A 57671-nucleotide genomic window follows, 5' to 3' on the forward strand; every position below is an offset into this window, starting at 1 on the left:
CTGGATCTCGCAAAACATTTAACACCATTCTATGTGACCATTGATATTTATTTTCTTCTGTTAGTCCATAAAGCTTTTCAGCATTTTCAACAAAAGCACTCGGTCTTGGAATTTTTCTCTTCATCAACTCCTGGCTAATAAGTTGAGTACCCTTACCCTCTAAACACAATTTATAGATGAGTTCTATTATAGGTTTAGTTTTCTCATCTATGATTAATCTGCGTTTATTATTAGGGTCTTTTAGATAACCAAATGGAGCTTTAGAGCCTATATATGTTCCCTCTCTCATTCTGCTTTGAATTGCACTTTTAACTTTTTTGGAAGTATCCTTTGCGTACATCTCATTTAGAATGTTTTTAAATGGCATAATATCATTTTGATTGCTATTTAATGTGTCTATACCATCAGTTATTGCAATATATCTTATATTCTTTTGTGGAAAGTACATTTCGATATATGCTCCACTTTGTAGATAGTTTCTTCCTAACCTTGATAAATCTTTTGTTATAACACAATTTATTTTTCCGTTTTCAATATCAGTAATCATCTTTTTAAATGATGGTCTTTCAAAGTTTGTTCCCGAATAACCATCATCTACATAATAATCATAAATAGCGATACTGTTACTTTCTGCATATTGTTTTAACATTACTTTTTGTGACCATATACTCATACTCTCAACTGAGTTTCCATCGTCTTTTGATAGTCTACAATAAAGTCCTGCTACATATTTTTTAGTCCTGCCCAATTTCAATCTCCTTTCCCTAAACAGGACTATCTCAATAATTTAATTATACTAAAATACTCCCGTTTAGTCAATTATTACTTACGCTTGCGTTTGTTTATTTTCTTTGTCTTTTTCTAAGTTTCTTTCGACTACATGCTCGATAATATCTTCAAATACTTCTTCAATCGGCTTTTTGCCTACATATACTCGCTTTATTTCATAGTTGATTTTTCCACTTCGTTTTTTCTTTTTTAATTCCATGTAATTCCTCCATTTTGTTGCAATAAAAAAGACGATTAGATTTTTAATTTTCTAATCGCCTTTAAAGTGTCATATTTACATTTTTATTATCTCTGGCATACTTTTATACCTTTTTAGACTTAAAGTCTTTAATAATGCCTTTCCACCTCTTTTTATCTATAAAGATTCTCCTACGTCATAGTTCATTTTTTTATTTCCTCCTTGATGTCTTAGTTTTTCTTTATCTTCTTCATACCATTTTAAGATTGTCACATAGTGGTTTTGATAGGTCTTACCACTGCTTTCCATGTATCTGGATAGTTTATTTATCATTATTTCTGTGTGTGAGTTTAGTCTTTCTTTAAGATTTTTATATTCTTCTTTGCTTAACTTTACATTTTTGAATTCTCCATAAAAGATGGGGGTGGACTTTTTATCTATCTCTCCCTCTCTCTCTTTATCTATCTCTATATCTTTCTCTATCTCTATCTCTTGTCGGACATGGGTTGGACTCATTAAGGACAATGTCCTCTGTTTATTTTGTCTGTATCTTCTTTTTTTCTCTGCCCAGGCTGTTTCTGATCCGATTAAATTTGGTATTTCTGTTAAATAGTATTCATCATTTTCTGTTACAACTTCTAATAAGCCTTGATTGATTAAATAATTAACTGTAACCATTACATCATCATCTGTTTCATCTATTGTTAGTGCTAACTCTTTTATAAAATCACTTTCTACTCCGTCATAATAGAGTTTGCCCTCATCTTTTAGACTTAGTAGTAAAAGTTTGAGGTAGATTATAGTGTAGGTATCTCCTCCCGATATTTTCCTTAATCTTTTTATCCTTTTGTCTGTGAAAAATTCTTCTTTTAATTTTATCCAATAATATCTTTTGTTTGTTGCCATATCTGCTCCTCTCTTGATTTTCGATAATCGAAATTCTTGATTTCCGATTTTCGGAAGTCTTTTTATTATGGTTATTTAAGGGTGTAACTTTTCGTTACTCCCTTAGATTTCTCTGGTCATATCTTTTTTGTTTGGTTTTACTTTTTCTTTTACTTTTCTTTTACTTTTCTTTTGACTTTTTCTTTTGTCTTACCCTTGTTCCTGGATAGGTCTTTGTATTTCTTTATTTGTTTTAGGATACTTTCTTTTTCTTTTTTATTTTCTTTTGCTATAACTTGCTTAAAGGCATATTCCATTACTTTTATGTCTTTAGCTTGAAAAAATACTTCATAGTTTTGGGTTTCTTTGTTTTTCATTACCGAGAAACTTACTCCAAGTTTGTTTAGTTCTTTTTTTAAGTCTTTGAGGTCGCTTTGATTTATGCTTATATTTTCTAGTTGTCCTTTTTTGTAGAGATCTTTTATTTTCATTTCATCGCCCATAAGACTTTTTATGTTCCCGTTTGCTTTTTCTAAAGTTTCATTCATCTTTTTTCTTATTTCTTTTTCTAAGTTTATTGATTCTTTTGCTGCCTTTATTGTGTATGATATTATGGTTTGTGCTGCTTGACCTGCTTCTTTGCTTATTTTTTCGTTTATCATGTTTTATCTCCTTTGTTTGAATTAAAAAAGGGAAGTATAGGCTTTAATTTTTCTATACTTCCCTTTGCTTGTTTTTATTTCATTGTTGTTGGCGGTGGAATGCTTTATTTTGATGTTTTTATATATTTATTAGGTATTTGTACCTTTTATACTTTTAAATAGCTTACAATACCTTTCCACCTTTAATAGTTTATGTGTGTTCTTTTGTCTGATAGATAGTTTTTCATATTGGAATATAATATCTGCACTTCTTCATTGTTCATTGCTTTTATTTCTTCTGTGCTTTTATATGTTTTGTATGTTCCATCTTGATCTGCTTTTATGAGTTCATTTATTAGCTCTTGCCTTCTATTCATCTCTATTACCTCCTAGATCTGCCTTTATTTTCTTGGTCATATTATAGCTTGGATAAGATATTTTTACCAGGTCTTATCTTTCTTGATTTTTGTAATAGTCTTTAGTCATTTGTCTTTTTTTATTAAACTTATCACTATCTTGCTTATACTCTTTTATCTTTTCTATGATACTTTCTTTTTCTCCTCTCTTAATTGCCTTGTCAATTTCTATTGATAGGTCGATACCATATTCTTCATTAACTACTTCTACTGCATATTTAATATGATTTATTTCCTTGTATCTTTCCCTTATCTTTTCTGACTCTGTATTTAATTTTCTAATTTCATCTTCTAAGTTTTTAATTTCTCCTAACCATTCTTTTTCTCTTAAATTTTTCTTTCCACTGATTTTTTCAATTAAGTTTCTTGCCCTTATATGTTGGTCTATTTCCTTTTGATTATTCTTGTAGAAGCTTTCTTTGAATATTTTCTTATTCTCATATTCTTGGTAGGTTGCTTTTGTTTTTCTTACAGTCTTTGCATAGGCTAAGCACTTATTAAGGTCTTCTATCTTTTGACTGTTTTCTTTTATGGTCTTATATATTTCAGAGTTTTTACTTCTTAGGGTGTTTATATGTCCTTGTAGGTCTGATATGGTTTTTATTTTGTTTTCTCTTAGATAATTTATTCCACCTGCATATCTTTTTAGATCATAGATTGCTTTGTTTCTTTTCCCATAAAATGATAATTCAGCTCTATTATTTTCTTGCATTTCTTGATAGAAGCTTAAATATTCATAGAGGTTAAAGAGTCCTGATTCATTTTCGATTTGCTTTTTACTTTGGTCTTTATATTCCCTATATGATTCTTTTAGCTTATCTTTAAAGCCAGTTAACCAAGATGTTATTTTCTTTATTTCATTGCCTATGTTTTTTAATAGTTCATTCTGTTTTTTTATTTCACGATTTATATCTCCTTTTTCTGTTCTTATTCCTTTTCTTTCCATTGCACTAGCACTTGCTCCTAGATGTATTGTTGGTATTTGTTTTATGCCTTGTCTTTTAAAACTCCTATGGTCTACTCTTTTTTCTATATTATTTTTTGCTAGATATTCATTGCAAAGGTCTGAAAAATTTTCTCTCCATTTTTCTACATTGCCTTTATCATTCCAGGTTGTTAGTTCTACTTTTCTTGTCTTAGGTTTTCCATTTTTGTTTAAAATCTTTTCTCCTTTTTCATCTAAGATATATTCTTTTTTACTTTTTTGCCCCCATGTTCCATCTTCATTTATTGGTCTTACTATGGTCATTATATGAGCATGAATGTTTTGATTTCCCTCTCTACTTTCATCATGAATTGCTAGGTCTACTATCATTCCCTCTTTTACAAAATTGTTTTGAACATATTCTTCTATCATCTTTTTATTTTCTTCTACGCTTAATTCTTTTGGTAAAGATATGATAAAGTTTCTTGCAAGTTGGGCATTAGAGTTTTTCTCAAATAGTTCTACCGAGTTCCACAAGGTTTTTCGGTCTTTATATTCTTCTGGTGCGTGATCTGGTAAATATATTTCTTTGCTAATTACTCCTTGTTTTTTGGTGTAGTCATGGGTTACTCCATCCCATTCATTTTTTATTTTTTCTCCACTTATATATGCTGCACTTGCTACTGCACTTTTTCCTTTTCCTCTTGATATTATGTTTACTGAAAAATGAAAACTGTCTGCCATTTTTTATCACTTCCTTTCTTTTTTGTTGTTTTAGGTGGAGGCTTAATAGATTTTTATATTCACTTTGTAAATGAGCGTTTTGAAATGATAGAATTAAAAAAGCCGATTACTGAATTAATTTTTGTTGTTTCAGTATGTCGGCTTAATTGTTACTTTCATTTCAAATTTTAAAAGTCAAGGGCGAGCGTTAGCGAGTTTATTTACCCTTGACTTTTAAAAAGCGAATGGTTGTTGCTCCCTGCAAGTGTTTGGCTCTAAAGGCACGCAATCACCCTTTAGGGTGTATAATTGCGCCCTTAGAAAATCTAAGGGAGATTTGATTATTTACGGATTCATTTATTTTTTTAATTTTCTCTCATTATTTTTAGTGTTTTTTTAAATTCTTTTGTCTTTGTTGCTTCTTCTAGTAGTATTTTTATTTCTTCATCTGTTAGTTCTTCTGCATTTTCTATAAGGCTTTCTAAGATTGCTCCTCTTGTTATTAGCCTATGAGTTCTTTCTTTTCTTCTTTTTTCTATGTCTTGTTTTAATATCTTCTTTTCTTGATTTTTTAGTTGCCTTAATCTTTCTTCTGTATCGTCAATTTTAGTTTTAATATCTTTTGATTCTTGTCTTATTTGCTCTAATTTTTTCATGCTACTCTCCTTTCTTGTATTAAAAAAGAGATAACATTTCTGCTATCCCTTACAAAGTTTAACTATTAAAAATATTATATTATCATCTCTAACATCAGATATGCAAAAAATGCCTAAAATCATAGGCACTTTAAGAAAATTTGACTCAATCTTTTTATATTCTAACTATTAAATGTTTTATAAAATATATATTTTTATAGGTCACTTTTTTTGAATTTTTTAATTCCTAAAAAAGAAAATAAAAATACTAGTCCCCAGTTAATTATCATATACTTAACAAAAATAATTGTATTCCAATTATCTAAAATTTTATTTAGATAATAAAATGGAGACACCAATTGAACTTTAGGAAACTCTTTCAAGTACATTAAAATTATAAAAACTATTATAAATATTCCTATAGAAACAAAAGGTTTAAAATTCATACTCAAACTTTGAACCATACTTATTACAAAAATGTATGAAGACCATAATGAAATAATTATTAAAGTATCACTTATCCAGTCCTTACTTACAATGCTACCACTTGCAATTTTTAAATTTGATATAAAAATGTAATAGCAAAATATAGAAAATAAAACAAATAAACATGTAATCACTGTCCAATAAATAATTTGAGCGTATAATTTTGCTCTATAAATTTTACTTCTATTGTTTATTCTTGTGAGCATTACACTAATACTATTATTTTCTATTTCTCCCCTTAATATATTTGAACTATTTATTGCTAATATAATATAAACAATAAAAGCCATATATATAAAAGTAAACATGTCCTTTGCAAAAGAAAGTCCATTAACCAGTTCACTACTATTGTAAGTAATAATATTTGAGTTTCTGTACACACCTATTGAATAAAGTAATGGCATTAAAAACATAAAAAATAAAATTAAATTTTCTTTTCTTTTAACCTGCTTACCAATTTCAAATTTAATGATTTTCAACATTATTATTCACCTCTAACATCTTTTCTAAGGGATTTATAACCTTTTCAATTCTTGTTATTTCTGTTATTTTTGTAATATTCTTTATTTTGTCATTAAGATTTCTTTCTGTAACCTCAACTGTAGTTGAATCAATTTTTTTAACAATAGATTCATCAATTCCGCTGCTATCTCTAACTTTTATTATTATTGAACTCTTTATATCTAGATTCCCATCATAAATTTTTTTCCCATTTCTTATTACAACCAACCTATTACACAAGGCTTTAACTTCATCTAAATTATGATCCGAAAACACAACTGCCATTTGCTTTTTTTCTACCATATCTTTTACATATTCTTTAACCATATTTCTCCCATTGACGTCAAGACCTACAAATGGTTCATCTAATAACATAATTGATCCTGAATTCAGTATTGCCTGTGCAAATCCTAATCTTTGTTTCATTCCAAAGGAAAATTCTTTTATTTTTTTGTTCTCAACATTTTCAAGACCAACTATTTTTAAAACACTTTTAATTTTCTCATTTACAATCTTTTTATCACTTATTCCGTTTAAATATAAAATAGCTTTTAAATTTTCATAAGTATTAAGATAATCATAAAAACCAGGGTTAACAGAAATTCCAAATTTTTTTCTACATTTAGAATCAATTCCTAATTTTTCCCCCTCATAAAAAATCTCTCCTGAATCTGCTAAAATTTTTCCAGACACTGTGTCTAATAAAGTTGTTTTCCCAGCACCATTAATTCCTATTAGACCTACAATTTCGCCTTTATTCAAATTCATTGAAAAATTAAATAGTCCTTTTCCATTTCCATAATCTTTTGTAATGGATTCTAATTTCAATAGTTCCATAACAATCCTCCTCATCACTTATTTATATATATGATAACAAATAAATATTACACTCACGCTATTCTAATCTTTCTCTAATATTAATAAACCTTTCAGTAGTCTTAAATATTTTAAAATTAAAAGTCAATAAAAAAAGATCTAGAAGAATATCCTAGATCCATATATCTTAATTTAATTTATTTAATTCTATTATAAAACTTTTATTATAGAGTTCTGTATTGTTTTGATTCAAAAATATTTTTCCATTATGTTTCTCTACAATTTTTTTCGCAATAGATAAACCAAGTCCTCTATTTTTATTAGAAGTGTTTCTTGATGTATCATTAGTAACAAATGGTTCAAAAATATTTTTTGCCAACTTTTCATTTATTTTATTTCCACTATCTCCAATAATTAGCTTAACTTTTTCGAAGCAATTTTCTATAGAAAAATACACTGTAATATATTTTTCGTTATGATCAATTATATTTTTCATCAAATTCTTAAATACTCTAGAAAATATGTTTTGATCAATCTTTACAAATAATTTTTCATCCGGAATGTTAATTATTACATTCATCTCATTTTGCTCAAATATTGGTAAAAAGTCTATTATTGCATTCCTTGTAAATTCACAGAAATCAATTTTCTCAAGATTTAAACTATAAGAATAATCCTCATACTCTATAATTTCTGATAATTCGTTTAACAAAGTGTCTATATTCGATGCATTTTTGTCAATAGATTCCAAATATTTTTTAGAACTTTCTATTGGAATTCTTCCATTAATTATTGCTTCTGAGAAACCTTTAATAACAGTAATCGGTGTCTTAAGATCATGCCTTATATCAATAAATAACTGAATCCTTCTTTTTTCATTTTCAAGTCTCTCTTTTTGAAATTCTCTTAGTGATTTCACAGTCGAATTAAATTCATTTTGAATAAAATCAAATTCAGAAATATTATTATATTCTTGTTTTCTTAAACTAAATGAATAGTCTTCTTTCTTTAACTTTTTAAAACCCATTTCTAATTCACTTAAAGGATTATATAATTTCCTATGTAATACTTTTGAGAGTATGAGCACAATTATAAAAGTTCCTAAAATAAATAAAATAACTTTTAATGTAAAAAATAGAAAAATTAATCCCGAATCTTGCATACTAGGAGTAACAAACACCCTATTACTAATATATTTTGTTGGTATAACAACAACTCCATATTTGTTTATTCCATTTTTCTTTATATTTTTCATAGATGCAAAATAAGTTCTGTCTTTGTATTTATATTTACCTTTATTCAAATTAACAATATCATCAAAAGAATAAACTTTTGGAGCATTATCATCTGATATATAACTCAAAGATAAATCATTATTTAATATGAGTATCCAACCATCAAGCTTTTTAATTTTATTCTCATTCTCACTTAGGTCCTCATCAAAAATATAGTCAAGTCCAGACTCCTGTGTAAAATGCTATACAATGTTTTTACCATTTCTACTTATCAAAATTGATGTATTTTATAATAGCTTTTCATATATTATATAATCAATCTTTATAAGTCCTTTTATAAATTTCTTTTCTACCATTTTCGATAAATTCCTGTTTAATATTTTTAATTCCATAAACAATAGTTTCAATAGGATAATATTCTTCAACTATATCTTGATATTCTTTTGCTTTCTCAATATCTATATTTCCATACATTCTTAATATATCTTCTCCAAAATTTGTTCCTATTTCTTCTTCACTATCTTCAAGTAAGTATATAAAATCACAATATTCATCTATAATTCCAGAATCTCCAAAATCAATTATTCCAGTTAATCTATTATTGCCATCTAACAATAGATGATTACAACTAAAATCATTATGGCATAAACACTTTTTACCCTCAAAAACTGTTGTTGCATTTAGTCTTTCCATAAAACTTTCTATATAATCTTTTTCTATATCAGTTAAATCATTATAAATAGTTTCACGCAACAATATATACTCTTCTAATACATTTTGTTTATTATCAATAGTACATTCACTAATATCTGTATAATCTAAACCGTGCATTTGTCTTAAAAAACTGGCAATATCTCGTTTTAACAAATTTTGTTCTTCTTCTGACATAGTAGAATAAATTTCTGGTGTTAAAAAAGTTCCTTTAATTTCTTTATAACCTAGTATAGATAATTCATCACTAATATACGAATATTCAATATTAGGAATTTTTACATTAGTTTCTAAATTTGTATTTAAAAAATTATATATTGCTTTTTCTTTTGCATAACCTTTTTTCTTATTAGTACTAAATTTTGTTTTAAAAATGTATTCATTATTAACTAAATATGCCACACTATCATAACCACTACCGATTATTTCAATACTATCTACTTTGAAATTATCAAAGTAATGCTCAATTAAATATTTCATTGCCTTAACATTTGTGGCATTATCATCATATCTATATTCCATTAAATAACAATCTTCTTTTTTGCCCTCGTGTAATTCATGTTCTGGCAAATCTTCAATAATTCTAAAACCAGATTTTTGGTATGCCCTTATTGCTCTTGGATTATTTTTATGAGGGTCTAAAATAACTGCATTAGCATTTCTTTCTTTTTTCAAAAATTCAAAAATCAATTTAATATATCTTGTACCAATTCCTTTACTCCAATAATTTGGCTCTCCTATAAATTGATCCATACCATAGACTATCTCATCAGTTTTTGGATAATGATAATCAGTATATAACTCATCATACATTTTATATATTTGTCCATATCCAATAGGAACATTGTTATATTCAATAATTACTCTAAAAACTTCATCTTCCCAAGGCTCTGTATAATGTTTTTTTAATGATTCTAATGTATATTTTTTATCTCTACCACCATAAAATTCTAATACTCTTTCATCAGTTAACCATTTTAACATCAAAGGAAAATCATCATCTATTAAAGTTCTTATACATATTTCATTTTCAACTATATTCATTTATTTATCACCTTTTTCATAATCATATACATATACTATTTCATCTTTATAATCATTTTTACCACCTAATTTTTCATATACATGGCAAGCTCTAGGATTACCTTTATCAGTTATTAAAAACATTTCAGAACAACCAATCTCTTTAGAATATTCCTTAATAAAAGATAATAATTTTGAACCATAACCTTTGTCTTGATAGTTAGGTAACATTCCTATTGAGTGTAAATAAAACATTGTTTTTCCATCAGGTCTTAAAAGTGTATAGCAATATGCAAATCCTATAATTTTATTATTTTCTTTAGCTATAAACCCAAATGAACTGGTATCATTAAGAAATCCTTTTAAATTATCAATATCAAAAACCATATTATCATCAATTAAAACTTCTTCCATAAACTCAGTCAAGTCCAGACTCCTGTGTAAAATGCTATACAATGTTTTTACCATTTCTACTTATCAAAATTGATGTATTTTCTTGAAGAATAAATCCATTCATCATGTAGGTCCATAAGAACGGCTCCAATTAAGCGATTGGCTGATGTTTGATTGGGGAAGATGCGAATAATCTTTTCTCTTCTGCGTACTTCTTGATTCAGTCGTTCAATTAGATTGGTACTCTTTAGTCGATTGTGGGAATTTCCTTGTACGGTATATTGAAAGGCGTCTTCGAATCCATCATCCAATGATGCGCAAGCTTTTGAATATTTTGGTTGATCGATATAATCATGAATCAATCGATTTTTAGCCTCACGCGCTAAGTTAATATCTGTGAACTTAAAAATTCCTTTAACAGCTTCTCTGAAAGATTTTGAATTTTTTTTAGGAATGGTGGTAAAGATATTTCTTAGGAAGTGAACTTGGCATCTTTGCCAACTTACGTTGGTGAAGGATTTTCTAATGGCAGAGACTAATCCTTTGTGCGCATCAGAAATAACGAGTTCCGTACCTTGTAAACCGCGTTCTTTTAGGTATTCAAAAAATGTTGTCCAGGTCTCTTCGCTTTCGCCACTTTGAATCATGAAGCCGATAATTTCACGGTCGCCATCTTTGGTTATTCCAATCGCTATATGACAGCTTTTTGAGAGTACTCGATTTTCTTCTCGTACTTTTATATAGAGTACATCGGTCATTAAGTAAGGATAATTTTTTTCTGATAATAAACGATTCTGCCACTCGTTAACCATAGGTTCTAGCTGTTCTGTTAAGCTAGAAACGAAGGACTTAGAGACGGATTTACCACAAAGTTCTTCCACAATTTTTGATACTTTACGAGTTGAAACGCCTGATACATACATTTCCAACATTGAAGCCATGAGGGCTTTTTCGTTTCGTTGATAACGTTCAAACACTGTGGGTGAAAAATGGCCATCACGTGTTCTGGGTACTTTTAATTCTAGCGTGCCTACACGTGTCGTAAAGCTGCGCTCATAATAGCCATTTCGTTGACTTTGTCGGTTTTCTGTTCGTTCATATTCTTTTGCTTGAATATATTCTGTTCGTTGATTTTCCATTAGTTGATTAAATACCGTTGTTAAAATATTTTTAGAAACGTCATCCTTTACAGAATATTCAATAATGCTTTGAATCTCTTCGCTTTTCAGTGTAAAATGTACTTGGGTCATGTAAAAGTCCTCCTGGGTATGTTTTTGTCGTTAAAAACATTGTACCGTAAAAGGACTGTTATATGGCCTTTTTACTTTTACACAATTATACGGACTTTATCAAAAATATGATCTGCAGAATACTGATTAGCAATATTTGAAAATATTTTATTCCCAACCACTTCCATAATACTTGAAGTTAAAATGTTATATACATATACAATAAGAACAATGGATATTATGCTTATGAACAAAAACTTTTTGAATGTAATTTGTTTGTTTTTAATCATTAAATTTATACCCCAGTCCCCTTATTGTTATAATGTGTTTCTTTTCGCAATCTCGATCTCCAATTTTATCTCTCAATCTACTAATATAAACTGAAACTATATTATCATCATAATATTCATTGTCATTCCAGATTCTTTCTAATAAAATATCAGTAGTAAATACCTTATTCTTGTTTTTCATTAAAAATTCTAATAATTTATATTCTTGACCTGTAAGATCTATAATTTTTCCTGAACGAAATACTTCACAAGTTTCCATATTCAACTCTAAATTTCCTGATTTTATAATCTTATTATTATTTTTTGAATCGACTCTCCTCAACAATGCATTAACTCGTGCAAACAATTCCATAGGATTAAATGGCTTAACAATATAATCATCTGCACCCTTATCTAATCCGAGTATGATTTCAAAGTCAAGATTTTTAGAAGATAATATTATAATTGGTATATCACTTGTTTCTCTAATTTTCTTTAATACTTGGTAACCATCTAATATTGGCAGCATCAAATCTAAAATTATCAAATCAAATTTTTCTTCATCAAAAAATTTTAAACCTTGTTTACCATCTTTTGCATCAAAGATTTCCATAGATTCAGGCTTATATAATTTAATTAAATCAATAATATCTTCATTGTCTTCTATAATTAGCAATTTAATAATTTTTGCCATAATTACTCCCATTTTACAAAATTTGTTGTTTCACAAAACGAATTCAATGAGTATGATAAATTAAAAAAAATTAATAAATCTATATCATACCATTAAAATCCAATCCACTATCTTACTATTTATACTTTATATTCATTGTATCATGATTTAATCATTGATAATTTATATAAAATCACCCGGGAAATAATTAAACCATATAATCTTATTTCATAGACCATATTTTTTCTCAGTTAAGGCTGTTTCAATCTTTGCAAGTGCAATCCTACTTTCATCATCTGTATGAATTTCTTTTAGATGATTTAGGTATTCTAGCATTTCAGCTCTTCTGATTTGTGATAGATTGCTCAATTTTATTCCACCTCATTTCTGTGAATTTCTATAACATCTTCAATTCTGCAATCCAATGCCAAGCAAATCTTTTCTAACGACTCTAAGTTCACATAAGAGTTTTTGCTCATTCTTGAAACTATATTGCTTGTTATGTTTGCAGCTCTTTTTAAGTCTTCTTTGTTCATTTCTCTTTCTACCAATAAGTGCCATAATGGTTTATAAGAAATTGCCATATTATTACCCCTTATCCGTTTTATTGTTAAGATATATTATATCATAAATAGGCTGATAAGTCACTTTAGCCTATTTTATACTTGTGCTTGCGTTAGTATTTATTGAGATAGTCCTTGTTTTTTTCCTTGTCCCACTTGGAACTGCTCCAAATCGGCAGGACGCCAAGGCACATCGAGGTCATGCAAAGCAATCAGCTTGTTTTGCACATTCGTTCCGGCTCCCATCTTTTGCGTTGAACCCATTAAGATACGGATTTCTCCTTTTCTTACTTTCGCAAAGAGTTCATCTTTTTGCTTATCGGAATTAGCTTCATGGATAAAGGCAATTTCTTCTTTAGGTATGCCCATTGCCACAAGTTTTTCTCTAATATCATCATAGATGTTAAATTCTCCATCTCCTTTTGGAGTGGACATATCGGAAAAAAGTAGCTGTGTTGACCTGTTTTCTTTTGTCTTATCCCAAATGGCAAAGACATTCTTTACACATACATTGACCTTGCTATCAGGATTATCAGGAAGCAGGGGATTGATTAAACGCTGATCTAAGGCAAGTTTCTTACCGTCATTGGTAATTTTAAGCATATTATCTTCATCAGGCTCTACAACCCTATTTCTGACATCATCCGCTCTTTTAGAAAGGCTCTTTAGGATTTCCTTTTGTTCTTCAGAAGGCACAGTCTTAATAACTTCATAGTTAGCTTCAGGTGTAGGAAGGTTAAGCATATCCGCAGTTTGAATATCTGCAACTTCCTTAAACATCGACATCAACTCAGGCAAGTTATAGAACTTTGAAAATCTCGTTTTCACCCTATATCCTGTACCTTCAGGAGATAATTCAAAGGAGGATTGTGTTTCTCCAAAAGTGGAAGCCCAAGAGTCAAAATGCTCCAGTCCATTCTTTTTAAGGCTCTCATACTGAAGATATCTTTGCATGGTATAAAGCTCTGTCATAGAGTTACTTACAGGCGTTCCTGTGGCAAAGACCACGCCTTTCCCACCTGTCATTTCATCCATGTAACGGCATTTCATAAACATATCGGAGGACTTAAAGGCTTCAGATTGCCCTATACCTGCAACATTACGCATTTTGGTATAGAGATAAAGGTTCTTAAAGCCATGTGCTTCATCAACAAAGAGCTTATCAACTCCCAGTTCCTCAAAGGTAATCACATCGTCTTTCTTAAAATCATCATTTAATTTCTCAAGCCTTGTTTCCAGTTTTTTCTTTGTCTTTTCAAGCTGTTTTACTGTAAAGTTTTGATTTCTGTCATGCTTGTATTCTTCTACATAGTTTACGATTTCATCAATCTGATCTTGGATGTGCTTCTCCTGATATTCCTTTGACATGGGGATTTTTTCAAACTGCGTATGTCCGATTACAACCGCATCGTATTCCCCTGTTGCAATCTTTCCGATAAATTTCTTTCTGTTTTTCGGCTCAAAGTCTTTCTTATCAGCCACCATAATGTTAGCTGACGGATATAGCTGCATAAACTCTCGACCGATTTGCCCTGTTAGGTGATTTGGGACAACAAACAAGGACTTACTGCACATTCCAAGTCTTTTACTTTCCATTGCAGAAGCCACCATTTCAAAGGTCTTTCCACTGCCTACCACATGGGCAAGCAAGGTATTTCCTCCATAAAGGCTTCTTGCTATGGCATTTCTTTGATGAGGTCTTAAATCTATTTCCGTATTCATTCCCTCAAAAGAAAGATTGCTTCCGTCATATTCTCTGTTACGGATAGAGTTAAAACGCTCGTTATACAGTTTTACAAGACGGCTTCTTCTTTCCTGATCGTTAAATATCCAGTTCTTAAATTCTTCTTTTAATAGCTCCTGCTTTTGTCCTGCAAGCATGGTTTCTTTTTTATTTAAGACAGAAGTTTTAGAGCCGTCCGGATTTACAATTTGGTCAAATACCTTTGTTTCTTTAAGGTTTAAGGCATCTTCAATCAGCTTATAGGCATTTACCCTTGATGTTCCAAAGGTCATTTCAGCAAGGTCATTTCCTCTGTCCCTGCTTTTTCCTTCTACATTCCATTCGCTTGTAAGGCTTGAAAACTTAACCTTAATATCCCATCTTGCATAACCCGGAGTTTTAAGCGTTTCAAAGATGAATTTTTCAATATCCTTAATCGGTATCCAAGTTGCACCAAGACGCACATTGATTTCACTTGCTTCAAGCTCCTTTGGAAGAACTTTGGTAAGCTCTGATTTTTGATATTCCAAACGGTTCATTTCATAGCTTATCAGCTCTTTTTCTTTTCCATTTTTTTCATAGCCAAGATGAGGCAGCTCTCTTTCCGTTTGTCTGAGCTTTGATAAGTAGCTATCTACAATGGCAATCTTGTCCCTGATATTCCCACTTAAATATTCATCTTTTGTTACATAGCCATACTTATAGGAATTGCTGCCATTTGCACAAGCAAAAGGTAAATCGCCATCCTCTAAATTAAAGGAAAGCGGTCTGTAAAAGTTTTGCTCTTCTCTGATATTTAGATAGATTTCCCCTCGAAGCTCCTCAATTAAGGTCGTTCTGTCTTTTCCTGTAAGACTTCCCATATAGTCAAAGTCCACATAGCCTTTTTCAGATACCGATAAAACAAGAGCTTCAAGGGAAGTGTCTACATGGTCGATAACCTTCGCCTTTGTGATTGTTCGCTTGGAGAAAATATCTCCCTTTGCCTTAAAGTTTTCTTCTTCATCAAGGATTTCAATGGAAGAAACAAGCGGGAAGTTGCTATCCTCTTTTAAGGCTCTGGTATTACTTAGGTTATTTACAAAGCCATGCTTCTTTGAAAAGTTATCATATACTTCATTTAGTTTTTCCTGTGAAGCCTTGATTTCTTCCTCGCTAAAATCTTCTTTCTGCTTGTAAATTACATCTTTTAAAACAGCATTCAGCTCAAGATAATCCTTGATTTTTTCTTTGTTTTTATCTGATACTTCCTTTTTGATAAAGAGTGAATTTTCTCTGTAATAGACTTCATCATCAATTAAGGTATAAGAAAAGTTCTTTACATCATCAGTTGCAGGGATAGAAGTGATCTCATCATCAAGTAGCTCTACTTCTTCATACTTGGCATCTTTTGAAATTCTTTCTCCTGCAATCTCGATACGCTCCTTTAACGAAGCCATATTGTTCTCTTGCCCTAAAAAAGCTATCGGTTCACAAGTGAGTGTCTTTCCAAATCTTCCGCTTACCTCACGCATTGTGCCAAGCACTTGTTCAGGATGATCAACAAAGTATTTGTTATATGAAAGTCCATTTTCATCTTCTGCAAGGTGTATCCAATCTTCATCGCGCTCTAATACGCTATCTCTTTTCTTTAGGAAGATAATATCCGAAGTTACTTCTGTGCCGGCAACACCCTTAAAGGTATCATTTGGAAGTCTGATTGCTCCTAAAAATTCGGCTCTTGCTGCAAGATAGCGTCTTACACTTTCGTCTTTTTTATCCATTGTTCCTGAAGATGTAATAAAGGCGATAACACCGCCGTTTCTTACCTTATCAATGGACTTGGCAAAGAAATAATCGTGGATAAGAAAGTTATTACGATTGTATTCCCTGTCATTTACCTTATACTCTCCAAATGGAACATTTCCGATTGCTACATCAAAGAAGTTATTGGAAAAGGAAGTTTCTTCAAGCCCCTTAACCTGTATATCACTTTCAGGATATAAGAGTTTTCCAATACGCCCGCTTACCGAATCAAGTTCCACACCATAAAATTTTGACTTACTCATTTCATCAGGTAGATTACCGATAAAGTTCCCAACACCCATTGACGGTTCAAGGATATTTCCCTGTTTAAATCCCATACCTGAAAGCGTCTTATATATTCCGTCAATGACTGCTTTCGGTGTGTAAAAACTCGTTAGGGTAGATTCTCTTGCAGCTTCATATTCTGATGGCGATAGATTTTCCTTTAAGAAGGCTCTTGCCTCTTTCCACTGTCCATCCTTACTTTCATCAAAGACTTCAGATAATCCACCCCAGCCTACATATTTTGCTAAAACTTCCTGAGCTGTAATATCAAGCTCTCGTTCTCCACTTTCAATCCTATTAAGCATAGAGATTGCTTCAAGATTATTGTTTAATCTCTCACTTGGAGATAACTTTGCAGGGATCGTTTCTTCTGCAATCTTGAAATTGTGAGCCTCATTTTTCTTTATTTCTGCTTCCTTAAAAGTCTTTTCGGGCTTCTCATTGGTCATATTTTCAAAGATTCTATCAAGCTCACTTTCCTTACGATAAGCAATTACATCGGAGCCTGTAATCATACCGCCAAGATATTCGGTATTATCCTTAACCGTTACGGTCTTTAGATTATTCCCCATATCATCAAATCTTGTGATGGTATAGTCTTTCCCCTTATACTTCACTTCATCGCCGATGATAAATTCAGGTCTTTCAAGACTTACTTGTCTTAATAAATCCTCATTATCAGTAAAGGATACAATCGGTATTTGATGATTACCTTGCCTTGCAGGATCAAGCCACAACTCATTTCTTCCTGTGATTTGATTTTTAGAAATCTCCCTTACTTTGTACTCCTCATGATTAAAATAGACGATATCACCTTCTTTAACTGCAAACTCATCTAAAGGGCTGTCCTCTTTTTCGTTAAGCTCTACTTCTTCTTTTTCCTTTAGATAATCTAATAAGGTAGCCTGAAAAGGTTCTGCTTGTATTCTTTCTTCTACTTCTTCAGGTGCTTCAAGCTCTGCAATATTGTCCTCAAAACTGAGTTCTCCATTAAAAACATGGTTAAGCTCCTGCTCATCCATCTGCTTTTTAAGTTCACTGTCTTTCAGTTCTCTAAAGGTCTTTGGGAAATCCTCTAAAACAAGTCTTTGGGCATTTAATTCCTTTAGCTCCTCAAGATTAAAATATCCCCATTCAGGTTCAATTCCTAAAACAAGTCCAAAAGCATCTTTACTTTCCCTGTCATACTCCGTCATATACCAAGTCCAGTTACTTCTAAATGGAATGATGTATGCTGCATGAACCTGTTTGTCTGCTAAGGCTACATCTTCCTGTGCATAAAGCTCAGGCACTCTCTCAAGCATTTCATCAGTCATTAGATTATTTGGATCATCTTTAGAATAATAACTTGGCTCTTTTTGTTCTTCTATCTCATCCTTTCTTTCAATGTCCTTTTCTTCAAGATAAAGATTCTTAGAAAGCAGTTCATCTATATGCTTTGCTACATTTGACCATGTAAGAAAAACATCGTTACAATGATTCTTCTGTAATTTAAGTCCCTTTGCATCGTGCCATTCTCCACTTCCTCTTTCGCCTGAAACAGCATGAGAGCCTCCGCCAATTCCATATTCATCTTTTAGGAAATTCGCTTTTTCCTGCAAGGTATGATTTTCTTTGAAAAACTTAATAATTTGCTCTTTCCCTTTATCGACTCCACTTCCTCTTGAAATCGTAGCAAGGACTTCATCTTCTGTAATAAAGCCATGTACCTTTGGAAGTTCGGTTAAGTTAGAGATATATTCCTTTCTCGGAATTGCAAGCTCCTCTAATCTCTGGTAAAGGCTATCTACCTTGTGATAATGAAACCTTAGTACATCTTTGTTTTCTTTATATCCTGTCAAAAAGCGACTGTACTCGGAAATAACATTCTTTAGATAGTCAGGATTTTTAAGAGCTTCCGATAACTGTCTTGTTTCTTTCGGAAAGCCACCACCTCTTTCTATAAAGTCAAAATATCCCTGTGCTTTCCCTTCTTCACTTAAATCGTGATATAGATACCATAGCGATTCTGAAACTCTATCTCTTTCATAGTCCTGTGCTTCCAAAAGCTCTACATTTGTGGCAAACTCTCCATTTTCCAAAAGCTCATTGATTCTTCTTACAGCATCACTCCAGCTTAAAATTTGCGTCATATCTTCTCTTGCAGAAGTTCCATAAGCTAAATGAATGCCTTTATCCGAATACCAGGAAGATACTTCTGCTCCATTAAGAAATAAACCGTTTCCGCCTCTAAAGGTATCTTTAAGGTATTCTCCCAATGCTTCTACTGTTTTCCCTTTGGAAAATTCAGCAATGATAGGAAGTCTTTCGCCCTCATGGTTTCCACCGTTTACAAGAATACTGTCAATATCATTTTGTGTAAGAGGTATTGTAAGTTTAATCTGTCCTGATCTGTTTTCGGGTAAAGAAAAAGAAGCCTTGTCAGCTTCTCTTATCTCTTTATCCGTATTTTCTTTTAGATTTCCACTATTTCCTTGATTGTCATTTCTTTGAGGGCTGAAATCATTACTTTGTACTGCGGATGGCTCTCGTCCTCTATCTTCCAAGCTATCATCAGTTTCGGCTTCTCTGCTCTCATAAACTCTATCGCCTGTTTCTGAGTATCCATCAGGTGTTTTGTCAGCTTCTTCTCCTTGTATAGATCCACTAACATCTCGAAGTGGCTCTGCTCCTCGCTGTTTGAAAGATAATCCAGCCTCATCACTGCGTATGTCGGATTCGGATATTCCCTCATAAAGTTCATCTCTTCCTCCAACTGATTCAGTGTATTCTCTTTGATTTTCTCTATTATCTCGTCCGTACTCTCCATTTCGGAAAATTCGCTCGGTTTCACTAAATCTTTCCTGATCATCTCGTCGAAGTACATTTTCTTCTACCTCCTCTAATTCTTCTTTTTTTATTTGATTATATCCTGCTTCTTTACCTCTTAAAACTTCTTTTTGAAGCTCTAACTCTTTGCTTTTTTGAATGGTTGCATCAATGACTGTTCCGCTAATGTCCGATACCGTTTCTCCAAGGCTCATAAGAGAAATGCTGTCGAGCATTGCAAAGTTTTCCTTTAACAGCTCCTTATCCATAGGATAGTCTAACTTAAATCTTGAAGCTACTGCATAGCTCACTGAATCCCTTGCAAACTTGGTAAAAGATATTCTGTCCTCATCAGATATTCTAAGTTCATTCATCAAGCTATCTATTTTTTCATCTCCGTAAAGCCTACTTAAAGAAAAGATATTTTCTAAGGTGCTTTCACTTTCTTCATAGCCTTCAGCTTTTATCATTTCTTTTAATACATCTCTATGAGCTTTTTTATCAAATCTCCAAAGATTTACCTCATTGACATCTCGGTTTCTTGAAACAGTCTGACTTATATCAAAGATATAGTCCACTTTTTTGTATGTGCCATAATCCTCTAAAATGGGGATACCTTTTTGTCCACGCATAACCGTTCTGTTAAAGCGTTCTCTCCAGTAGTCAAACTTGGCACAAGCTGTCGCTTCAAGATTTTTATCATAAATACTTAACTGACTTCTAAAATCGTATCTTTGATTATTGCCTACAACTTTTAAGAGCTTCAGATACTCTGCTTCATTATGCAGAATATCTTGTTTTATTAGCTCCAAAATGTTATGAAAATCATTTATTCGCATATTTACCTCCTTCTTTTTTACAAACAAAAAAGGCGGTTAGATTTTACTCTAATCACCTTTAAATTCTGTGTGGTGCAACTTACTGCTATTCATTCAGTTCCCAATGACCATTACTTCCACTTCCTACATATTGTAGATTATCCATTTCTTTAATGGTTCTTTCTATAGTCTTTACACTAACTCCAGCTTCATCTGCAATTGCTTTTCTTGTAATCTTGTTGTTTCCTCTTATTTTTTCTTTTATAAACTCTGCAAGAGCTATCTTATCGTGAGCGACATCCTGAGCGACACTGTGAGCGACATCCTGAGCGACACCGCTTCCTCCAACTTTTTGAGTCGCTATTTTCTTCAAAGGAATAATCGTTCTAAATATATCTCCCTCCTCAAACAGAGGATCAACACCTGAATATAGCCTTGTATATTTATAGGTGTTTCTCATACCTGACCCAAGCTCATCAGCAAGTCCTATTTCTCTAAATACTTTTGAAATAGCCGGATTTTTAGGAAAAGGTTCAAACTTTTGTAAATCCAATGCTCCCATGCCATGAGCTAAGTTACTGTTTTCAATCATAATCTTCTCATCATCAATAATCATTTTGGCTGGGAAACCACTTGAATAATCTCTGTGAGCTAAAGTATTAGAAACAATTTCTCTAAGTATCCTATCTCTTGCATTCACATTTACAATTCCATCTAAGACAAATAAATCATTCAAATGCTTTTGTCCAAACGCTATAAGCCTGTCATAGCTATCAATCAGATTTGTAATTACCACATCTCTATCATCATATCTGTCCTTATTTTCAACTCTAAATATTGCATCAGTTTTATGCTGTGGAAGAACAGACATAATAGAGTTGTCTTTTCCAAATAGCAAAATCGCTGCTAATGTAATGCCTTCAAACTTTGTTTCAGGATCTGTCAGAATGAGATTTGCACTTCGTAATAGCTCCTCATCGCTCATATTTTCCCAAACATGATTTTTATTTCTTGCAACTGCCATTCTCTTGGCTTTAGCGATAACAGAGGCATCAAGAAAATCAATATCAAGCTTTGGATATACCTTGTTTACAAAATAACTTCCTTGTTTTCTTGCATATAACTTATAGACAAGTTCTGCATGGTCTGTGATATTGATGTCTCCTTCATAAGACCTGTCCCATATTCTTCCATTATGCCTGCATACCTGATAACCTTCAGGCACTCGGATATAAATGACTTTTTTACTGTCAATTTCAAAGACTTCCGGTAATAAATAAAGTGGTGGGTACATCTTCTGCGAATTGTTGATAGATGTTGTAAATTCTTTAATAACCTTATCCACTTTATCTTCACTAACACCAACAATATCTCTTTTATCATTTACACCAAGTAAAATATGTCCTCCATTTCTATTGTTGAAAGAGCATACTGTATCAAAGACATCTTTGGTTAAAGCATTCCTTGATTCTTTAAATTCAACATCTATCTTTTCTCCGTTTTGAATTAACTTTTTTATTTCATCTATCGTCATCTTTGTTATTTCACCACCTTTATTTATCAATGTTTTCTTCAATAAAAATTTTGGAGTTTTGAATTTGCACTTTATCGTTATTAACTACAAAAGTAACATAATCTCCATTTTGTAAGTCCAAAAGTTCTCTTATCCTTTTCGGAATAGTAACCTGCCCTTTTGACATAACTTTTGCAGTATCCATAAATGTATCTTTCATACCCGTTTCCTTTCTCCCTACTTTTCCTACAAAAGATTATAGCATTTTTAGGACATTTTTTCCAGCTTGAAATTAGTGTCATCTTACTTGATATAAGTTGAAACCACTTCTTTTATCTCAGTTTCAATTGCCTCTAAAAAATTTTTCTTTGAAGATTTTCCCTGTGCAATATCCGATAACTCCATTTCCCACTTAGCGGTTGTACCTGCTGATTTAAAAGTATCTGAGACAATCGTTACAAGGCTGATTCCCTTATGTGTAGCAATAAGGTTCTTTTTATCTCTTTCTACAAATCCCTTGAAAATCAGATTTTCAATAATCCCTGCTCTTGTTGCAGGTGTTCCAAGTCCTTTTCGCTCAACCTCTACTCCTTTTTCAAGTGCATCATTTCCTGCAAGCTCCATCGCCTTTAGGAGAAGATCTTCCGTGAAATGCTTAGCTGGTTGAGTGTACTTTTCTTTTATTTCCTTGTTTTCAATGCTTAATACATCACTAATGCTCACATCAGGAAGTGCCATATCTTCATTTTTCTTAGACTTATATTCTTTAAGATATTTTGTAAAACCTTCATCTTTAATTGTCTTGCCTGAGCTTGTAAAAGCAAAGCTATCAAATTCAGCCACAATCTTCATTGCATTCTCAATTAAAGGATAGCCTACACTTGCATGTAGCTTATTTAAAATAAGTTCATATACCTTCAATTCACTTTCCGGAAGAGAAGTTAAGTCCTCATTCATACTGCTTGCTGTCGGTATAATCGCATGATGATCTGTAACCTTTTTAGAGTTAAATACCGTCTTGATACGCTCTGTATCAAAATCATTTTTCCCTAAAATGTTATTAACCGTACTTACAATCATATCTTCCGTTAAGCATCTGCTGTCTGTTCTTGGATAGGTAATCAGTTTTTTCTCATACAGACTTTGAGCATAATCAAGTGTTTGCTTGGCACTATATCCAAAATACTTATTGCACTCTCTTTGAAGTGTTGTAAGGTCAAAAGGCAAATCAGGCTTTGTTATCTTTTCCTTTTGAATAACATCGGTAATTCCTATCTTATCGCCAACTAAATTGATTAGCTGTTCAGCAGCAACCTCATCATCAATTCTCTCTGTTGATAGTGTAAAACCATTCATAGAAAGTTCGACTGTAAAATATTTTTCTTTCTTAAAATTTGCTATCTCATCATCTCTATTTACAATCATGGCAAGGGTAGGTGTTTGAACTCTTCCCACACTGTAATTTTGCTTGTATAGACACGAATAGAGTCTGCTTAAATTCATTCCCACAAGCCAATCTGCAATCGCCCTTGCTTGTGATGATTCGAATAGATTATCGTAAAAACTTCCGTCTTTCAGGTTATCAAAACCCTCTTTTATGGCACTATCTTCCATTGATGAAATCCAAAGGCGTTTCATCTTCTTTTTACAATTTGCCTGATTGTAGACAAGCCTGAAGATTGCTTCTCCCTCACGCCCTGCATCGCAAGCATTTATCACGATGTCTATGTCCTTATCGTCCATGAGCTTTTTAAGAATCGTAAATTGTTTCTTTGTGGACTTTGCAATCTCATACTTATATTCTTTTGGAATAATCGGTAAATCAGCCATATTCCACTTTGCGTACCTTTCATCGTAGCTTTCTGGATTTGCCATTTTAATTAAGTGTCCAACACACCAACTTACCTTGTATCCGTTTCCCTCATAGTATCCGTCTTTCTTTTTTGTAGCTCCAATCACTTTTGCAATAGAGATTGCAACACTTGGCTTTTCAGCAATTACAAGTTTCATCTATATTTTTCCTCCTGTTTTTCAATATAAAAGGGCGAAAGATTTTACTCTCTCGCCCTGTGTTTTGCACCAAATATGAGATAGTTTTGGGTGCAAATTTATTCCAAATCATCATCTTCCTTATCTTCTGTTTCTGCTTCATCTACTTCATTTTCGCTTTCTTCCGCTTCTGAAAAGAAATCATCATCTTCCTCCTCAAAGCCTTCAAGCTCCTTATCTTCCTTTTTCTTAACGACCTTAAAATAATATCCTGCACCTAATGCTCCTGCTACTACAAGAATGAGAATTAAGTAGGTTCCCATATTGCTGCTTTCTTCTTTTTTTACTGGCTTAGGTTCTTCTTTTTCAGGTTCTTCCTTTTTAATTTCCTGTTTCGGAGCTTCTTTCTTTTCAACCATATTGAGAAGATCATCTTCTGATACTTCTGTTAGGAGCATGACATTCTCGCTATCCTCATCGTGATTGATGATTAGATGGAAAGTCTTGCCATTCTTAGTAGTAAAGGTAACAAACTGTCTTGCATCCGCTGAATACATATCCGTTTCTCTCTTATCACCGCTATCTCCATGATGAATCGAATAATCCTTGTTCGCATTATCCTTATTTTCCGTAACAGTTCCTCGTGCCTTTGATGGAGCAGAAGCAACTCCTTTATTGGTATTTACATTCTTACTTGAACCATCTAATGAAGAATCCTGACTACCATTATTAGCGGGCTGTTTCGGTGTCAGCTTGTTGGGATAACGAATTTCCTTTTCTTTTTCATCGGTCTTACCAATATTTGTGTCCTTTGTAATCTTTCCTGTACTATCCTGTGGAGATGAGCCTTTTCCCATATCACTTACCGATGTTTGAGAGAAGTTTCCTGTTCCTGTTTTCATTCCAGAGATAGGGCTGATTGGTGTTACAGTAGGATTATGCGTAACTGTAGCCTTGCCAATCTCATTCGTCTTTTTCTCAAGCTCCTTAATTTTCTCAGTTAGCTTCTCAATCTCCTTTTTCATATCCGCCGATAAGTCCTTATCGTCTTTGCCCTTTTCAAGTTTTTCCTTCAGCTTATCTATTTTTTCCTCAAGGTCTTTGATTTTCTCCTTTTGCTTGTCGCTTAATTTATCCTTGTCCTTAATCTCCTGATTTAGCTTATCAAGTTTTTCCTGAAGTTCCTTAGATTCCTTTTCCATTTTGGAAATATCATCTTTGCTAAGCTCTGTTTGAATTCCCTTATCTTCTGTTTTTGGCTTTTCTGTCTGCGTCTGAGAATTACTTTCTAACTTTTTTACAATTCGGATAATACTATCGCTTCCATCACCCTTTACTGTGTAGCTTACAAAATTGTCATTAAAGCTCATATTATCAGGAAGCATTTCAAGATCAGACGCATCAATCACCTGATTTTTGTCAAAGAAAGCTGAATACTCCTTATATACCTTTCCATCCTGATATTGATATTTGACCTTTACTTCACTTTTTGTCTGACTTTCCTGATCCTTTGTATCCTTATGGTCTGTTTGAGCTGACGCATTCGTTACTCTCTTATATAAATCCTCTAAAGGTAATTCAAGGTAGGGTACACTGGTATGAAATCTGTTCCATGTTTCAATAATCAGCTTGTCCTTAACAATCTTGATTTCTTTTACATTGTTGATATTGGGATTTGCTTCCTTTACTCTGCCAATAATAGCGTTCTTTGTTTCCTCTTTAAGCTCTCCCTCATAGTCAACTGTTACTTTCTCAATTTTTCTATTTAACTGTAGAACAGGGCAGGTATAGACAATGACATTTGCTTTCTTTCCTTTTACGGTTCGTTCTTCTGCATTTTCTGTAATATCTCCAATATAGTAATTATCCTTATCTCTTGGAGAAACGATACTTGTAAAAGCACCTGTCCCTACATTGTGAATTCGATAATATGGATAGGGTTTCTTTGTCATGTATCTTAGATCATCTAACTCATTTTCCTTGTCCATGTTCTCATTGGTAAAGGTTTCATTATACTTATCGACAATTACACCGCCCTTTTCTTCAAAGGATTTTGATAAGGAAAATTTAAAGTTCAATGGCTGACCTTCTTTATTTCCTTTTCCGACATAATAAAATCCTCTAAAGGTGTCATCTGAAGTATGATCCTCAAATTTCAGTTCATAATATGTTTCATATTTTTCAGGCGGTTCATTTGACGCAAACACTGTCTTTGCACCAACTTTTAACACCCCTAAAACTCCACCCATTAACAGGGTAAAAGCTACAACAATGGCTGTAATTCTTTTATTTTTCAAACTGGTTTTCATTTGTTTTCTCCTTTTTCACTTCTGCTTTTTCTCTGTTTACTTTTGCCAAAAGATCAGAAATTGTAATGTTGTTCTTTCTGCAAATGGCAATAATTTCTTCGTTTTCAAGTTCTTCCTCACGAATGAATAAAGGCTCCAATTCTTCATCAATCAGAGCCTTTTTATCCTTTAACTTCTTTATTCTGTTTTTTACTGCTGTCAGTTCTTTTTTCAAATTGTGTCCTCCTTATCTGTTTACATTTGGCGGAAAGCCGAAGCCTACTGGATGATGCTGACAAAAAGATGCTATCCAATCATCTAAGGTAGTTACTCTGATTCTCCCGATATTATCTATCACCTTGCCATCGCCTATATAAATTCCTACATGACCATAGGTAAGTCCGGCTGTACTTCCGCTACTACTGCTTTCAACTGCAACAAGCATTCCCACCTTGAGTTTAGATTTATCTGATGTAAAGGTGTAGTTTCTGTACATATCACAGGCATTTCCGCCAATATATCCAAATCCTGCATTTTGATAGACCTGCGACACCCACATAGCACACCAGCCTGCACCCGGAGATGGCGTAATGTATGCAGCATTTACAATCTTCTTTTGAACTTCCGTAGAAGCCTCATACTCTTTTCCACCTCCGATACCTCCATTGGAAGCAATAAGGTCGCTATTGCCAAAGGCTTCTCCCATATTGCCTTGAGCAAGGAATAAGGCTTCATAGTGTTTCAGATTATCAGGATAGTTCGCAAAGACTTCTCTGATGATACTGTCCATTTCCCTTTTATGAAGGGTTACAATCAGTTTCTTGTACTCGTAAGGTTCTTCATAGCTTTCGGTATATTCATTTCCATTTTCATCGGTATAGGTATCTGTAACTGTCCTATATCTGATTTCTACTTCTTCCTTATACTCAAGGTCATACATGGACTTAAAAAGCTCATTTAATACAGAGCTTACTTCTGATACATTCTTTACTTCTCCGCACCTTGATGTAATGTAGGATAAAAGCTCATAGACATTATGACCGATGTACTCTGTGTTATTTAGGATGTACTCGTCATATCCGGGATAATTTTCTTTGACATGATCAACCTCGTTTTGAAGCTCACTTTCCATAGCGGAAAAATTCTGATTGATTTCATTTAGGACATTTGGCTTTGACAAATAGCTTGTTGTAAGAACAGAACTTGTAGAGTTCATAAAGCCTGTCATTCCCGTTCCTGCAAAGTTGATAAAGAAAGTTCCCAAAATAATAAGACCTATGAAAATAATCATAAGCCCCTTCGCTTTTCTTAATATGACTTCCTTTGAACTTTTAAGACTGCCGATAAGCCCTTCCTTAATGCGATCTCGAAGTCTTGACTTATTCTGCCTTTTAATGGAATCTTTCATCTGCTTTCGCTTTTGAAATCGCTTAAAGTTATTTGCTTTTTGATACTCCTTTGTCTTTTTCAGTTCCTCTTTGGCATCTCGAAACTCTAACTTGGATTTTCGCTTTCTGATTTTATAGTCCTTATTCGTAAGGTCATATCCTTTTTTAGCTCTTTTCTTATCCGAGTAGTTCTTAATGCCATGAATGAGCTTTGAGTTTGTATCGGCTGTTTTTTCTCCTGCCTCTACCCCTTGATTTTCATCGCTTCCATGGGATAAGTAATCTCTTACGGTTTCACTTCCTTTGGCAAGTCCTGATAAAGCGGATACTTTAGGAGCCTTATTCTTAAATACTGTTTCTTGTTCTTTAGAAAGTCTGTTTTTCTTTTCTCTATCAAGAATGGCTTCTTTTCCGATTTCTTTACTGTTCGCCTTTTCCTCTTTAACTTCCGTATCCTTTTTTCTGGTATAGAGCTTATCAGAATAGTTTTTTCTCTTATAATTTTTCTTTTGAGCTTTTTGGCTTTTTGAAAAGCCTTTTGTATCTTCTACTTTATGTTGCAGATTATCCTCTACATCATAGGTTGACTCAAAATAGTCGCTATCCCTAAAGTCATTGTCATATCTGTCTATGATTCCGTCATTGTCGAGGTCTTTTCCTAAAGGATCATAGATTTTTCCATCCTTAACCTCAGTATCATAATCCGCTTTCCCGATTTCTTCCTGACTTACACTTCCTGTTTCAGGACTTCTATACCTTGCATTTCTTTTAGAAGTTTTTCCGTTTAATTCAGTTTCTGCATTTCTCTTACTGACCTTTTCATGAACCTTATCTTGAAAACGGTCTTTGTCATGGACGATTTTCCCTCTGTAATCATCGTTATGCTTTAACTTACTTTCTTCAGGCTCTATGCTGCCATTACGTTGCAGTGTTTCCTTTTCAATCCTTGCCCTTTGCCTTTCCTTAAAGTCCTTTTTCAGTTTCTTTCCCATAAGCCTACCTCACTTCTTCAGGCTTGGTTGTCATCTTCTGATAAAGGATTGTGTCTTTCGGGAATTTATCAAGGAAAGGGACAATGGTATTTCCAAAGAACAAAAGTCCTTCTCCTGCATTGGAATTGGTTACATATTTTAGCTGTGGCTGTGAGATTTTAAGTTTCCTTGCTAAAATTTCTCTATCGCCTGAAGCCTGATTGAGCATTAAAACAAAGTCCGTATTGTCAAAGATATTTTCTATCTCCTTACTCATCAGTAGGTCTTTGACATTCTGTGTAATGCCTGTCGGAATTCCTCCCCACTTACGAAATCTTTTCCAAATTTCTACGGAATAGGAAGCTGTCTGCTCGTCTTTTAACAATAAGTGAAACTCGTCGATATAGTACCTTGTAGCCTTATTTCCTCGGTTTTGCGACACCTTGTTCCACACCTGATCCTGAATAACAAGCATTCCGATTTTTTTAAGCTGTGAGCCTAACTCCTTAATGTCAAAACAAAGAAGCTGCTTATTTAAGTCCACATTGGACTGATGGTTAAATACATTAAGAGAACCTGTTACATAAATCTCCATTTCCGTTGCCAGCTTTTTACCGACTTTTTCTTCCTGTCCTTTTAACATATCGTATAGGTCTTGCAGTATTGGCATATTGTCAGGAGTTGGATTATCAAAATACTTTTCGTAAATCTTAGGTAAGCACCTGTCTATAACGGACTTTTCTTCTGCCGTAAGACCACTGCCGCCTACTACAAGCTCCAGCATACTCATAATGAAGTTTGCTTTGTCTTTCAGTGGCGCATCCCCATCGCCATAGTTCATATTTATATCAAGGGGATTGAGATAGTCCTTTGACTTACTGCTGACCTTTATGACTTCTCCTTTAAACTGACGAACAAGGTTTCCGTACTCGCCTTCCGGATCGCAGATAATTACATCATCATCGGTTGTAAGGATGGCATTTGCCATTTCTCTTTTTGCACTAAAGGACTTACCACTTCCCGGAGTTCCGAGAATTAGACCATTTGGATTTTTCAGTTTCTTTCTGTCTGCCATAATCAGGTTATGGCTTAGGGCATTTAGTCCATAATACAAACTGTTCGCCGAATTTATGAAAAGCTCCTCTGTGGTAAAAGGCATAAATACTGCCGTAGATGATGAGGTTAGTCCTCTGTCAATTTCAATCTTATTTACCCCAAGCGGAAGTACACTGATTAAGCCCTGCTCTTGGGAATGGTCAAGCCTTTTTAACTTGCAATTATGCTTATTGGCAATGGAGCTGATTTGAGAAATGGTATTATCCAGCTTTTGAATTGTCCTTGCAAAGTTCATAAAGATAATGGTTACGACAAACATACGCTCATCTCTTGTCTGGAGATCTTTTAAAAGACTTTTTACATCTTCTCCATAGGTAATTAAATCACTTGGAAGAATGTCCATATCATATCCCGACCTTACAGCCTTTTTGTTTTCCTCAATCTTCATCTTGTCAATGTCGGTATTTTTTCTTTTGACCATCTTGATGGCTTCTGACTGCTCGATTGCCTTGATGTGAAAAGAGATATTGATGTTATCGTCTATATCCAAAAACTCGGCAAGCATACGGTCTGAAAGCTCACTTGCAAGGATTTGAAAATGACTTGCTGCTCCAATAAACTTTCCAAACTTAAAATACCTTGACGGTGTAAAGTTAAATTCATCAGGCACAATGTATGTCTTTGTACTTTCCTTTTTCTTTAAGTCTTTATATGAAAAATCAAAGATCTTATTGGGATTTAAAACATCATGAAGTATCTTTAGCCTTTCCTCTCCGTTAAGGCTTTCTGCTCTTACTCCCATACTTTTAAGACTCGATAATATATCTATCTCCAGTCTTTCCAGTTTTGATGTTGCCTGCTCCAAATTATCCGCTTCCACCGTAAAGGTTACATACTTTGATTTTTTCAGTCCGTTATTTCCCTTTACAATCTGGCTTTTCAGCATTTCTCTAAACTCAAGGCGTATATCGTCAAACCCGTCCTTTTTATCCGGTATTTGAATAGCTGATTTCATTTCTTCATTCCTGCCAAGCTGATTGATATATGAAAACTCTATGCTGACACTTGGATCAAAGGAATTAAGAAAATTTGCAAACTGATTAAAAATCAAATCTCTATCTTCTTCTAAGGCAAGCTGATAGTTTATATCCTCAAAGGCAATACTCTTATTAAAATGCTTTTCATCAATCTGACATATCCCGCTTTTTAAGAGTCTAAGATAGGGAATGGTATCTTCAACAGTGTATCTTTTCGGTTCTTTCCTAAAGATAAGGTCAAGTAATCCGCCCCTGTCTTTTTTAGACTTTCCCTTATTTTGCTTTAAGTCCTGCTTTTGACTTCTTAACTTCTTTTGGTTTTGTTCTAACTTTAGCTGCTGAATCTTTCTTTTGTCTTTCAAGATAAACCTCCTTTCTCACTCTTTTTTGTGGCTGATAAAATTTATGAAGGTAAATATACTTAAAATATTTCTCAAAGCTAAGTCCGTCCTTTTCAAAAAGAGTGATGAAAAATATTGGGAGAGTGGACACAATGAGAAAGATGACTGCTATATCATTTGGAACGACCTTTCGCATAAATAAATAGATTGGTATTCCAATCAGTCCTGCAATCGTAAAACCGATCAGTTGTCTTTTTGTCAGGTTGAATGCAACCTTTGTTTTTACCTTCTTTAAGTCTTTTGGGATAGGTACATACGCCATAACTTACCTCCCATCTTCTTTACCCTTTGAAAGCTCCTCTATATGCTCATATACGGAGCCGATTTCTTCATGAATACTTACAATCTGTTCATCTGTACTTCTGTTATATCTTTCCTGCATTAGACAAAAATCATTGTGGCAGCGACCGATGTCCTTTGTTCTTTCTTCCAAGTCATTCACTTTGCTGTGAAGCCTGATTCTATCCATCACTGCCAAAATACCTGTTCCAACTGCTACTGCTATCAATACTGTTTTTCTTTTGTTCATCATATATTTCCTTTCTTTTAGTGTGCATTTAATACGCTTTTGGCCAGTGTTCCGCTCTTTAGCATCATTAACCCCAGCAAAACCGCATATCCAAGTATCGTCATGGTACTTGTGTGTATATCTGTTATCTGTATTGTCTTAACTAATACTGCGTATATTCCAAGACAAACCATTAAAAAGAGTCCTTGTAAGCCTATGGCAAATAGTCCTTTGATATAGTTTGTTCCAATTTGTCCCCACTCTTTGTTTCCCATAGTTGCAAATGGAATGGCTGAAACGGATGAGTAAACATATATCTCAAACATTCTTCCGTAAACCACCAACATAATCACAATAGAAATGACCTGTATTGCCACCTTTATGAGCGAGGTTTCAAAGAGTATCATGACAAGCTCTCCAAGACCTTTATCTTTTAAGCCTTCTACCATCGTTACAATCTGATCTCCGGAGATAACGGCAGAGGTATTGATAACCCCTGCCGCTTTATTTACCATGTGCTGTGCCACATCAAAGACTGCCATAGAAAACTGAAAAGCATGAGACACTAACCATACGGCAATCCACATCTTTATGATGTATTTGAAAAATTCAAAGGTATCCGTATCGTGCATATTGTTCTTTTGCATAACCATATTGATAAGCTCGATACAAAGGACTGCCGTAATGATTAGCCCTGCAATGGGAATGATAACGGAATCATTAATGCTTTTAATAAAGCTGAAAACCTGTCCGTTCCACCCCATCGGTGTCTTTCCCACATCCGTTGCAATCGCACCAACTTTATCGTTGATGTCAAGAAACATGGACTCAAGATTTGCTTGGATACCGCCCAGTAGAAGATCTTTGAAAAACTCCTCTATCTTGTCGAATATCCCAAACATTTAATTTCTCCTTTTCTTCTTACTTGAGTACATTTGCAAGAAGCGGAATCAGCTTTAATCCGATAAGGACAATGCCGCCTCCTGCCATAAGCTGCTTGATGCCTTGACTCTTGGCACCGGGATTGTCATTACCATAACCTTCCATCAGGTTAATTACGCCCCATGCTCCAAGTCCTGCACCTACTGCCATAACTAAAATCTTTAATACATTTACTGCCTGTGTAAAAAATTCCATAATTTATTCCTCCTCGTTTTCTTCTTTCTTTTCAATCTTGTTGTATGACTTCACAACAAAGTTTTTGTAAGTCTTTCCGTCTTTTTCACGCTTCTTGAAGTAACCAAAGATATGAATCAAATCGCCCTTTTCAAAGACTTTTGCTGTTTCTGACTTTTCACCATAGGCTGCACAATTGATATATTCCTTACCTTTTCCATACTTTTTTACAAGTGTGAAGTTTGCAACCTCAACAGCTTCTCCCTCTTTGTCAAAACTTGAAAAAGTGGGCTCTGCCAATAAATTGGCATTGATGTTAATCATTTCTTGCTTCATTAAAAATTTCTCCTTTTCTTTCAATAAAAAAAGCGACCGGAGTTTTTTCTTTTCCAATCGCTAATGGTCATACTATTTACTTTTTTCTTAGTGGGACTTCGTATTCTTATCATCTTACCTCCTGACTTTGAGTAATAAAAAAGCAGCAAATCTATGTTTTTTAGACTTACTGCATTCTTGTAATAACTGTTTCTCTATTTAATTTTGCTTTCCCTTTTCGCTTCATATAGCTTTCTATATCAAACAAGTTTTTCTTATCATAATCCTCAAGCAGCTTATAGTTTTTATGCTTTGTAATATCGAATTTATCTGATAGAAAAGGTCTGACACCACGAAGCTGAAAAATACATTTACCGCCGTCCATGACTGTAATTTCATCTTGGCTCATAAGCTCCTTACCTGTCTTTTGATAATTAAGTCCAAAACTCTTTTGATTACTCCTTGTTTCCGATGTGTTATATAAATCTATCGTTTCTTTTCCCAGTGTTTCGGAAAGTTCCTTTAATGTGGTCTTTTCCTTGCCACCAAGAAACAAGGTACTATCACAGTTGCCCACAATTGTGTCAGCATTATCTTTATAGATTGCCTTTAGCTGAGATTGTGCTTGAAGAATTATACTCGCTGATATTTCTCTGGAACGGATTGTCGCTATCAGTTTTTCAAACTTTGGAATTAAGCCGATGTTTGCAAACTCGTCAAGTAGGCATCTTACATGAACAGGTAATCTTCCTCCATATACATCATCTGCCTTATCACATAGTAAGTTAAATAGCTGAGAATACATAATAGATACCACAAAGTTAAAAGTATCATCTGTATCGGAGATGATAACAAAGAGTGCTGTCTTTCTATCTCCCAGTGTATCAAGCTCAAGTTCATCTTCTTTCATCAAGTCCCTAAGCTCTTGAATATCAAAAGGAGCAAGCCTTGCACCACATGAAATAAGAATAGACTTTGCTGTTTTTCCAGCAGCAAGTTTGTACTTTTTATATTGCTTGACTGCAAAGTGTGTAGGCTCTTTCTTTTCCAATGCTTCAAATAGCCTATCAATGGGATTCATATATGTTTCATCATCTTCCCTGACTTCTGAAGCATCTATCATATCCAGTAGTGTTGCAAAGTTCTTTTCTTCTCTTGGAGCTTCATAGAAGATATATCCGATAAGAGCTGTATAGTAGAGTTTTTCGGCTTTTACCCAAAAATCTTCACCTGCTTTTTCTCCCTCACCTTTAGTGTTTGCGATGATTGTCTGTACTAATTTGAGTATGTCTTTTTCACTTCTAAGATAAGCAAATGGATTGTACTTCATGCTCTTTTTGAAGTTGATGGTATTTAAGATTTTTATCTCATAGCCATTATCTTCAAGCATCTTGCCACACTCAATGACTATCGTTCCTTTAGGATCTGTTACGCAATATGATGAGTGCATTTGCATTAGGTTCGGTTTTACATAAAATCTTGTCTTTCCTGAACCAGAACCTCCTATAACAAGTACATTTTTATTTCTTGCATACTTTGGATTTGCCGGTCTGCCGTTCATAGTTAATCGTTCAGTTTGAGTAAGCAAGATATTATTTTGAAACTTCTCATCTACATAAGGCTGAATATCTTTTGCAGTTCCCCATCGGGCTGATCCATACTCTTTCCCATGTCTGAACTTTTTAGCATTTTTCCCTTTGGTATAGACAATAAATTTAATTAAAGCTGCCACGCCCACGCCCATTAAAATATCAGTTGGATGAATACTCGGAATAAAGCTCATGGTATTAAGCTCCAATATTCCTTGAAAGATTTTGTCTATCACATCGCCACCTGTATAGGCTCGTACATGATGAGAAAAGATATCGCCTACATAAAAAAATACAAGATAGGAAATGTTCTGTTTTAGAAACTTTGCCTTATCTTGCACCTTAAATAAGCCTTTGATGTCTTTTAGTATTTTATCTATCATAGGCTCTGCTCCTTTTGTTTATTCTTGACTTTATCTTTAGAAATAGTATTCTTTGCCATCTCCTTGAACTTCTCAATATTCTTGTGAATGGACTCTTTCCTTTCCGTTTTCTTTTCTGATTCCGAAAGAGCGTGTTTAAAGGCTTTATCCATCACTTTCATATCTTTTGCCTGAAAGAATACGGAGTATTTTCCGCTTTCTTTATCTTTCATCACCGAAAACTTTACCCCATACCGATTAAGTTCCTTTTTAAGTTCTTTAAGCTCTGCTTCTTCTACCGGAATTTCTTCAAGCTGTCCCTTTTTTACCATATCTTTGAGCTTCACTTCATTTCCGTTAGCATTAACCAGCTTTTCAAGCCCTCCGAGTTTCTCAGCCTCTTTCATCAATTTCTTGAGTAAAGTTAAAAGAAGTTTTGCTGTTACTTTTCCGGCTTTCACTTCCATATTCAGCGTTTTTCTTGCGATTTCTTCATTGATCAAGTTCTCTCACCTCCTGTCAGAAGCCTTTCCTTATTTCTCTTTAATTTTTCTTCCTGAATAACTTTCCTATAATCTTCTCCAAGTACCATCACAGGAATACACATCTCGATAATTCTTGAGTAAATTCTTTGGTATTCCACACTCTCCGTACAGTTTTCAATTTGGCTGTATGAAAGATTTGTGGTAAAGATTGTTGGCTTATGCTTTAAGTACCTGTTATTCACAATGTTATATACCTGCTCTTTTGCATAGCTTGTATCTCTTTCAATTCCTAAATCATCTAAGATGAGAACGGAAGTGTTTACAAGGGATTCGATATATGCGTTTTTATCAAGGTCAAATCCTCCTTTTTGCAGTTCGTTGATTATCTGTGAAAAGTTTCTAATCTTAACGCTTATCTGATACTGTTCAATCAGTGCATTGGCAATGGAGCAGGCAAGATAGGTCTTTCCACTACCCACCGAACCATAGAATAGGAGTCCGATATTTTCTTTTCTCATCAGCTCATAGTCTTTTACAAAATTCTTTGCGATGATAAGACTCTGATTTTCTTTTCCCTGATAGTTTTCAAAGGTATATGCCCATTGAATCATGGATGTGAAGCAGATACTTTTTAATCTCTCGATTTCAAGCTGCTTTTGTCTTTCTTTTTCTTTTGCTTCTCTATCTCTATCGCATTTACAAGCAGTTTTAAATATCATCTGCTTTCCGAAAAATTCTAATGCTTTTCCATCTTTTCTTTCATGGCACACTTTACAGTAAGCATGTCCGTCTTTGATGTATTCTTTTTCAGGATCAAAGCTGTATTCCACATCTTCTATCATCACTTTTTCTAATTCTTTAATCATAAATGTACTCCTTTGTTATATTCCTCCCAGGTAGGGATATTGGATGTTTTCTTACTTCCCTGATCTTTATAGAACCAAGAAAGGATTGTTGCTTTATGGTCTTTATATGTCTTTCCGGTACTTTGAAGATAGGTTGATAGTCTTTCAATGTAGTTATCAAGCTCTCCTGCCATTTTTATTTGTAATTCTCCTATATCTTCATCCTTTAAAAAGACATTCTGAAATGTTCCAAGTCCGCTTTTCCCAAAACTATATTCTCTCTTACTATACTTACTCTTATTATTCTCTATATAGTTAGAGTCAACATTTTGAACTTCCTGAAGTTCATTTTCTTTACTTCTGAGGTTAAAATCTTTTACTTCTAAAGTTAAGTTTTTTGACTTCAAGAGGTCATTTTCTTTTACCGCTATTATGCTCATAAAGTCTTTGACATAAATGACATTCGGCTTACCAAGTCCAAGCCTTACTCTTTCAATCAGTCCTATTCCTTTTTTGCTATCTAACTCGTCCAATGTTTTTATGGCAGTAGGCTTTGAGATATTTCTTCTTCTCATAATTTCTTCAACTGTGAAATAGATAAATACTCTGCCTTCCTTGTCCACCCAGTTATTCTTAAAGGACATTCCTGTGCGTTTCAAAAGCATGGAGTATAGGATAATGGCTTCAGCAGATAGTCCCTTAAATTCTTCTCCGTCTACCAATATTTCAGGCACTTTTAGAAAGTTAAATCTTTCCGCTTCTCTGTTATAGAAATAGTCAAAGTCCATACAGGATCACCTCCCTCCTTAAAAATTTGCAAAGAAAAAGACGATAGTTTTTTCTTCTATCGCCTTTGGTAACCATTTTTATGAAATTTTTTAGATTGATTTTATTGCCTCATTGATACCTTGTAAAAAAGCTATAACTGTTGCTCCAACCATTGGTATTCCATATGGACTAACCAAGAATCCAATAATCAATGCTTCTATTCCGATGGTAACTTCTTTTTGCAGAAAAGATGCAATTGCTCCAAATATACAAAACATCATCAGCAAATATAGTAGGGCTGTTCCGATACCAAGTAGAAATGTCAGAAATGCTGTGAGGATACTTAACACCAAGCTAATTGGAAACAAGATTATTTTTATTATCCATCTCATAAATACCCTCCATTTCTTTTAAATCATTTTAAAATGCCTTAAAGCATCCATGATGGCTTCCTCTTTTTCCGGTGTGCATTGTGGAATAACCTGTTTCTCTTTTTTCGATTTGTTATAATGCTCCCTCAGTTTAATTCCGCATTTCTTTTTTATCTGAGCAATATATAGTGTAGGTACTTTTAATCCAAATTTATTCCAAACATATTCTTTGATTTGAGCATATGTTGCCTTGCTTTCAGCACTTGTCAAATCAAGCTCATCCAGCTTAATTTCAATATTTATATGCTTATCGACATTAAGTTTGGACAAAAGTGCCACCGTCTCAACTTGTTCATCATTGTCCAAACTTATATTCAAGTCATCGTCTATAATTGGGAGCTTGAAAGTAATTGATTTTAGCCATTGTCCGTTAGGCTGTTTTTCTTCATAAACTTGAATTTCAGAAATCAAAGCTGTAATTAACTGCCTACGCTCTACATCATTCATGACTTTATAGAGTTTATCAAAATAGATCAGAACCTTATATATGTTATCTCCTGTAAGTTTTTCAGCTTCAATAGTCTGTTTCTTTGTTTTCGCATCAATTAATGATGATTCTAATTCATCTATTTTGTCATACATGCGATAAAGTCTGTCGTCTAAATCCTGTTTCCTTCTCTTATAGTGCTTATCTTCAATATCTAAATTATCTATTTCCTCAATTAGCTTAAACTTTGTAGAATGACACTTCCTCAATTCCTTTTGGTAATTATCTATTTCTGTTTCTATTTCAGAGGTATCCACCTTCATATTGATTTTTTCTTGCATCATAGAAGCAAATTTCGGATTACTTACAATCTTGTCAATTACCTCTGCAACAGCATCATCTAACAATTCTTCTCAAATTTGCTTACGGAAAGTACACTTATGACCTCTTATCATCTGCCTATGTTTACAACCATAGTAATAAAAATCTTTATACTTTGTGCCATCTTTCTTTTTCTTGATACACTTGTTTCCAAACATTCCCACTCCACATATCGGGCATTTTACAATTCCAGAAAGCAAGTGTGTGCGTGTATCTTTTCCTTTATTCACATGCTCATATTTCTTTGCTTGAGATTTTAGCTTAACCTGAGCAGCTTGCCAAACTTCATCGGAAACTATAGTTTCATGTATCCCTTCAGATATTAGATATTCATCTTGTTCAACCTGCTTATATTCATTTCTTGTACCATGAACTTTTTCTAAAGTTCTTCTTCCAAATGCTATTTTCCCATTATATACAGGATTCTTTAATATTTTTCTTATAAGACCTGCATCAAACAAAGGATTCTTACCATTCTGTCTTGGGATTTTTCTAATTCCATGATTCTCTAAGTATTTAGATAGCCCATTGGCTCCTATCGTAGTATTTACATACTGGTCGAAAATCGTTCTTATTGCAACTGCCTCTTCCTCATTTATAAACAGCTTGCCATCTTCAAGTTTATATCCATACGGAGCAAAGCCACCATTCCATTTTCCTTCCCTTGCTTTTTGAATGCGACCTTCCATTGTTTGAATACGGATAGATACATAAACTTTTCCTTGTTCTTCCTCCATCTATGCTTACAATTACATAAATTTCCCTCTCTTTTCCATTTCAAAATATTCATGCACTCATATCATATAATTTTTTGTAATGTCCATTTTGCTTTAATAATTCTTCATGTGTTCCTTGCTCAACAATTTTCCCCTTGTCAAAAACCAAAATATTATCACAATCTTTGATTGTATTTAACTTATGAGCAATCACAATAACAGTTTTGTTTTTTGTTATATGGCTAACCGCTTTCTGTATTAGATTTTCATTTTGAATGTCTAACGCCGAGGTAACTTCATCAAGCAAAACAATTGGTGCATCTTTAATGATTGCTCTCGCTATTGATATTCTCTGTTTTTCGCCTCCTGATAACAGCTTGCCGTTTTCACCTATTGTAGTCATATATCCATTAGGTAAATTTGACACAAAGCTATCGCAATTTGCTAATTTTGCCGCTTTTATTACTTCATCATCCGTTGCATTTTTATTTCCCAGTCGAATGTTATCCATAATTGTTCCATCAAAAAGCAATACATCCTGAAAAACTACAGAATAATATTTTAGCAAGGTTTCATCATCCACATTTGAAATATCGGTTCCACCTAAAAATATATTGCCTGAACTTGCTTTATAAAATCCGGCAGCTAACTTCAATACAGTCGATTTACCTGAACCAGAAGAACCTACTAATGCCGTTTTAGATCCAGATTTTACTGTAAATGTAACATTTTTAAGAACATCTTCATCATCATATCCGAATGTTACATTATCAAACTTAATACTCATATCATCAGTTTTCGCAGAAAATGGCTCAACATTGATATTTTCTTTTTTTATATCATCCATTCTTTTAACCAATACATCTGTGGAGAAAATCTCTGTCAAAGAATTCATCAACGCATGAATAGGATCATATATTAAACCAGCAGAAAACAAGAAAATAATATATGTGAATAAATCAATTTCTCCATGCAACAGTAAATAAGCTCCTACCAAAATTACGGTTGCTATACCTAATTTGAGAACCATCTGTGCTGACGCTAAAATAGTTGCAGAAAACAATTCAGATTCTCTTTGTTTCTTTTCAAAAGCATCCAACTGAACTTTTATAGACTTTTTTTGTTTTTCTTCCAAAGAAAACGACTTTATCTCTTTAATTATTTCCAGTGTTGTTTGTATTTGATCAGATGATGCCAACTTCTCATTTTTAAATTTTTCACTGTAACTCTTTTGAAGTTTTCGGGATAATAAAACTACCGCAAAAGCAATCGGTATCACCCAAAATAATGACATTGCCATTTTAAAGTTAAATATTAACATAGACAAAAAGATTACTACAGTGGACAAAACCGTCCCATAACACTGAGGAATAACATGAGCTAACGCATGTTCAATTCCTGATGTATCTGTCATTACTACGGTAGTAAGATCCGAAATATCTCTTTTCGCAAAAAACGACAACGGAAGTTTTCTTAAAAATTCCGAAATACTAATTCTTCTATTTGCACTCTCTTGGTAAATATCAATGAATGTTTTTGTGTATTCTATGTACGATAACAAAATCATAAGTAAAATAGCTGTCGCAGATACACCTAAATACCTTAAAATAGGCAATTCTACACTATAATTTTTATTTGTGATGATTGAATACATCTGCGATAATACATAAGCACATATTCCAACAGGTAACATTTTAGAAATATTGGATAATGTGTTAAATAATATTCCTTTTTTAATCAGTATTGCTTCAGCATCCGACAAATGATATTTTTCTTTTATTTTATTAAACATCTTATAGCCTCCAATCTGAAGCACCTTGATATTGTTTCCACATATTTGCGTATGCTCCATTACTTTCAACTAAATCATTATGAGTACCTTGCTCAACGATTTTTCCTTTATCCATGACAATTATTTTGTCTGCATCAATTACAGTATTTAATCTATGAGCCACCAAAATTACAGTTTTATTCTTTGAAATTTCTGTAATTGCTTTATTGATATAAAACTCATTTTCAGCATCACAACCTGATGTTGCTTCATCAAAAACAATAATTGGAGAATCTTTAACAAAAGCTCTTGCCAGTGCAATTCTCTGTCTTTCTCCACCGGAAAGGAAAATCCCTTTACTGCCATAAATACTATTTATACCGTTCGGAAGTTTATCAATAATACTTTGACACTGCGCAACTGTAATAGCTTTATCTACTTCTTCTAAAGATGCATTAGGATTTCCTACTCTTATATTTTCAAGTAAGGTTCCGTTAAATAGCTTGCTGTCTTGGAAAACAAAGGAAATATTTTTCATAAGTTCACTATTTCTTATTTCATTTATATTCTTGCTACCAATCGTTATCGTTCCTGAGTTAACCTTAAAAAATTTCCCTATCAAAGAAAGAATGGTACTTTTCCCGGAGCCTGATAAACCAACAAAAGCGACCTTTTGATTTTTTGAAATTTCAAACGATACATGCTCTATAACATTTTTTTCTTGCTCAGGGTATGAAAAACAAACATCCGAAAAAACAATTTCTGTATTTTCAGGGAATTCATCACTACCATTTTCTATATATGAATCATCACAGATAATTGTTTCAATTCTATTTAATGCTTCCTTTGCTTGAATTAAGTTCTCTCCAGTCATCATTAGCCTCATCATTGTTGTAGAAATTAAAGGGCTAAGTAATATGAAAAAAATCAAATCCAAAAATACTGCGATTGGATCGCTTGCTGAATTAAATAAAACTACAGCTACAGCTATCAAAAACACAAAAAAACTGTTTAACATAACCCCGAAAATAGTTTTAGGCATACGACAAGCTTTTGCGTAGCCTGCCACCAAATCTCTATAACTCATAATCGTATTATGAAATTTTTTGAAGCTAAATACAGTTTGCTGAAATACTTTGATAATCGGTATACCGCGAACATACTCAACAGCTTCTTTGTTCATCTTCTCTTGCAATGTCATGATTTTACCCATCATAAATTTATTTTCTCCGCCCATCATCATCTTTATACATATCACAGAAATGATTAACGGGATAAAGCAAGCAGCACCTAATCTCCAATCAAAAAAGAAAAAACTAATTACAATGATAAGTGGCATAATTGCAGTCGCCGCAAAATCCGGTAATTTATGTGCTAAAAAATCTTCTGTTAAAATGGTGTTTTCATCAATAATTTTTCTAATCTCGCCTGTAGACTTCATTTCAAAAAAGCCTAATGGCATTTCTATCACTTTATTGATTGCCTGTGATTTTAAATTTTTAGCAACTCTAAAAGCAGATATATGGGCTAAAGATAATGCCACAAAATACAAAGCAATGCTGAAAACAGATGAAATCACAGCGATTTCTCCATAATGCATAATACTTTTCGTACTTAAGTTTTCGACATATAATCTTATAATTTGATAGATACAAACTAACGGAATGATTGACATTGCAGCGCTCAAAATGGATAGTACACACGACAAAACAGTTAGATATTTGTACTTGCCGGAATACTTTAATAATCCGCTATTAAACATAGTTCTTCACCTCACCTTTTAATATTTCCAATATTTTTTCTTTATCATTCTCCGCAGAAAACTCTTTAAAAGATTGTCCGTCTAAATATAATACTTTGTTGCAAGAAGTCATTAGAAACTCATAATCATGTGAAATGATAAGTATGATTTTCTGTTTTTCTTGAAGTTCTGTCATTCTTTCGGAAATAATTCTCATATTATTTCCATCTAATCCACTTGTTGGCTCATCAAACAAATATACATCCCTTTTTAAAAGTTCTGCTGCTGCAATAGTCAATCTCTGTTTCTGACCTCCTGATAAAATTTGAGGATGCAAATCTTTAGCCTCTTCCAAATGAAATTGATGCAAGATTAAATCTATATCTGCCTTTGAATCATTTAGTCTCAACTCATCTTCAAGAGAAGCCTCAAATAAATTACTGTCAGGATTGTTTGACAGATAATATACTCTTCTCTTTCTTTTTGCTTTCTTAATTTTTTCACCATTTATAGACAAATTGCCTTTCTGTTCTTTAAGCAATCCACTCATAATTTTAAATAAAGTGCTTTTACCAACGCCGTTATCTCCTATAATTCCATAAACATTTCCACTCTTAAATGAATAACTTAGCTCACTTATGATCTTCTCATTCTTGTATGAAAAGCTTATTTTATCTAACTCCATCGAATTTACTTCTTTTAATTTCTTTGTCTTTGGGACAACACATTCTAAAGAATATGCCCTTAGCCCTGCTGTTCTAAAAAAGTCATTACTGCTTGACAGAAGTTCATTTTCCGAAAAAGAATATCTAATCTCACCATCTTCAAGGTAGTAATATTTATCAACAAGATCTTTCAGATAGTAAATTCTATGTTCGGAAATCACCATCGTTTTCCCTTGTGTTTTCAATGAAAGCATCAATTTTCTTAAAGCCTCGACACTTTTCATATCAAGATTGGCTGACGGCTCATCAAAAACATAAATCGGTGGATCAAGAGCATTTATAGAAGCAATTGCGATTTTTTGCCTTTCTCCACTTGAAAGATGAAATAAGCTCTTATCAATTAAATTTTCTCCATTGATTAAGGAAAGTGCTTCTCTAATTCTTCTCGAAATTTTTTCTCGGTCTACGCCATAATTTTCCAATCCAAATGCAATTTCATCTTCTACATTTTCTGCAAAAAATTGACTTTTAGGATTTTGAAAAATTGACCCCACTCTTCTTCCTATTTCGTACAATTCTTTTTCACATGGATTCATACCATCTATTGTAATGTTTCCATTTAGCTTCCCGCCATAAAACTTATACGCAAGTCCATTGATAATCCTTGTCAGCGTTGTCTTTCCGCATCCACTGGCTCCAATGAAGGCTACAACTTCTCCCTTTTTAATTTCTATGTTGATATTTTCAATAATATTTCGGGAGTCCTGATTATATGAAAAACTTACATTTTTAAGTTTGATCATCTCATCATCACTCCTTCCATAAAGTACAAACCTACCGTAAGCAGAACAGTCAATATAACTACAATAGAATCAATTTTTCTAAATTTTATTTCTCTTCTTGATGTATGTTTTCCATTGGCAGATATTCCTCTTACTTCAGATGCCGCAGCCAATTCCTCGGCAATTTTAGAAGAAGAGAACATCATAGGCACAAACAAATATTCCATTGTAACAAACGGCTTTCTAAAAGAAATTAGGCCTCTTAATTTTAATGAATCGATAATCTCCGAAAATTCACTTCTTACTACCGGAAAAAACCTCATCATAAAAATAAGTGGCAATGCTATATTCCTATGGATTTTCATTTTTTTCATTACAGCCATCAGTTCTCCCGGAGGTGTTTTTATAATCGGTATGACAGACAAAATAATAACTAATGTCCTGATAATTATAAAAAGAAACATTTCAGGAAGCATAATTCCAAATCCGTTTCCTTTTGAAACCAATCTCATAATGCTGATGATTGCTATCGCAAACACAATTTTTACGGTAGATTTGCTATATCCTAATACGGCAACATATAGTAATAGGATGACGGTCAGCAAAAAAAATACAGTATCTTTGGACAATACCGAAGCCAAAAATACTGTACTAAAAAATACCGCAACTTTGGAGCGTAAGTCCAAATGCATTACTTTATTATACCTGTCTTTTTAAAGTGCTTTTCTGTCATTTTATTTCCTAAATAGCATCCAATTGCAGCCGCCACCACAGTTAATGCTAAAGAAATAATAACCCACTTTGTATCTGTGTAATATTGTGTTTGAACTTGAACTTGTTCAGGAGACACTCCTGTTTTAAGAAATGCATCTTTGAAAAACCATATTTCACTCATTCCATGCGCAGCCCTTGTGAGAGATGTAATAATCCAAGCAATCGTAATTCTTTTTATATTCCTATAACTATCAGTGCCTATCATAGATAATTCTGCGATGATACCGCCACCTACGAACCAAGGAATCATAAACGGTCCCATAAATACAGTTGCCAAAACCGCTTGTAAGATATTATAAATTAGAGCAACTCCGGGTTTCCCGACTTTCATCGCCATATAAACGAAAAAAGGCCCCAAAATTAACGCTGTAAACACCGCATTAAAAATCATGTTAAAAAATAGAGATGCTCCTGTGATCATCGAAAAAGCTATAAAGACCACAATCATAATTGCAGAAAAGATTCCTATAGTTGCTAAATCTTTTATGGATAATTTTTTTGTGCTTTCCATAAACATTCCTCCTTTTCTATAAGTAATGTTTATGTTAGCACTATCTAACTCAAATCGCTTGCTGAATCAGACCAGATGTGCTGTTTTAGATATTTTTTTATATTCCGAAGGAGTCAGATTATACCTTTTTTTGAACGCATTGGAAAATTTAGAATGATCCGTATATCCAACTTGAATTGCAATCCCTGTTATAGACAACGCCGAGTTTTTCAACAAAAGTGCTGCCTCTTCTAATCTCTTTTTTATTATCGTGTCATTAATCGTTTCACCATATATACTCTTATAACAGTTTTTCATTGTAGTAATTTTTATATTGAATGTTTCAGACAGTTTTTCATATGTTATTGTTTCAGTGAAATTCTGCAATACATATTCATTTATCTTTTTCACAATTTCAATATTATTTTTGGCAAAATATTGTCTATCGCTATAAGACATATTATTTTTAACTGCTGTGAGATATAAGAATAATTCTTGGAATTTTACCTTTAAATATCCAACCAGAATATCATCCGGTACTTTATACATTTCAAAAAAAATATGTTCAATCTCAGATGTAGCTCTCTGAATAAAAAGTTTATTATCGTGGCAAAGGTCAGCCAAAACATCTTCATAGTTTATCCCAAACATTTTTTCTAAAAGATGTAGTTCATCATCAAACTCCGAAGGTGTAATACAAAAAGTAATGCCATGATAATGACTTATGGGGAAAAATGATTCTTTAGAACTGTTACTTATTAAGTTAATTGCAAAATCTCCAGCTTCCATATATGTTACAGTTCCGTCTCTTAATACACACTCAAACCTTCCTTCTCTACAATGATTGATTTCATATCGCCTTTCATTAAGAGAATCCTTAGGAATACTACTTGTAATTTTTGATGTGTGTATATCGTTATAGAATACTCTTACACCCTTAAAGACTTCATACTCTGTAATGACATACTTTCCATTTTCCAAATCACAATATTCACAAATCCTGCCTTTTGAATTCTCCACTATTTTTTTCTTATTTCTTCCATAAAGATGGCTCATATAATCCATATTATTTACCTTAAAATCTCTTTCCTATCATCATCGTAATTTTCTTCAAGACAAAATATTTTTTCTATTGGACACCCAAATATTAAACTGCACTTATATGCAACTTTTATTGATGGATTAAAATACCCCTTCTCTAAAGAAATTATTGTTCTCGTAGAAACTCCTAATTTAGTTGACAATTCCTTTTGGGTCCACTGCTTATTTTCTCTTAATTGTTTAAGTATATTTTTCATAAACTCCCTCATCATAAAAAAGTGAAGTACGCATCATGTGCGAAGTATACTTCACTTTTAGAAAAAAGTAAATGCCTGACTACTTAATCAAAATATGATTTTTTTACTATTTATGTATTTATGATATAATATTCTCAATCAATCAAATATAAGCTTAACGCTTGTTACTCTAATTATTCTTTTATAGCAAGCACAGTAAGTGTACGGACACTTACGGAAAAATGACGAAGCAGCCCTTGGGGATCTGCTTCTTTTTTTATCTTGAATTGTCAAGTCAAGTGCAATATATAATGTCGGAACTTTTAATTTAAATTTATTCCAAACATATTCTTTGATTTGAGCATATGTTGCCTCACTTTCAGCACTTGTCAAATCAAGCTCATCTAGCTCAATTTCAATATTTATATGCTTATCGACATCGAGTTTGGACAAAAGCGCTACCGTCTCCACCGCCAACCTATGGGAAAACATGTCGATGGGGATAAGGGGCTCTATATGGAATTGTTCTTTTAAATAGTATTTAATTAAAATGTCTTGTTTTTGTTAAGGGGAAAAGTCGATAACTCACTTTACCTACGACATTCTTAAAAGGAACGTCGCCAAAAGTCCTGCTGTCAATGCTTCCTCCGGGCTCCCTATTATCGCCAACGACAAACAGTTCATCATCCGAAATAGTATGAGGCCCGGCTAAATGAATTGCCTCCGTGTACATACCATCTTCGATGTATGCTTCATTTAGAGGTGTGTCGTTAATATATATCTTGCCTTCTTCTATGCTTATCTTATCACCCGGTAAGCCTATTACTCTTTTAATGTATAATTTTTTATAATCTTTAGTTGGAGGAGAGAAAATAATAATATCTCCCCTCGTGTATTTATTAGGGTTGATGATATTTTCGTATTTTTTGACAATTAATAAGTCTCGATCTTCAAAGGTAGGATACATAGAACTTCCGTCAACACGAGCAGTTTGAAAAATAAAGGTTCTTATGAATAGTGCCAACAAGAACGCTGCTACTATGCATAAAGCCCACTCTCTTAGATTTCTTGCTATATTCGTATTATTAGTAGTGTAAAACATTTTTTTCATTATTCGTCTCCCTACTATGGCTTCGTTTCGCTTTTTAACTGTCACAAAATAGTTCACACATTCGAGTAACCCTTTATTTTCTCCTTAATACCGCCACGCACTCCACTGCCGCAGTATGGGGAAACATGTCGATGGGGGTGAGGGCTTCAATATAGAATTGTTCCTTTAACAGGGCCAGATCTCGCGCCAGGGTGGATGGATTGCAGCTGACGTAGATCATGGTTTCAGGCGACGCTTGAATGGCACCTTCGACGACCATGGGATCGAGCCCGGCCCGCGGTGGATCCACGACGAGGACGTCCACCTGCTCCTCTTCGGCGATGCGGGGCATGATTTTTTCCGCCGCACCGGCGATGTAGCGCACATTGTTGACGCCGTTATCTTCCGCCGTCTTCCGTGCGTAATCCACGGAGGCTTCGGCGTATTCGTTGGCCACCACGGCCGCAGCCTGTTCGCTCAAAGGCAGAGTGATGGTGCCGATGCCGGCGTATAGCTCCACCACATTTTTGCCCGGCTCAACATTGCTCACCACGTTGTCGATAATGGCCTCGGCACCCATGGGGTTCACCTGAAAGAAATTGGAGCCGAAGATGCCGTAGTCGTAGCCGGCCAAGGTTTCGGTGATTTCTTTCTTCCCGTAAAGGTGCTCCATCTTTCTGCCGTAGTGGAAGCTGGGATTGGTGTTTTTCGTGTAGTACAAGCTGTCCACCCCGGCTTCCACGGCAAAGGCCACGGCGCCGTGAAGGAGGTTGTCCTTCATGTCCTTGGGTCCGGACAAAATCACCATACTCTCGCCCCGACGGGTGGTGCGAATGCCCACGAGGGCCACCTCATCCAGCCACTTTTCCCCCTGCATGGCGGCGAGGATGGCGTTGGCTTTTTCCGTCTGCATCAGGCATCTTTTTATGGAAATAACTTCGCCGCCTTTGCCGTAGAGGGTGAGCTTTCTGTCTTTCACGTGAAACTGCATGTGGTTGCGGTAGCCCGTGCTCTCGCCACGCGTAGTGACGGGATCCACGGCCACAGCCACATCGCCGATGCGGGATAAGGCATCGGCCACCCGCCGCCGCTTCCAATTCAGCTCCTCTTTTCGGTCCAGGGACAAAAAGGCGCAGCCATTGCAGTTCGTGTAGGGACAGGAATTTTTTACGCGGTAAGGGGATTTTTTCTCGTAAGAGAGAATTTCTCCTTCGAAAAAGCGCTTCTTCTTTTTCACGATGGTCACATCCACCACGTCGCCGATTTCCCCGCCGTCTAAAAAGATGACGGCGCCGTCGGCTTTGCCCATGCCGCGGCCCCGATAGTCGTAGTCCGTAATTGCGAGGCGCACCTTGTCGAAGACTTCCATTACTTCCGTCTCGTTTCCGTGGGCCCGGGAATCGCCTTGCCTTCTTTATAAAGCTTGCCCACGGCCCGCTTAAAGGCTTTTTTCGTCATGCCCGTAAGGCGCTTGATTGCCTCGGGATCGGATTTGTCACCGACGGGGAGTTTGCCGCCCATTTCATCCATAAGGCCCAGGAGCACGTCGGAATCCTGAAGCATTTGCACGTGGGCAAAGTCTCGCAGCGACAAAGTAAGTTTGCCGTCGTCCAGCACATTGGCCACCCGCACTTCCACCGTATCTCCCGCGTGGTAGATTCCCTTCATCTCTTGCTTGGGAATGCGGCCGTCGTAGGTGTCGTCCACGGCGACGAGGACGCCGCTTTTGCCTACGTGGTACACCGTGCCCGTGACCCGATCTCCTTTTTTGTAGGGGCTGTTTGATTTTAATGCGTCTTTAATTTCCATGGAAACGGCCAAGCGCTCGGACTTGTCCACGTACATGGTAAAGAGGTATTTTTCTCCTTCTGCGATGCGCTCCGTGGCTTCGGAGAAGGGAAGCAAGATATCTTTCGGTGCGTTAATGCCGACGAAGTAGCCGATTTTCGACTTGGCCACCACTTTCAGCTTGGCCACTTCTCCCACTTGGATGAAGGGCGCCTCAAGCATGCCGGCGATTTGCCCGTTGTTTTCACGGTACAAAAACACGTCCCGCATCTCTCCGTCTTTGCCCCGCATCTCGCCGTGAATGGGCACTTCCTTTTCGCCGTCGGTGGCCCAAAGGTATTTTCCCTTTTCCACGAGTTTTAACTGTTGTACTTTTCCTAATTTCATTTTTTCCCTTTCTCCAAGAGCTCCTTGGCCATGTGGTCGTAAATGTCGTGGGCCCTGCCCTCTAAGGTGGAGCCCAATTCGTAAAAGGCGTAGCTGCCCCCTTCGCTCTTTAAGAGGGCGTCTAAGGCGTAGTAGCTGAATGCGTCGTGGCGGCCCAAGTTTTCCACGATGGCCCGCGCCTGGGTCTTGTGGGAAAGATCCGTGTAGCGGGTCAGGTAGATGCCGAATTTTTTCGCCTCAATGACTTCGCTGTCCCGCATAAGCAAAATGGCGAGGCCCAAAAAGGGACGCTCCATTTGATCCAGGGCGAAGAGCCACTGCTCGAAGCGGCCCACAGCTTCCAGTGCCCGGTTCTTTTCAAAAAAGCGGTCGATGTGCTCCATGGCAAAGGGCTCCCGGCCGAAGTATTCCATAATGCCCACGTCCAGGGCGTCGGTATTCACCAGCGTCGGTGTCATTTCTTTATTGAGGACGGCCCATTCGTAGCTGCCGTCGTCGCCGATGTCCACCCGGGGATCTTCGACGATTTTTCCGTATAAGGTCTTCGGTTTTTTCTTAAATCCAAACATAATGCCTCCTGATTTTATTTTCCCACAGGCGCTCTTTAAAAGCAAACGGACATGGAAAAAGCTCCGGCCGAAGCCGAAGCCTTATAAAAACTGCGCGATGTAATTTAACTTATCTGCAATCCACAGGCGAATGTCCGGGAAATGTTCCACAAGGGTGGTTTTAAGCACCGCCATGCGGCGAAGCATTTCTTGTCCCTGGTCTTGGGGATCGTGAATGAAGCCGTCGAGATAGCCGAACTTCGCCAACACAGCCAAGAGGATGGCGAGAAAAATCAAGCGGCGCACCCGCCGGCGACGGCGCTTTCTTCGTTTCTTTTCTTTTTTCCGATCCACGGCATCTTGTACCATGCTTGTCATTTCCATGGACTCCCTCCTTTTTCACCAGTATAGCAGATAATATCCAAGCCTTGGCAAAGAGGCGGGAAAGCCTAAGCTATTTCGACACGTCGACGAAGCCTTCCCCGTCAACGGCGTGGATCAATTCGTCGACGGCAAATTTTGCCACGGCGTATTCCGAGCCGCAGGCGGGATAAACCACGTCGTAAGCTTTTAAGCTTTCGTCTAAATACACTTTCACGCCGGGATTGACGCCGAAGGGGGTCACACCACCGACTTCGTGGCCGATTTCTTCGGCAACTTCTTCGGCAGAGAGCATTTTCGCCTTGGTTTGGAAGGCGGCCTTGAACTTTTTATTGTCCACCCGCTTGTCCCCGGCCATGACGATTAAAATCGGCTCTTTTTCGGCATTGCGGAAGGTAAGGGACTTGGCGATTTCCCCCGGCGTCACGCCTAAAACGGCGGCGGCCATTTCAACGGTGGCGGTGGATTCTTCCGTTTCGATAAAGTGGTCCGTGAGGCCCTTTTTTTCTAAATAGGCGTACGCTTTTTCCTTCGACATAATTTCCCTCCTGTTACTTGTTTTTGTTGGCTTTGTAACGCTTGTTGGAATCTAAAATGGTCTTTCTGATTCTAAAGGATTGCGGCGTAATCTCGATGAGCTCGTCTTCTTCGATAAACTCGATGGCTTCTTCCAAACTTAAATCCCGAATGGGCGACAGGCGCAGGGCTTCGTCGCTACCCGATGCCCGCACATTGGTTTGCTTCTTCGTCTTGGTGACGCTGACCTCGAGATCCAGCCCTTTCGGCGAGGAGCCTACCACCATGCCGGCGTAAACATCTTCGCCCGGTTCCACGAAGAGATCGCCGCGGTCTTGAGCATTGTGCAGACCGTAGGCCGATGCAGTGCCCGTGTCGAAGGAGATAATGGAGCCGGTTTTGCGGCGGGGAATGTCGCCTTTGTAGGGCGCGTAGTCTTCGAACTGGGAGTTCATAATGCCGTTGCCCTTAGTGTCCGTAATAAATTCCTGACGGTAGCCGATGAGGCCACGGGCGGGAATGCGGAAGACGAGGCGGGAATAGCCGCCGTCCGGCTCTTGCATGGTCAAAAGTTCGCCTTTTCTGCGGCCCAATTTTTCGATAATGGAGCCGATAAATTCCTGATTCACGTCGATGGTGACTTTTTCCATGGGCTCGTAGCGCTTTCCGTCCACGGTTTTGTAGAGGACTTCCGGCTTGGAAACTTGGAATTCATAGCCTTCTCGGCGCAGGTTTTCGATTAAAACGGAGAGGTGCAGCTCGCCGCGGCCGCTGACCTTAAAGGCATCGGTGCTGTCTGTATCTTCCACCTTTAAGCTCACGTCTGTTTCCAGTTCCCGGTAGAGGCGGGTTCTCAATTGGCGGGAGGTGACGAACTCCCCTTCTCTGCCCGCAAAGGGCGAGTCGTTGACGGAGAAGGTCATGGACAGGGTGGGCTCGGAGATTTTTACAAATTCCAGGGCTTCGCCTTTGTCCGGATCTGCAATGGTGTCGCCGATATTAATGTCTTCGATCCCCGTCACGGCCACGATGTTTCCGGCGGAGGAGCCGTCTTTTTCCACACGGTCCAGGCCTTCGAATTCGTAGATCTTGTTGATCTTCACCGATTCCCGCTTGTCAGGGTCGGCGGCATTTAAAAGCACCATGCTGTCGCCTTTTTTAATGGCGCCGTTTTCGATGCGGCCGATGCCGATGCGGCCCACATATTCGTTGTAGTCGATGGTGGAAATTAAAAGCTGTGCCGGTTTATCCACATCCATGGCCGGCGGTTCGATGTGTTTTAAAATCGCTTCGAAAAGGGGCTTCATGTTTTCGCCTTTGACATCGGCGGATTCCGACGCCCAGCCTTCCTTGGCCGAAGCGTAGATAAAGGGGGAATCCAACACGTCTTCGTCGGCGCCCAATTCGATAAACAGATCCAACACTTCGTTTTCCACTTCTTCCGGCCGTGCGCCGGGGCGGTCCACTTTGTTAATGCAGACGATGACATCCAGACCCAGCTCGAAGGATTTTTTCAATACGAATTTCGTTTGAGGCATGGGGCCTTCGAAGGCATCCACCAGGAGGACCACGCCGGAGACCATCTTCAACACCCGTTCCACTTCGCCGCCGAAATCCGCGTGGCCCGGCGTGTCGATAATATTGATCTTCGTATCCCCGTATTGGATGGCGGTGTTTTTCGAAAGAATCGTAATGCCCCGTTCCTTTTCGATGTCGCCGGAGTCCATGACCCGCTCCGCTACCACTTGATTGTCACGGAACACGCCGGATTGCCTGAGCAGCACATCGACCAAGGTGGTCTTTCCGTGATCGACGTGGGCAATAATGGCTATATTTCGAATATCTCTCTGTTCCATAAACTTCCTTTCTCGGCAAATGCCGCTATAAAAATAGGATCGGTTGCCCAATCCTTCAACTTATCTATTATACAGCATTTTCCCCTTTCGCGAAAGGCGATTGCCGAAGTTTTAAACCAAATCCATTAAACAGTGAATGGCATTGCCCTTGTATTCCACGGAGCGGCAAATGGATTCCACGATAAAAAGCCCGCGTCCGCAGCAGCTTTCGGTGGTGCATTCAAAATCATCCGCGGAGTAATAAAAGCCTTCCCCTTCATCTCGCACGGCGATGCGCATTAAGCCGGGCTCCACGTCCACGCGCAAAAAGACCTGCTTGTCCCGATTCCATGCGTTCCCGTGATCGGCGCCGTTGACCATGAGCTCGTCGATAATCAGGCGAATATCATATTGTAAATCCCGATTGGGAATATAAGCCGAGATCACCTCCATGGCGTCGGCGATAAAACGACGCAGCGCCGCCATGTCGCTGGCCACGGACCCTTGAAAGGTACGCACTTTTCTCATGTCTTTCCCCCTATGCTTTCTTTTTACCCAAGAAAGCGTCGCAAAAACCACGACAAAAGGGAATTTTCCTTCTGTGTTTCTTCCCCTTTTTTCCGCTTCAAAATTTTCATTTTCTCTGTTACTTTTTCTATCCAGCGGGTATAATTAATCTAGGTTGACAAGTTAACAATTGAAAGGAGTTCAACACATGGACAAATATGAATGCCAAGTATGTGGTTACATTTACGATCCCGCCGAAGGCGATCCGGACAACGGTATCGCAGCCGGCACCGCTTTTGCTGATCTTCCCGCTGATTGGGAATGCCCCCTCTGCGGCGCAGGCAAAGACGACTTCGAAAAGGCTGAATAATCGCATGCAAAGGTCGCGGTTCGTACCGCGCCTTTTTTATTGCTCTTTTTACATAGAAAATCCATTGAGCCCGTGCCCAATGGATTTTTTTCAGTCTTTTTTCTTGTAATAGGCCGCCATATCCTCGAGGATCTCCCAGAGCACGTCCACATTTTCTTTGGTGACGGCGCTGTAGGGAACGATGAGGTCGTCGTAGGGAATGTGGAGGGCTTTTTTTATAATGGAAAAAGCCTTTTGCCTTTGGTTCTTCGACAACTTGTCGGCCTTTGTGGCCACGACGAGGCCGGCAAAGCCGTTTTCCACGATCCATGCATACATTTCCTTGTCCTTGGCCGTGGGTTCGTGGCGCATGTCCACGAGGAGGATCAGCTCCGCCAAATTGTCGCGGCTCTCAAGGTATTCGTTAATGGTCTTGGCCCAGGCGTCTTGGTCTTTTTTCGACGCCACGGCGTAGCCGTAGCCCGGCAAATCCACGAGGCGCAGGGCATCGTTGATGCGATAAAAATTAATGGTGCGGGTCTTTCCCGGCTTGCCGCTGGTGCGGGCCAGGTTTTTTCTTCCCAACATGGCGTTGGTGAAGCTGCTCTTGCCCACATTGGAACGGCCGCAAAAGGCAAACTCCGGCAAGTCCGCCGGCGGGTATTGCTCTTTTTTAACGGCGACTTTTTCTAAATCACACTGACGTATCTTCACGTACCATCGCCTCTTTCAATACTTCATCCATGTGCTCCACACCGATGACGTTGAGCTTTTTAATGGAGGGAGAATCCATGTCCTTTAAGTCCCTGAGATTGGCCTTGGGCACGAGGACGGTTTTCACCCCGGCTCGTTGCGCGGCGAGGAGTTTCTCCTTGAGCCCGCCGATGGGAAGCACGCGGCCTCTTAAAGTGACTTCGCCGGTCATGGCCACGAAGCGATTCACGGGAATCTTCGCCATGGCGGAGTACAGGGCCGTGGTCATGGCGATGCCTGCGGAGGGACCGTCTTTCGGCGTAGCGCCGTCGGGAACGTGAATGTGAATGTCGTGTTTGTCCTTAAAGTCTTCGGGAAGGCCCAATTTTTCTTCCACGCTCCAAATATAGGTGAGGGCCGCCTGGGCCGATTCCCTCATGACATTGCCCAGTTGGCCGGTGAGTTGAATCTTGCCCTTGCCGGGCACGATGTTTACTTCGATGCCCAAAAGCACGCCGCCCACTGCCGTCCAAGCCAAGCCGTTGACGTAGCCGATGAGGTTTTCCTCTTCGATGTCCTTTTCCAAGGCCTTTTTCTCGCCTAAATATTTATTCAGATTGCGATTGGTAATGTGGGCCTTTTCCTTGCCCGTTTCCAAAAATTCCAAATTCACCTTGCGCACGATTTTCGCCAGCTCCTTGTCCAACATGCGGACCCCGGCTTCTTTCGTGTAGTTTTCGATCATGGTGTCGATGGCGTTGTCGGAAATGGTCATGGCATCGGCGCTGTAGCCCACGTCTTTTAAATGCTTGGGCCACAAATGGCGTTTGGCGATTTCTTTTTTCTCCTCGGGGGTGTAGCCGCCGATGGTGATGATCTCCATACGGTCCAAAAGGGGCGCCGGAATGGTCTTGGTGGTGTTGGCCGTGGTGATGAAAAAGACTTTCGACAAATCGAAGGGGATTTCCAAAAACCGATCGGTGAAGGTGTTGTTTTGCGACGGATCCAACACTTCCAAGAGACCGGAGGCCGGATCGCCGCGGTAATCGTTGCCCACTTTGTCGATTTCGTCGAGAAGGAAGAGGGGATTGTTTGTCTTCGCCTCTTTCATCAAGCTGATGACACGGCCGGGCATGGCGCCCACATAGGTTCTGCGGTGGCCGCGAATTTCGTTTTCGTCGGTCATGCCGCCTAAGCTCATGCGGACATAGGGCTTGTTCAGCGCTTCCGCCACGGAGGCGGCGATGCTGGTCTTGCCTACCCCCGGCGGGCCGACGAGGCAAAGGATGGGGGATTTGGCGTCCGGAGATTTTTTCCTCAGGGCGATAAATTCCAAAATCCGCTCTTTAATGTCCTTTAAGCCGTAGTGGGCCTCGTCTAAAATTTTGCGGGCTTCTTTTAAGCTGTGCTCTTCTTCCGCCGATTCACACCAGGGCAGATCCAAAATCCAATCCAGGTAATTGGTCTGGCCCGCATACTCCGGCGACGCGGCGTTGATGCGCTCCAGCTTCTTCAGCTCTTTCTCCGCCTTTTCCCGCACCGCTTCGGGCAGGGCCTTCTCTTCCAGGCGGCGGCGATATTCCGCCACTTCCTCTTCTTCTTCCCCGGTGAGTTCCTTTTGGATGACCCGCATTTGCTCTTTCAGGAAGTATTCCTTTTGGTTTTCGTTAATGGAATGCTTCACCTTGTCGTCGATGGCGTTGGAAATGCGCAAGAGCTCATTTTCTCGCATTAAAATGGTGTGCAGGCGCATGAGCCGCTCCTTCACGTCCATGGCGTCGAGAATGCTTTGGGCATCTTCCGCCTTCATGTTCACATAGCCCGCCACCGTGTCGGCAAAGGCCTGAGGCGTGTCGTAATTAATCACCGAATCCAAAAGACCGGGGTAGATCTTGTTGTTTTTTTCGATGTATTCGTCCAGGTCGTCTTCCGTGAGGCGCAAAAGGGCCTCGAGTTCCGGCTCCATGGCCTCCTCTGTGTCGTCGTAGCGGGCCACCTCGGCTTCCATCCACTTGCCGGAGGTGTCCACCGACTGAATCACGCCGCGAGCCACGCCTTTGACGAGGACACGCACGATGCCCCCGGGCAGGCGCAGGATCTGATTGATCTTGCAAATGGTGCCCGTCTCGTAAAGGTCTTCCACTTCGGGCTCTTCCACTTCGGGATCTCTCTGTGTCACCACAAAGAGGTAGCCGCCTGCGCCGTCTGCTCGCTCGATTGCCGCCACCGAAGGCTTTCTCGCCGCGTCAAAATGGGTGATGACGTGGGGCAAAATGACCATATCCCTTAGGGCCAGAAGGGGAAAATTTCCGTTTTCCGTTTTTATTGCCATAGTTTCTCCTTATATAAAAAGGCCCACCTAGGTGAGCCTTTCGCTTATTGATCCGACGAGATCTTTTTCAAGGGCTCGTCTCTTTCCATGATCGGGGCCTCGTCGCCTTCGACGCTGGCCTTGGTCACGATGACGCGTTTTACGTCGTTCATGGAAGGAATTTCGAACATGGTGTCCATCATGATCTCTTCGATGGTGCCTCTCAAGCCGCGAGCGCCGGATTTCTTTTTGATGGCTTTTTCCGCAATGGCGTCTAAAGCATCTTCTTCGAATACCAGTTCCACGCCGTCCATGGCGAAGAGGGCTTTGTACTGTTTCACAATGGCGTTTTTCGGTTGAGTCAGGATGTGGACCAAGGCGTCTTTATCCAGCTCTTCCAAGGTGACGGTGACGGGTAATCGGCCGATAAATTCCGGGATCAAGCCGTATTTCAAGAGATCTTCCCCTTCCAGTTCTTCCAGAAGGTTCACCTCGTCGTGCTTGCTCCGTTTGATTTCCGTACCGAAGCCGATGCCGCCTTTGCCTAAGCGGGCTTCGATGGTTTTATCCAAAGAATCGAAGGCGCCGCCTAAGATAAAGAGGATGTTGGACGTATCCACTTGAATAAATTCCTGGTTCGGATGCTTTCTGCCGCCTTGCGGGGGGACAT

The 57671-nt window shown here is 36.7% G+C and carries 51 protein-coding genes and 4 pseudogenes (2 of these 55 cut by a window edge); 1 reads left to right on the forward strand and 54 read right to left on the reverse strand.

Going from position 1 to position 57671, the window contains the following annotated elements:
• The 51 genes and pseudogenes from WKT05_RS00285 to WKT05_RS00535 all read right to left on the reverse strand — a co-directional run.
• Positions 1 to 748 carry the 5' portion of a recombinase family protein gene (locus WKT05_RS00285; RefSeq protein ID WP_159306188.1) on the reverse strand. The gene continues 872 nt to the left of window position 1, outside the view, so only the first 748 of its 1620 coding nucleotides appear in the window; the start codon lies at positions 746 to 748; its stop codon lies off the left edge, out of view.
• A gap of 78 nt (positions 749 to 826) precedes the next feature.
• Positions 827 to 988 (reverse strand): recombinase RecR, encoded by a 162-nt coding sequence (locus WKT05_RS00290; RefSeq protein WP_144398468.1) that lies wholly within the window; start codon positions 986 to 988, stop codon positions 827 to 829.
• Positions 989 to 1144: 156 nt separating this feature from the next.
• Positions 1145 to 1873, reverse strand: coding sequence for a phage replisome organizer N-terminal domain-containing protein (locus WKT05_RS00295; protein WP_159306187.1), 729 nt, complete (start codon positions 1871 to 1873; stop codon positions 1145 to 1147).
• 102 nt (positions 1874 to 1975) lie between these two features.
• Positions 1976 to 2514: pseudogene (locus WKT05_RS00300) on the reverse strand (PcfB family protein).
• Between the two features lie 182 nt (positions 2515 to 2696).
• The gene (locus WKT05_RS00305; RefSeq protein ID WP_340412412.1) at positions 2697 to 2870 is read right to left on the reverse strand and encodes a hypothetical protein; all 174 of its coding nucleotides are present in this window, start codon (positions 2868 to 2870) and stop codon (positions 2697 to 2699) included.
• A gap of 73 nt (positions 2871 to 2943) precedes the next feature.
• A complete protein-coding gene (gene mobQ, locus WKT05_RS00310) occupies positions 2944 to 4578 on the reverse strand; it encodes a MobQ family relaxase (protein ID WP_340412413.1) in 1635 nt (544 codons plus the stop codon).
• Positions 4579 to 4922: 344 nt separating this feature from the next.
• A complete protein-coding gene (locus WKT05_RS00315; protein WP_159306184.1) occupies positions 4923 to 5213 on the reverse strand; it encodes a DUF3847 domain-containing protein in 291 nt (96 codons plus the stop codon).
• Between the two features lie 194 nt (positions 5214 to 5407).
• Entirely contained in the window at positions 5408 to 6160 is a 753-nt protein-coding gene (locus WKT05_RS00320) for a hypothetical protein (protein WP_094208080.1), read from the reverse strand.
• Positions 6144 to 7016 (reverse strand): ABC transporter ATP-binding protein, encoded by an 873-nt coding sequence (locus tag WKT05_RS00325; protein WP_244079028.1) that lies wholly within the window; start codon positions 7014 to 7016, stop codon positions 6144 to 6146. The genes WKT05_RS00320 and WKT05_RS00325 overlap by 17 nt, the downstream gene beginning before the upstream one ends.
• Before the next feature lie 166 nt (positions 7017 to 7182).
• Complete coding sequence (locus WKT05_RS00330; RefSeq protein ID WP_340412419.1) at positions 7183 to 8358, reverse strand: sensor histidine kinase; 1176 nt, start codon at positions 8356 to 8358, stop codon at positions 7183 to 7185.
• Between the two features lie 187 nt (positions 8359 to 8545).
• Positions 8546 to 9985 carry a bifunctional aminoglycoside N-acetyltransferase AAC(6')-Ie/aminoglycoside O-phosphotransferase APH(2'')-Ia gene (locus WKT05_RS00335; protein WP_001028144.1) on the reverse strand — a complete coding sequence of 480 codons (1440 nt, stop codon included), beginning with the start codon at positions 9983 to 9985 and terminating at the stop codon, positions 8546 to 8548.
• On the reverse strand, positions 9986 to 10390 hold the full coding sequence (locus WKT05_RS00340) for a GNAT family N-acetyltransferase (RefSeq protein ID WP_000134308.1): 405 nt from the start codon (positions 10388 to 10390) through the stop codon (positions 9986 to 9988).
• Positions 10391 to 10434: 44 nt separating this feature from the next.
• A complete protein-coding gene (locus tag WKT05_RS00345; RefSeq protein WP_000195429.1) occupies positions 10435 to 11607 on the reverse strand; it encodes an IS256-like element IS256 family transposase in 1173 nt (390 codons plus the stop codon).
• A gap of 261 nt (positions 11608 to 11868) precedes the next feature.
• Positions 11869 to 12549, reverse strand: coding sequence for a response regulator transcription factor (locus WKT05_RS00350; RefSeq protein WP_154272165.1), 681 nt, complete (start codon positions 12547 to 12549; stop codon positions 11869 to 11871).
• 207 nt (positions 12550 to 12756) lie between these two features.
• Complete coding sequence (locus WKT05_RS00355; protein WP_154272164.1) at positions 12757 to 12897, reverse strand: hypothetical protein; 141 nt, start codon at positions 12895 to 12897, stop codon at positions 12757 to 12759.
• Positions 12898 to 12899: 2 nt separating this feature from the next.
• Entirely contained in the window at positions 12900 to 13112 is a 213-nt protein-coding gene (locus WKT05_RS00360; RefSeq protein WP_008902116.1) for a helix-turn-helix domain-containing protein, read from the reverse strand.
• 111 nt (positions 13113 to 13223) lie between these two features.
• Positions 13224 to 20531: pseudogene (locus tag WKT05_RS00365) on the reverse strand (DEAD/DEAH box helicase family protein); the annotation flags it as partial.
• A gap of 85 nt (positions 20532 to 20616) precedes the next feature.
• A complete protein-coding gene (locus tag WKT05_RS00370) occupies positions 20617 to 22074 on the reverse strand; it encodes an RNA-binding domain-containing protein (RefSeq protein WP_445323167.1) in 1458 nt (485 codons plus the stop codon).
• Entirely contained in the window at positions 22064 to 22243 is a 180-nt protein-coding gene (locus WKT05_RS00375; protein ID WP_000655432.1) for an AbrB/MazE/SpoVT family DNA-binding domain-containing protein, read from the reverse strand. Before WKT05_RS00375 ends, WKT05_RS00370 begins: the two co-directional genes overlap by 11 nt.
• Positions 22244 to 22326: 83 nt before the next feature.
• On the reverse strand, positions 22327 to 24033 hold the full coding sequence (locus tag WKT05_RS00380) for a DNA topoisomerase 3 (RefSeq protein ID WP_340412428.1): 1707 nt from the start codon (positions 24031 to 24033) through the stop codon (positions 22327 to 22329).
• A 98-nt stretch (positions 24034 to 24131) separates the two neighbouring features.
• Positions 24132 to 26321 (reverse strand): CD1107 family mobile element protein, encoded by a 2190-nt coding sequence (locus tag WKT05_RS00385; protein ID WP_340412429.1) that lies wholly within the window; start codon positions 26319 to 26321, stop codon positions 24132 to 24134.
• Complete coding sequence (locus tag WKT05_RS00390; protein ID WP_340412430.1) at positions 26299 to 26535, reverse strand: conjugal transfer protein; 237 nt, start codon at positions 26533 to 26535, stop codon at positions 26299 to 26301. The genes WKT05_RS00385 and WKT05_RS00390 overlap by 23 nt, the downstream gene beginning before the upstream one ends.
• A gap of 12 nt (positions 26536 to 26547) precedes the next feature.
• Entirely contained in the window at positions 26548 to 28680 is a 2133-nt protein-coding gene (locus WKT05_RS00395; RefSeq protein WP_340412431.1) for a CHAP domain-containing protein, read from the reverse strand.
• Positions 28681 to 28684: 4 nt separating this feature from the next.
• The gene (locus tag WKT05_RS00400; RefSeq protein ID WP_340412432.1) at positions 28685 to 31114 is read right to left on the reverse strand and encodes a VirB4-like conjugal transfer ATPase, CD1110 family; all 2430 of its coding nucleotides are present in this window, start codon (positions 31112 to 31114) and stop codon (positions 28685 to 28687) included.
• The gene (locus WKT05_RS00405) at positions 31026 to 31415 is read right to left on the reverse strand and encodes a PrgI family protein (RefSeq protein WP_340412433.1); all 390 of its coding nucleotides are present in this window, start codon (positions 31413 to 31415) and stop codon (positions 31026 to 31028) included. The genes WKT05_RS00400 and WKT05_RS00405 overlap by 89 nt, the downstream gene beginning before the upstream one ends.
• A gap of 3 nt (positions 31416 to 31418) precedes the next feature.
• Positions 31419 to 31685: a conjugal transfer protein gene (locus tag WKT05_RS00410; protein WP_445323168.1), complete on the reverse strand. Its 267-nt coding sequence runs from the start codon at positions 31683 to 31685 to the stop codon at positions 31419 to 31421.
• Between the two features lie 14 nt (positions 31686 to 31699).
• Positions 31700 to 32563 (reverse strand): VirB6/TrbL-like conjugal transfer protein, CD1112 family, encoded by an 864-nt coding sequence (locus tag WKT05_RS00415; RefSeq protein ID WP_161546545.1) that lies wholly within the window; start codon positions 32561 to 32563, stop codon positions 31700 to 31702.
• 19 nt (positions 32564 to 32582) lie between these two features.
• On the reverse strand, positions 32583 to 32798 hold the full coding sequence (locus WKT05_RS00420) for a Maff2 family mobile element protein (protein WP_000394208.1): 216 nt from the start codon (positions 32796 to 32798) through the stop codon (positions 32583 to 32585).
• 3 nt (positions 32799 to 32801) lie between these two features.
• Entirely contained in the window at positions 32802 to 33113 is a 312-nt protein-coding gene (locus WKT05_RS00425) for a single-stranded DNA-binding protein (protein ID WP_340412434.1), read from the reverse strand.
• Positions 33114 to 33279: 166 nt separating this feature from the next.
• The gene (locus WKT05_RS00430; RefSeq protein WP_340412435.1) at positions 33280 to 35064 is read right to left on the reverse strand and encodes a VirD4-like conjugal transfer protein, CD1115 family; all 1785 of its coding nucleotides are present in this window, start codon (positions 35062 to 35064) and stop codon (positions 33280 to 33282) included.
• Positions 35061 to 35546 carry a PcfB family protein gene (locus WKT05_RS00435; protein ID WP_340412436.1) on the reverse strand — a complete coding sequence of 162 codons (486 nt, stop codon included), beginning with the start codon at positions 35544 to 35546 and terminating at the stop codon, positions 35061 to 35063. The genes WKT05_RS00430 and WKT05_RS00435 overlap by 4 nt, the downstream gene beginning before the upstream one ends.
• Positions 35543 to 36394, reverse strand: coding sequence for an ATP-binding protein (locus WKT05_RS00440; RefSeq protein WP_055328032.1), 852 nt, complete (start codon positions 36392 to 36394; stop codon positions 35543 to 35545). Before WKT05_RS00440 ends, WKT05_RS00435 begins: the two co-directional genes overlap by 4 nt.
• Entirely contained in the window at positions 36391 to 37161 is a 771-nt protein-coding gene (locus WKT05_RS00445) for a replication initiator protein A (RefSeq protein WP_340412437.1), read from the reverse strand. The genes WKT05_RS00440 and WKT05_RS00445 overlap by 4 nt, the downstream gene beginning before the upstream one ends.
• 90 nt (positions 37162 to 37251) lie before the next feature.
• Complete coding sequence (locus WKT05_RS00450) at positions 37252 to 37533, reverse strand: CD1845 family protein (protein ID WP_001267198.1); 282 nt, start codon at positions 37531 to 37533, stop codon at positions 37252 to 37254.
• A gap of 18 nt (positions 37534 to 37551) precedes the next feature.
• A pseudogene (locus tag WKT05_RS00455) lies at positions 37552 to 39117 on the reverse strand (recombinase family protein).
• Positions 39118 to 39166: 49 nt separating this feature from the next.
• On the reverse strand, positions 39167 to 40888 hold the full coding sequence (locus WKT05_RS00460; protein WP_340412438.1) for an ABC transporter ATP-binding protein: 1722 nt from the start codon (positions 40886 to 40888) through the stop codon (positions 39167 to 39169).
• A gap of 1 nt (position 40889) precedes the next feature.
• On the reverse strand, positions 40890 to 42629 hold the full coding sequence (locus WKT05_RS00465) for an ABC transporter ATP-binding protein (RefSeq protein ID WP_340412439.1): 1740 nt from the start codon (positions 42627 to 42629) through the stop codon (positions 40890 to 40892).
• Entirely contained in the window at positions 42622 to 44076 is a 1455-nt protein-coding gene (locus WKT05_RS00470; protein ID WP_340412440.1) for an ABC transporter ATP-binding protein, read from the reverse strand. The genes WKT05_RS00465 and WKT05_RS00470 overlap by 8 nt, the downstream gene beginning before the upstream one ends.
• On the reverse strand, positions 44073 to 44747 hold the full coding sequence (locus WKT05_RS00475; protein WP_340412441.1) for an energy-coupling factor transporter transmembrane component T: 675 nt from the start codon (positions 44745 to 44747) through the stop codon (positions 44073 to 44075). The genes WKT05_RS00470 and WKT05_RS00475 overlap by 4 nt, the downstream gene beginning before the upstream one ends.
• Positions 44747 to 45340 carry an MptD family putative ECF transporter S component gene (locus tag WKT05_RS00480; protein ID WP_068454585.1) on the reverse strand — a complete coding sequence of 198 codons (594 nt, stop codon included), beginning with the start codon at positions 45338 to 45340 and terminating at the stop codon, positions 44747 to 44749. The genes WKT05_RS00475 and WKT05_RS00480 overlap by 1 nt, the downstream gene beginning before the upstream one ends.
• Before the next feature lie 66 nt (positions 45341 to 45406).
• Positions 45407 to 46384, reverse strand: a complete 978-nt coding sequence (locus WKT05_RS00485) for a helix-turn-helix domain-containing protein (RefSeq protein ID WP_340412442.1) — start codon at positions 46382 to 46384, stop codon at positions 45407 to 45409.
• A gap of 5 nt (positions 46385 to 46389) precedes the next feature.
• Positions 46390 to 46617: a helix-turn-helix transcriptional regulator gene (locus tag WKT05_RS00490; RefSeq protein WP_340412443.1), complete on the reverse strand. Its 228-nt coding sequence runs from the start codon at positions 46615 to 46617 to the stop codon at positions 46390 to 46392.
• Between the two features lie 279 nt (positions 46618 to 46896).
• A pseudogene (locus tag WKT05_RS00495) lies at positions 46897 to 47070 on the reverse strand (23S rRNA (uracil(1939)-C(5))-methyltransferase RlmD); the annotation flags it as partial.
• 67 nt (positions 47071 to 47137) lie between these two features.
• Positions 47138 to 47707, reverse strand: a complete 570-nt coding sequence (lepB, locus tag WKT05_RS00500) for a signal peptidase I (RefSeq protein WP_340412444.1) — start codon at positions 47705 to 47707, stop codon at positions 47138 to 47140.
• 73 nt (positions 47708 to 47780) lie between these two features.
• Positions 47781 to 49055 carry a 23S rRNA (uracil(1939)-C(5))-methyltransferase RlmD gene (gene rlmD / locus WKT05_RS00505; RefSeq protein ID WP_340412445.1) on the reverse strand — a complete coding sequence of 425 codons (1275 nt, stop codon included), beginning with the start codon at positions 49053 to 49055 and terminating at the stop codon, positions 47781 to 47783.
• The gene (locus tag WKT05_RS00510) at positions 49055 to 49861 is read right to left on the reverse strand and encodes a CvfB family protein (RefSeq protein WP_340412446.1); all 807 of its coding nucleotides are present in this window, start codon (positions 49859 to 49861) and stop codon (positions 49055 to 49057) included. The genes rlmD and WKT05_RS00510 overlap by 1 nt, the downstream gene beginning before the upstream one ends.
• Positions 49858 to 50430: a hypothetical protein gene (locus tag WKT05_RS00515; RefSeq protein WP_340412447.1), complete on the reverse strand. Its 573-nt coding sequence runs from the start codon at positions 50428 to 50430 to the stop codon at positions 49858 to 49860. Before WKT05_RS00515 ends, WKT05_RS00510 begins: the two co-directional genes overlap by 4 nt.
• Before the next feature lie 81 nt (positions 50431 to 50511).
• Positions 50512 to 50793, reverse strand: coding sequence for a hypothetical protein (locus WKT05_RS00520; RefSeq protein WP_340412448.1), 282 nt, complete (start codon positions 50791 to 50793; stop codon positions 50512 to 50514).
• Positions 50794 to 50863: 70 nt separating this feature from the next.
• Positions 50864 to 51328, reverse strand: coding sequence for a YbaK/EbsC family protein (locus tag WKT05_RS00525; protein WP_215506803.1), 465 nt, complete (start codon positions 51326 to 51328; stop codon positions 50864 to 50866).
• 13 nt (positions 51329 to 51341) lie between these two features.
• Positions 51342 to 53162, reverse strand: a complete 1821-nt coding sequence (gene typA, locus WKT05_RS00530) for a translational GTPase TypA (RefSeq protein ID WP_340412449.1) — start codon at positions 53160 to 53162, stop codon at positions 51342 to 51344.
• A gap of 111 nt (positions 53163 to 53273) precedes the next feature.
• Positions 53274 to 53669 (reverse strand): ATP-binding protein, encoded by a 396-nt coding sequence (locus tag WKT05_RS00535; RefSeq protein WP_340412450.1) that lies wholly within the window; start codon positions 53667 to 53669, stop codon positions 53274 to 53276.
• Positions 53670 to 53856: 187 nt separating this feature from the next.
• Between WKT05_RS00535 and rd the strand changes: the two genes are divergently transcribed.
• On the forward strand, positions 53857 to 54018 hold the full coding sequence (gene rd / locus WKT05_RS00540; protein ID WP_215506809.1) for a rubredoxin: 162 nt from the start codon (positions 53857 to 53859) through the stop codon (positions 54016 to 54018).
• Positions 54019 to 54108: 90 nt separating this feature from the next.
• Here the strand turns inward: rd and yihA are convergent, their stop codons facing one another.
• The 3 genes in view from yihA to clpX are tightly spaced (at most 44 nt apart) and all read right to left on the reverse strand, a layout consistent with a single transcriptional unit that may run on beyond the window.
• Positions 54109 to 54711 (reverse strand): ribosome biogenesis GTP-binding protein YihA/YsxC, encoded by a 603-nt coding sequence (gene yihA, locus WKT05_RS00545; RefSeq protein ID WP_340412451.1) that lies wholly within the window; start codon positions 54709 to 54711, stop codon positions 54109 to 54111.
• On the reverse strand, positions 54692 to 57022 hold the full coding sequence (gene lon, locus WKT05_RS00550; protein ID WP_340412452.1) for an endopeptidase La: 2331 nt from the start codon (positions 57020 to 57022) through the stop codon (positions 54692 to 54694). The genes yihA and lon overlap by 20 nt, the downstream gene beginning before the upstream one ends.
• A gap of 44 nt (positions 57023 to 57066) precedes the next feature.
• Positions 57067 to 57671, reverse strand: partial view of an ATP-dependent Clp protease ATP-binding subunit ClpX gene (gene clpX, locus WKT05_RS00555; RefSeq protein ID WP_340412453.1) — the 3' portion only. The gene runs 652 nt beyond the window's last position; the window shows 605 of its 1257 coding nt (coding positions 653-1257); its start codon lies off the right edge, out of view — the gene reads right to left on this strand; the stop codon is at positions 57067 to 57069.

Source organism: Peptoniphilus sp. HCN-40583 (genome assembly GCF_037892835.1).
In the GTDB taxonomy this organism is placed as follows: Bacteria; Bacillota; Clostridia; order Tissierellales; family Peptoniphilaceae; genus Aedoeadaptatus; species Aedoeadaptatus rachelemmaiella.

Excerpts from the sequence above, each read along its gene's own strand:
- WKT05_RS00405 (WP_340412433.1), bottom strand. The coding sequence starts at position 31,415 with ATGGCGTATGTACCTATCCCAAAAGACTTAAAGAAGGTAAAAACAAAG.
- WKT05_RS00440 (WP_055328032.1), bottom strand. The coding sequence starts at position 36,394 with ATGATTAAAGAATTAGAAAAAGTGATGATAGAAGATGTGGAATACAGC.
- WKT05_RS00385 (WP_340412429.1), bottom strand. The coding sequence starts at position 26,321 with ATGAAAACCAGTTTGAAAAATAAAAGAATTACAGCCATTGTTGTAGCT.
- WKT05_RS00480 (WP_068454585.1), bottom strand. The coding sequence starts at position 45,340 with ATGGAAAGCACAAAAAAATTATCCATAAAAGATTTAGCAACTATAGGA.
- WKT05_RS00475 (WP_340412441.1), bottom strand. The coding sequence starts at position 44,747 with ATGCATTTGGACTTACGCTCCAAAGTTGCGGTATTTTTTAGTACAGTA.
- mobQ (WP_340412413.1), bottom strand. The coding sequence starts at position 4,578 with ATGGCAGACAGTTTTCATTTTTCAGTAAACATAATATCAAGAGGAAAA.
- WKT05_RS00420 (WP_000394208.1), bottom strand. The coding sequence starts at position 32,798 with ATGGAATTTTTTACACAGGCAGTAAATGTATTAAAGATTTTAGTTATG.
- WKT05_RS00375 (WP_000655432.1), bottom strand. The coding sequence starts at position 22,243 with ATGAAAGATACATTTATGGATACTGCAAAAGTTATGTCAAAAGGGCAG.
- WKT05_RS00450 (WP_001267198.1), bottom strand. The coding sequence starts at position 37,533 with ATGAGATGGATAATAAAAATAATCTTGTTTCCAATTAGCTTGGTGTTA.
- WKT05_RS00520 (WP_340412448.1), bottom strand. The coding sequence starts at position 50,793 with ATGGAAATGACAAGCATGGTACAAGATGCCGTGGATCGGAAAAAAGAA.
- lepB (WP_340412444.1), bottom strand. The coding sequence starts at position 47,707 with ATGAAAAAAATGTTTTACACTACTAATAATACGAATATAGCAAGAAAT.
- WKT05_RS00535 (WP_340412450.1), bottom strand. The coding sequence starts at position 53,669 with ATGAGAAAAGTGCGTACCTTTCAAGGGTCCGTGGCCAGCGACATGGCG.
- WKT05_RS00415 (WP_161546545.1), bottom strand. The coding sequence starts at position 32,563 with ATGTTTGGGATATTCGACAAGATAGAGGAGTTTTTCAAAGATCTTCTA.
- lon (WP_340412452.1), bottom strand. The coding sequence starts at position 57,022 with ATGGCAATAAAAACGGAAAACGGAAATTTTCCCCTTCTGGCCCTAAGG.
- WKT05_RS00325 (WP_244079028.1), bottom strand. The coding sequence starts at position 7,016 with ATGGAACTATTGAAATTAGAATCCATTACAAAAGATTATGGAAATGGA.
- WKT05_RS00315 (WP_159306184.1), bottom strand. The coding sequence starts at position 5,213 with ATGAAAAAATTAGAGCAAATAAGACAAGAATCAAAAGATATTAAAACT.
- WKT05_RS00350 (WP_154272165.1), bottom strand. The coding sequence starts at position 12,549 with ATGGCAAAAATTATTAAATTGCTAATTATAGAAGACAATGAAGATATT.
- WKT05_RS00485 (WP_340412442.1), bottom strand. The coding sequence starts at position 46,384 with ATGGATTATATGAGCCATCTTTATGGAAGAAATAAGAAAAAAATAGTG.
- WKT05_RS00380 (WP_340412428.1), bottom strand. The coding sequence starts at position 24,033 with ATGAAACTTGTAATTGCTGAAAAGCCAAGTGTTGCAATCTCTATTGCA.
- WKT05_RS00360 (WP_008902116.1), bottom strand. The coding sequence starts at position 13,112 with ATGGCAATTTCTTATAAACCATTATGGCACTTATTGGTAGAAAGAGAA.
- WKT05_RS00465 (WP_340412439.1), bottom strand. The coding sequence starts at position 42,629 with ATGTTTAATAGCGGATTATTAAAGTATTCCGGCAAGTACAAATATCTA.
- rlmD (WP_340412445.1), bottom strand. The coding sequence starts at position 49,055 with ATGGAAGTCTTCGACAAGGTGCGCCTCGCAATTACGGACTACGACTAT.
- WKT05_RS00430 (WP_340412435.1), bottom strand. The coding sequence starts at position 35,064 with ATGATAGATAAAATACTAAAAGACATCAAAGGCTTATTTAAGGTGCAA.
- WKT05_RS00395 (WP_340412431.1), bottom strand. The coding sequence starts at position 28,680 with ATGGGAAAGAAACTGAAAAAGGACTTTAAGGAAAGGCAAAGGGCAAGG.
- WKT05_RS00290 (WP_144398468.1), bottom strand. The coding sequence starts at position 988 with ATGGAATTAAAAAAGAAAAAACGAAGTGGAAAAATCAACTATGAAATA.
- WKT05_RS00460 (WP_340412438.1), bottom strand. The coding sequence starts at position 40,888 with ATGTTTAATAAAATAAAAGAAAAATATCATTTGTCGGATGCTGAAGCA.
- WKT05_RS00470 (WP_340412440.1), bottom strand. The coding sequence starts at position 44,076 with ATGATCAAACTTAAAAATGTAAGTTTTTCATATAATCAGGACTCCCGA.
- WKT05_RS00335 (WP_001028144.1), bottom strand. The coding sequence starts at position 9,985 with ATGAATATAGTTGAAAATGAAATATGTATAAGAACTTTAATAGATGAT.
- WKT05_RS00320 (WP_094208080.1), bottom strand. The coding sequence starts at position 6,160 with ATGTTGAAAATCATTAAATTTGAAATTGGTAAGCAGGTTAAAAGAAAA.
- WKT05_RS00490 (WP_340412443.1), bottom strand. The coding sequence starts at position 46,617 with ATGAAAAATATACTTAAACAATTAAGAGAAAATAAGCAGTGGACCCAA.
- rd (WP_215506809.1), top strand. The coding sequence starts at position 53,857 with ATGGACAAATATGAATGCCAAGTATGTGGTTACATTTACGATCCCGCC.
- WKT05_RS00515 (WP_340412447.1), bottom strand. The coding sequence starts at position 50,430 with ATGTTTGGATTTAAGAAAAAACCGAAGACCTTATACGGAAAAATCGTC.
- WKT05_RS00345 (WP_000195429.1), bottom strand. The coding sequence starts at position 11,607 with ATGACCCAAGTACATTTTACACTGAAAAGCGAAGAGATTCAAAGCATT.
- WKT05_RS00525 (WP_215506803.1), bottom strand. The coding sequence starts at position 51,328 with ATGTCGAAGGAAAAAGCGTACGCCTATTTAGAAAAAAAGGGCCTCACG.
- WKT05_RS00295 (WP_159306187.1), bottom strand. The coding sequence starts at position 1,873 with ATGGCAACAAACAAAAGATATTATTGGATAAAATTAAAAGAAGAATTT.
- WKT05_RS00510 (WP_340412446.1), bottom strand. The coding sequence starts at position 49,861 with ATGAAATTAGGAAAAGTACAACAGTTAAAACTCGTGGAAAAGGGAAAA.
- WKT05_RS00305 (WP_340412412.1), bottom strand. The coding sequence starts at position 2,870 with ATGAATAGAAGGCAAGAGCTAATAAATGAACTCATAAAAGCAGATCAA.
- WKT05_RS00410 (WP_445323168.1), bottom strand. The coding sequence starts at position 31,685 with ATGATGAACAAAAGAAAAACAGTATTGATAGCAGTAGCAGTTGGAACA.
- typA (WP_340412449.1), bottom strand. The coding sequence starts at position 53,162 with ATGGAACAGAGAGATATTCGAAATATAGCCATTATTGCCCACGTCGAT.
- WKT05_RS00425 (WP_340412434.1), bottom strand. The coding sequence starts at position 33,113 with ATGAAGCAAGAAATGATTAACATCAATGCCAATTTATTGGCAGAGCCC.
- WKT05_RS00445 (WP_340412437.1), bottom strand. The coding sequence starts at position 37,161 with ATGGACTTTGACTATTTCTATAACAGAGAAGCGGAAAGATTTAACTTT.